Here is a 57671-nt window from a genome sequence, read left to right as displayed (position 1 = left end):
CCGATGCCGGCCAGGAAGCCGTTGTGATTGTCAGTGTAATCATCGGAAAGCTTGCCTGCGCTTCCTGATATCTTTGTCTTGGACCAATGCATGCCAAGCTTGCCGAACAACGAAGCTTGCGTGCCAAGTGGAACCATGCCAAGGACAGCTGTCGTGAAAGAGGTCGTCGCTGCGGAAAGCTCGCCGTGGGAATTCGAGGCCTTGGCTTTACCCAGATCGATATAACCAGCCTCCAGAGCAACATACGGGTTGAACTGGTATCCCCCGAAAATCTTGAAACCGGCATCCGACCGAGAGCAGTCAGTTCCTGCTGGACATTCACCGGCATGATATGAATAACCCACACCGCCGCCCAGATACGCGCCACTATCATTTCCTGCTGCAACCGCTGCTCCAGAAACCGCCGACAAAGCCACTGCCAATGCTGCCAACTGCTTGTTTACTTTCATGATTCATCCCTCGAAGTGATTACCAGTCTTTTTGCTGGCCTCGCATTCTAGGGTTACCGGAAAGCAAAACTGAATGACTATAAATCAATTGTTATCCGGCATGCACGGTTGTTGTGGAAATTGCCCAACATGCGGCATTTCATTGCAACTTCCCATAAAAATATCGCTTCGTGCCACGCTTTGCATCATTGATCCACCAGCATCCCATCCTCAATCGCCGCCACGCCAGCCCGCACCAACTGTGACGCAATCCAGTCCGCCAGCGCATCGTCCTCCATCTGCAGACACCGCCGATTCGATGTCACCAGCAGCGGCACCTCGCGCACCCACTGCCGAAGTTCGGACAACTCCACCCGCCTTCGCTCCAGCAACCGGAATTTCACCAGCACCTTCACGCCGTTCTGTGCATTGCGCACCGGATCGGCTTCGAGGAAGTCCAGCCGCCGCCGCGCCCGCTCCAGCGCGGCGCGCACATCGGTGAAAGCGGCGCCGTGACCTGGGATCACCAGGCGCGCATCCAACCCGGCGATCAGCTCCAGCGTGGCGCGTGCCTCCTTGAACCCCGACTCCCCCTCCAGCTCCGGAAAGATCACGCCAAACCCGTTCTCCCACAGCGCATCTGCCGAAAGCAGGATCCCTTGCGCGTCGCACCAGAGCAGCAGCGCATGCGGATCATGGCCGGGAGCAGCGAGCACCCGCCAGTCGAGATCGCCGAGCCGCAGCACATCGCCATCGCCCAGGATTCCATCGAAACCGAAACGCGGACATTGCTGGCCGGTGGCGCGATACGAAAGCGCCTCCTCGTCCCAGGCGCGCACGCTCGCCGCTTCGGCGGCCGGTATCAGCGTGCGGCAAGCATGGGCCGCCTGCAGCGCCGCATTGCCGCCGCAGTGGTCGGAATGCAGATGGGTGTTGATCAGCAGATCCAGCCGCCGCCCGCCCAGTCCATGCCCGACCAGTGCCAGCGTCTGCGGCGCATGGCTGACATAACCGCTGTCGACCAGTGCCGTTTCCTCCCTGCCGAGAAACAGGATGTTGTTGGCCGACAGCCAGCCGCGCTCGAAAAGGCGCATCGATGCCGGTAGCGTCATCGGCGTGTCGCCCCGGAGCTTTGCGCCGCCTCCCGCCGCCGGATCTCACGCCAGACTTCGCGCTTGACCGCCTCCGACGCGCCGCCCCAGCAGGCGATTTCATCGATGGTGCGCAGGCAGCCGCTGCATAAGCCGGTGCCCTCCTCCATGCGGCAAATGCCGATGCAGGGCGAAGGCACCGGGCCGGGCGAGGTGGGGTCGTAGCGCGTCATGCGCCACGCTTGGCCGCGATGGCATTGCCGGCGCGGCTGGCCGGACGGCCGAGATGGCCGGCGATGAACTGGCCGGCATCGACTACCTTGTCCAGATTGATGCCGGTCTCGATGCCCAGGCCCTGCATCAGGTACAGCACGTCCTCGGTGGCGACATTGCCGGTCGCGCCCTTCGCATACGGGCAGCCGCCCAGGCCCGCGACCGAGGAATGAAAGATCGAGATACCGACTTCCAGCGCCGCATAGATGTTCGCCACCGCCTGGCCATAGGTGTCATGAAAATGGCCGGACAAGCCTTCGACCGGGAACTCGCGCATCGCCGCTTCCATCGCCGCATACACCTTGCGCGGCGTGGCCACGCCGATGGTGTCGGCGATGTCGATTTCGTCGCAGCCGAGCGCGCGCAGCCGCGCCACCACATCGCGCACCGCTGCGACCGGCACCTCGCCCTGGTAAGGGCAGCCAAGCGCGCAGCTCACTGCCGCGCGCAGCTTCAGGCCATGGCGCTTGGTCGCCTCGGCCACGTCGCGAAAGCGCTCGATTGATTCCGCGATCGAGCAATTGATGTTCTTCTGCGAGAAGGCTTCCGAGGCCGCGCCGAAAATCACGACCTCGTCCACGCCCGCAGCCAGCGCCGCATCGAAACCTTTCATGTTCGGCGCCAGCGCCGAATACACCGTACCGGGACGGCGCGTGATGCCGGCCATGACTTCGGCCGAGGTCGCCATCTGCGGCACCCATTTCGGCGACACGAAGGACGCCGCCTCGATATTCGGAAAGCCGGCGTCGGACAGCATGTCGACCAGCCGGATCTTCACCTCGGCCGGAATGGTCTGCTTCTCATTCTGCAGGCCGTCGCGCGGACCGACTTCGACGATCTTCACGCGTTGCGGCAGAGTGGCATGGTTCATCTCAGTATCCTTTCGTGCGGTCGACAACGCCGGCAATGGCTTCGCCGCGCTGCAATTGACGGATCTTGCCGGCGATCTGGCGCACGCTGTCGCCGCGCAGCGTGGCCGCGGCCACATGCGGCGTGATCGTAATGCGCGGCTCGCTCCAGAACGGATGCTCGGCCGGCAGCGGTTCCTGCCGGAACACATCCAGCGTGGCGCCGGCGATATGGCCAGACTGCACCAGCGCCAGCAGATCTTCCTCCACCAGATGGCCGCCGCGCGCGACATTGATCAGATAAGCGCCCTGCGGCAGCTTTTCCAGCGTAGAGCGGTTCAGGATGCCGCGGGTTTCCTCGGTCAGCGGCAGCAGGCAAATCAGCACCTTCGACGCCCGCAGGAAGGCATCCAGCCCGGCCTCGCCGGCATGGCAGACGATGCCTTCCACCTGTTTGGCGCTGCGGCTCCAGCCGTGCAGCGGAAATTCGAATTCCTGCAGCGCATGCGCGACGCGGTTGCCGAGCACGCCCAGACCAAGGATGCCGACGGAGAATTCGCGCCGGTCATGCGGCTTGATGAAGCGCCAGCGGCCTTCCCGCTGCGATTGCGCGAAGGCGTCGAAGCGACGGAAATAATGCAGCACCGCGTGGCTGACGTATTCGGCCATCTGCAGGCCCATGCCGGCATCGTCCAGGCGCACCACCGGCACCTGCGCCGGCAATGCATCGGCCAGCGCCAGGATGCCGTCGACGCCGGCGCCGAGGTTGAAGATGGCTTTCAGATCGGCGCGCTTTTCCAGCATCGCGCGCGGCGGTTGCCAGACCACGGCGTAATCGGCCGGGGCATCGTCGCCCTCGGTCCAGGCGCGCACCCGCGCTTCGGGCAGCAAGGCCTGCAGATCGGCGACCCAGGGCTCGGGCTTGCCGCCGGTGGCGTGAAACAGTATCTCCATGGTGGTTCTTCTCGGTGGTTCAACAAGGATTCGGGAATGTTCGCAGCAGCGATATCGCGATGGCGTGAGCGCATCAGCCTCGCGCTGACGCGGCGCGCCTGACGCCGCATGTGCAGCCGCAGTGTAAGCGGTAATCGATCAACGCTGCAGGGATCGCTCGTCAGGAACATGCGGCATCTCGGACGCATGGACAGGAAAAGCTGCGCAGACGAAGAAGGACAGCGCTTCAGCGCCGACATGCTACTTCAGCGCAGGAAGCGGCCGACTGCCTGGAAACAGACAGGCTTGGAAAAAATAGCGTGCGTTTGCAGAACGTACCAATACGGCGTTGAGTTTGCCTTTCCCCCTATGAAAACTTCAAGGCCATGGATTGCGGCCGCGGGTCGACAGCGAATGCCGTTCCCCTACCGCCCACTAATTCTCCCTAACCGCTTAATTCCTTTACGCAAATCCCGGATGTAACTCTTAAGGACTTCAGCGTGCGTAACTCTCTGCCGCTGACCATATGACGATCGGGTGTGCGTTCAGCGTTTGCACCATTTGTCATGCGTCCCCGCCTGGCGACCCCAGGCCCCCGCTTCCCCCCGGCGATGCCGGCTTGTTGTTTTCCCCCAGTCGTGTCTTCTTCGCACACAGGAGCGAACATGGTCGCACTCGTCGCCGGCAACAGCCTTGGCCTGAACCTCACTTCCCTTGCCACGCTCGGCGCGCGCAGCAATGCCGGCAATGCCAGCGTCGGCCGCGGCACCGACCGCGCCTATGTCAATGTCAGCAATGGCAACCTCGTCCTCCAGAACCGTGATGACGCCCTCGCCGGCCCGGGCCTGTGGATCGACAGCCTGCGCACCTACAACAGCCAGGAACATCTCGCCGGTGATTTCCGCCTGCCCGGTCTGCAGCCACCCAGGCTCACGTCCACCGGCGGCATCGGCAAGGCCAACAGCAGCGTGGTCAGAAAGGATGCCGACGGCGGTGAAGACCTCTACAGCTTCGACGCCAACCGCGCCGCCTACATCAGCACCGACGGCGCCGGCGCTTACGACACCATCCGGTACATCAACAACCAGCTGGTCTGGACCGATGGCGATACCGGGCTGACCGAGTACTACGCCCGCTATCAGAACGAATGGCAGCTCGTGCTGCGTCAGGACAGCGATGGTAATGCGATCCGCTTCCTGTACAACAAGGATGGTCAGGTGCAGTCGGCCATCAACCGTTCCGGCGAAGGCGTCTACTACGACTACAGCAACCGGCTACTGGCGCAGGTGCGCACCGTCACCATCGATGCCAACGGCAATGCGCAGACCGTGCGCGTGCGCTATGGTTATGACAGCTTCCGGAGATTGGCATCGGTGACAGTCGACCTGTCGCCGGAGGATGGAAGAACGAGCGACGGCCGCATGTATGTCACCCGCTACGAATACGACGGCCCCAGCGACCGCATCACCGCAGTGCGCGAGAGCGATGGCAGCAGCCTGGCCATCACCTACATCGGCGCCGGCAACGACATCCGCGTGGCCAGCGTCACCAATGCGCTGGGCGAGACGCTGCGCTTTGCCTATGACACGGCAAACCGCCGCACCACCGTCACCGACGCGCTCGGTCTCATCACCCGCTACGACTACGATGCGCTGGGCCAGTTGACGCGCATCACCGGCCCGGCGATCAATGGCGGCTCGCAAGAGCAGAGCTTCGTCTACAACGTCCGCGGCGACGTGGTGCAGATTACCGATGCCAAGGGTGGTGTCACCGCGATGGAGTACGACGCCAATGGCAACCAGGTGCTGCAGCGGGATGCGGCCGGCAACGTGGTCGCGCGCAGCTACGACGGCCAGAACCAGTTGCAGACCGAGACGGTGTATCTGGTGCCCGATCCGGATGGCGCGGGCGCTGGCCGGGCAAGCACGCCGCAGACCACGCACACCATCCACGACGCCGGCCAGCGCAACCAGCTGCGCTTCGTGGTCAGCCCCGAAGGCCGGGTTACCGAGTACCGCTACAACAGCACGGGCCAGCGCATCGTCGAGCTGCATTACGCGGCGGCGTATCGCGATACCGCCGGCTGGCCGATCGCGTATCCGCAGCAGTTGCCGCCCACACCGCTGGGCATGGGCGCGGCCGTGTCCGGCGGCGGCTATACCGGCGCGGCGCCGACCGAAGCGCTGCTGGCCGCATGGGCGGCTGCGCAGGACCCGGGCCAGGTGGTGCGCGTCGACAACCGCTATGACTTCCGCGGCCAGCTGCAGCAGCAGTTGCGCTATCCGGTGTTGCCGAGCGATGGCAGTGCCAACGTCGCCACCAGCGCCGGCAGCAATCCGAACCTGATCAGCAGCACGATCGGCAACGGCAATAGCGTCGGGAACGGGAATGGCAACGGCAATGCGAACGGCAAGGGTAATGGCGTTGGCAATGGCAACGGGGTCGGCAATGGCAATGGCGGCGTCGGTAACGGAGGGGGTAATGGCGTAGGTAATGGCGTAGGTAATGGCGTAGGCAATGGCGTGGGCAACGGCAAGCCCGCCACCCCAGCCGACATCACCCAGTACGTCTACGACCCCTTCGGCCGGCTACTGCAAGTCATCACACCCAATGGCGGCACCACGAGCTACGCCTACGATGGTCTGAACCGCGTGCTCACCGCCAAGGACGCCTACGGCACGCTCACGCTCACCAGCTACGACGACGCCGGCGACCGCACCACCGTGCAGTCCGCCAACGGCTTGCGCAGCGTCAGCAGCTTTGACCGCGCCGGCCGGCTGGTGAGCCTGATGCAAACCGACGCCGCCGGCCAGGCGCTATCGACGACCACCTACGACTACGACGCCGACGGCCGCCTGCGTCACCGCACCGACCCGACCGGCGTCGAACACTGGATGCTGTACGACGATGCCAGCCGCCTTGTCGCCGAGATCGATGGCAACCGCAGCCTCGTCGAGTACGTCTACGACCGCAACAACCAGGCGGTGCAGACGATCCGCTATGCCACGCCGGTCTCGGGCACGCTATCGGCCATCCTGCCGTCCACGGCGCTGGCAAGCCTGCGCCCGTCAGCGCGGGCAGACGATGTGCGGACCTGGCGCCTCTTTGATGCCGCGAACCGCCTCGTTGCCGAGGTCGATGGCGAAGGCGGCGTGGTGCGCACCGAATACGATGGCGCGGGCCGTATCACTCGCACGACCGCCTATGCGACACCGGTCGATGTCTCGAAACTGCCCGCCGAGCCGACGCTGGCGAGCGTGCTGCCGGCCTCTTCCACGGACGATCACATCACCCGCCGCTTCTACGACAACGACGGCCTGCTGCGCGGCATGCTCGACGGCGAAGGCTATCTGCAGGAATGGCGCTATGACGCCGCCGGCCAGCAGGTCGCAGGCATCCGTTATGCCACCGCGACGAACGCCGCCTCGCGCGCCACCGGCACGCTGGCGCAACTGCGCCCTGCCAGCAGCAACGTCGACATCCTCACCAACTGGATCTACAACGCGCGCGGCCAAGTGACGGCCGAGATCGATGGCGAGAACTACCTGACCAGCTATCGCTACGACGGCGATGGCAATCGCATCAGCACCATCCGCCACGCCCGTGCATTGACAGACGCCCAGCGCGCCGCGCTGATCGCCGGCGGCATCGCCTCCAGCTGGAGACCGGCGCCAAGCAGCGCCGACGGCGTGCAGACGCAAAGCTACGACCTGCTCGACCGTCTCGTCGCCAGTACCGACATCAGCGGCACCGTCACCCGCTACGACTATGACCCGATGAGCCGTCTGGTAAAGACCACGATGGCGGCCGGATCAGTGGAAGAGCGTATCCAGACCCGCCGCTACGACCTGCAGGGCCGGCTGCTGGCGGAGTTGTCCGGTGAAGGCAATGCGGCGCTGGCGAAGCTGACGAACCCGAACGCTGCGCAAGTGGAAGCGATCTGGCAGCAGCACGCGATGCGCTACCAGTACGACGCGGCCGGCCGGCTCCTGTCACGCACGGACGCAAACGGCAACCGCAACGTGTTCTATTACGACGCCGATGGCCAGCTGCTGTATTCGGTCAATGCTGCGGGTGAAGTGCAGGCGCATCAGTACGACGCGCTCGGCCGCGAGCTGCTTGTAACGCGCTATGCGATGCGCCTGACAAGCATGCAGCTCGCCACGCTGCGGGGTGGGCTAATCAACGGCAATCGCAACGCTGACATACCGCCGCTCATGGCCTCGCTGGCCAACGTCAGCGGCGACAGCAGCACCCGCTACCGCTACAACCGTACCGGCCGCCTGGTCGAAGTCACCGATGCCCTCGGTCAACGCATCACGCAGCGCTATGACGCCTTCGGCGGCATGGTCGGCAAGACGCTGGTCGCTGCCGAGAATGGCGACATCGTCGAAGCGATGCGCTATGACCGACGCGGCCTTCTGTTGTCCGATGCGCGCGATGCCGCTGGCCTGCGTGCTGGCTCGCAATACCAGTATGACGCCTTCGGCCGCGCCGTCCGCACGATCGACCCGAACGGCAACATCCGCGAGCAACGCTACGACCGTCTGGGCCGCACCGTGCAAACCGTTGATGGCACCGGCGCGCTGTTCGCCACTGGCTACGACGCGCTGTCGCGCATCATCAGCCGCACCGATGCGCTCGGCAACACCACCACCATCGCTTACGACAACGTCGCGCGTTCCAGCACGCTCACTACGCCCGAAGGCATCAGCGTCACTACTGTGCTGAACCGCCATGGCCAGACGCAAAGCGTTACCGACGGCAATGGCAATACGACGACCTATGCGTATGACCGCAACGGTAACCTCATCCACTCCACCGCACCGCTGGCCAAGACAACCAAGCGCTATGACGCCGGGAACCGCCTGATTGAGACCGTCGATGGCAATGGCGTGCCCACTGTGCTTAGCTACGACGCCGCCAACCGCGTGTTGTCGCGCATCGTCGACCCGGGCGGCCTGGCGTTGAAGACCAGCGCAGCCTACGACGCCCTCGGCCGCATGATCCGCAGCACCGATGCGAATGGCGTCGACACGGCATACCGCTATGACAGCCTCGGCCAGCTGCTCGAACAAGTCATCGATCCCACCGGTCTGGCGCTCGCCACCCGCTTCAGCTGGAGCAGCCGTGGCCAGCAATTGAGCGTGATCGATCCGAACGGCACGACGACCCGCTATAGCTACGACAACCTCGGCCGCCGCACCAGCGAAACGGTCGACCCGGATGGCTTGGCGCTCACCAGCCGCTATGCCTATGACGCCAACGGCAACGTCATCGCCAGGACCGATGCCAACAACCACACCAGCCGCTATGCCTACGACGCCGAAAACCGCCTGATCGCCAGCGTCGACCCGACTGGCGGCGTCACCGTCACCAGCCATGACGCCAATGGCCGCGTCATCAAGACCACCGCCCATGCGACACCGATCTCGCTCGCCGGCCTGCCGCTCGCCGCATCTGCCAGCGACATCGCCTCCCGCCTGCGCCCGGGCACCAGCGACGCCACTACGATGCGCGTCTACGATCGCGACGGCCGCCTGTCGTTCACCGTCGATGGCATCGGCGCCGTGATCGCCTACCGTTTTGATGGCAATGGCAACGTGACTGAGCGCCGCGCGTATGCGAAGCCGATCGATCTGGCAAGCTGGCAACCCGGCACCGCGCCCACGGTGCAAGCTGACGATGCGCGCGATGCCCGCCTACGCACCTGGTATGACGCGGCCAACCGGGCAATCGCCACTGTCGACGGCGTCGGCGCATTGACCGTGCAGCGCTTCGATGCGAATGGCAACCTGCTTGCACGCACGGCTTACGCAGCGCCGGTCGACACCAATCTCGCCGCTACGCCTCGGGCGCTGGCCGAGGCGATGACCGGCCTTACATCGTCCGTTGCAGACCGCAGCGACAGCTACCGCTTCGATGCCGCGAACCGCGTCACACTGCATGTCGACGGTATCGGCGCCGTCACCCGCTATCAGTACGATGCCAACGGCAACCTGCTGCGCAGCATCGCCCATGCCACCGCGCTGCAGCCGGGCCAGAATCCGAACGATGTAACTGACAGCGCTGCAGACCGCATCACGGATCAAGCCTATGACGCCGCAAACCGGCTGACCTGGCAGACCGATGCGCTCGGCGGCGCAACGTACTGGCAGCGCGACGCGGACGGCAATGTGCTGCGCACCACCCGCTATGCGCAGCCGCTCGCGGCGCCAACGCCGCAATCTGCGCCGCTGTCGGCGGGTGCCTTGCAGGCGCTGGTGCAAGCGAATGTCTTATCCGACCGCACCAGCCTCTATGCGTACGACGCGGCCAACCGTCAGACCTGGGCGATCGACGCGGAAGGCGCGGTCACTGCGATGCGCTACGACGGCATCGGTCAACGCATCGCGACAACCCGGTACGCCCAAGCACTGGGCATGGCCGAGCTGACCGCAATCGATGACAACCGCGACGCCAGCAACACCAGCCGTGCCACCACCATCGCCAGGCTGACGCAAGCCGATCCCGCGCAAGACCGCAGCACCCGCACCGTCTTCGATGCGGCCAACCGCGTGGTCGCCAACATCGATGCGCAGGGCTACGTCACGCTGAACGGCTACGATGCGCTCGGCCGCCTGCTGCGCCGCGACTCACTGGCCCGGCCAATCGAGGTCAGCGCCCTGTCCGTCACCGCCGACGCACTCGCCGCCGCGCTGCGCCGCGCTCCGGATGCCGACCATGTCGACACCTACACCGTCGACGCCGCCGGCCGCACCGTCTCGCATACCGATGCGCTGGGCAACACCGAGTCCTGGAACTACGATGCGCTCGGCAACAAGACGGCTTACCGCAATGCGCTGGGCGCGCTCTGGACCTACGACGTCGACGCGGCCGGCCGGACGATCCGCGAAACATCGCCGCAGGTCATGCTCGCTGGCCTGCGCACGAATCCGGACGGCAGCCTGGCTGTCGATGTCGCGCAATCCGGCTACGCCGCCATCGTCACTGCGCTGCGCTACGACGCGCTCGGCAACCTGGTCGCGCGCACGGAGGCGCAGGGCCGGCCTGAGCAACGCACTACCCGCTACAGCTACGACGCCCTCGGCCGCCAGATCCGCACCGACTTCCCCGAAGTTGGCGTCTACGACGTCGCAAGCGACAACCTTGACGTCAACGGCCGCACCGGCCTGGCCGCACGCACCGAGCGGAATCAAGCGCTGTACAGCGAAACGCGCTACGACGCGCTTGGCAACGCAGTGTCCGGCCGCGACGTCGGCGGCGCGGTCAGCTACAAAACCTATGACCGTCTCGGCCGGCTGGAATACGAGGTCGACGCGCTTGGCCAGGTCACCGGCTATGCGCGCAACGCCTTCGGCGACGTGACCGGCCTGATGCGCTACGCCATTGCCATCGACGTGCCGACCACCGTCAATAGCGACAACGTTCGTGCCGCCCTTCGACAAACCGCGGATGACCGCGGCTTGCAACAGGACTACGACCGCGCCGGCCGCCTGGTGCGTACCGAGCAATCGGCGATCGATGCTTTCGACAGCAGTGCACCCAAGGGCCAGCAAAGCTTCCATGCCGGCGCCGTCACCACCCAGCGCTACAACGCCTTCGGCGAAGCAATTGAGACTGCGCAACTGAAGAACCCGCTGAGCAACGCCTGGCTCGTCAGCCATGCCTGGTACGACGGCAACGGCCGCCAGATCGCCATGCGGGATGCGGCCGGGTATCTGACAACGCAAGCCTGGGATGCGTGGGGCAATCTGGTCGCGCGCACCGAGTACGCCGAAGCGCAGGTAGATGCGGTGGTCGCGCCACCTACTCCGCGCACCAGTGCGGACGATCGCACCACCGTCTACGCCTACGACCGCGCCAATCGCAAGACTAGCGAAACGCGCGTCAACATCGAAGTCACCGACGCCGGCACCGGCATCACGCAGCGCCGCGATGTCAGCATCACCTATGGCTTTGACGCCGTCGGCAACCAAACCCGCGTCACCGATGCGCTCGGCGCCTCAACCTTTACCTACTACGACGCCCTCGGCTACATCCGCGCCGTTGCCGCCCCGGCGCGTGACAGCCGCGGCGCTGCACTGATCCCGCTGACCGAGTTCCGTCGCGATGCCTATGGCAACGTGCTGGCGCAGCAGGACTACGCGAACGGCGCAGGCGCGGCCAACGAGCGCAGCTACGTCGCTGCCGCGCCATCCGGCGACGACCGCGTAACGCTGAATAGCTACGACAGCCACGGCCACCAGGTGCAGACTCAGGATGCGATGGGCTTTGGGCATTACCAGTCCTTCGACGCGCGCGGCAACCTCGTCAAGCGCTGGCAGCGCGTCACGTCATCGGACGGCATCACTACCCGCACGCTGTGGCAGGCCTACCGCTTCGACGCGCTCGGCCGGCAAACCAATGCGCTCACACCACTGGACGACGGCGGCGTCATCGACAGCGGCACGCGCTACAACGCCTTCGGCGAAGTCACGGGCCAGGGCACCGACGGCCGGTGGGAAACCTACTTCGACCGCGACGGCGCCGGCCGCGTCTGGCGCACCAACGACCGCGACGGCGTCGAGCGCATCGCGCTGTACGACCTCCAGGTCAACGTCACCGCCGAGATCAGCAGCGACGGCAGAGCGTCGCTCGTTATCGGCAAGCCGCTCGACGCCATCACCGCAGCTAACACCCGCCGCATCGACAACCGCTACGACGCCCTCGGCCACCTCATCAACCGCCTCGACACCGCCCGCGATGCCAGCCCGCTGCAGGACGATGGCGCAGGCGGCCTGATGTGGGCTACGGCTGCTGGCCCGGAGCGGCTGCGCTATCGCACTATCGACAGCAGCGAGTGGATCGATGCCCTCATCAGCAATAGCGGTGATGGACCCGATCGGCAATCCCACGTCGACCTGCAGCAGCTCACCCCCGGCGACTATGCCTACGAGCTGATGCAGCAAGACGCCAACGGCACAATGGCTCGCCTCACCGGCCAGCTGCACATCAGCGCCGGCCAAGCGGCGAAATCCATCGACGCCAACGGGGTGCCGCGCATTCCGAATGTCAGCGCGCAGGTCGGCAGCATAGGCGGGCGCATGAGCAATGACGATGCCGCCGCCTGGCTGGTGTTTCCCGATCCCGGCAAGAACTACACCGCACAATTCCAGTACCGCGCCGTTGCCACAGCCGGCAACGCCCCCGGCGCCTGGATCCCGCTGCCGCTGGTAGCGCGCGGCGAAGGCAGGCTCAGTATTGATCGCAGAAGCATCGGCGAGGGGCGCTACGACTACCAGCTGCTGCTGACCCGCTCGGGCGAAGCCGCGCCATCGCGCACCATCGCCGGCACGGTCACGCTCGGTGGCTATGTGGCGACCGAACGCAAGGTAATGGCCGTCAATGCCGACGGCAGCATCCCGGGCGCGGTGCCGGCCAAGCTGTTGCGCATGCCGCTGCCACCGGCCGGAGTGAAGGCGGCGCTGTATGTACGCACCGTCAACGCCGATGATGGCAACGTCGGTGAATGGACTGAACTGCCGACGAACGAAGAAGTGCTGGGAGTGGATGCGCAGAGTCAGCTCCTCGGCTACCAGAAAGCCAACCTCGAGAGCCTGGCATTCGGCAGTTATCAAACCGATCTGGTATGGCAACGCAATGGCGTCACCATTGCCGAGACGCTGGGCGACTTGGCGATCGGCGGCGACAACAACGATGCATCCGGCCCCGGCAGCGGCACGGTGCGCTATACCGACCGCAACAGCGACTATGCGCCGGCCTACACCATCGCCGCCACGCCGCCGCGCATCGACATCAGCAGCAATCAATGGATGCGCCCAGAGATTCGCCAGACCGTCGACCGCTGGGGCAATGTACTGGCCATCAACGATGCCCGTTCGCTGGCCTGGATCACCACCGCGCGCTACAACGCCGACAACGCCATCATCGAACGCACCGCGCCGGCAGTACGCCTGGCTAACGGCGAGACCGTCGCCCCAAGCACGCGCTACCAGTACGACGCGCTGGGCCGACAAGTCGGCACGACCGATGCCAATGGCAACCGCAACCGCTGGCTGTTCGATGCCGCCGGCCAGATGCGCATCGAGCTGCATGCCGACGGCGGCATCGTGGCGCATGACTACGATGCCTTCGGCAACGAGATCAGCCAGCGCGATGCCCTTGGCTACGTCACCAGCCATGTCTACGACCGGCTGAACCGCCGCCTCGACACCCGCGTCAATGGCGCGCCAGTACAAGCCATAAGCTATGACGAAGCCGGCCGCGTCACCGCTGCCAGCAATGGCGCCGGCGACACCACTGCGTATCGCTACGACCTGCGCGGCAACGTGGTCGAAGTCATCCAGCCGACGGGCCAGCGCACCCGCTACGCTTATGACGCGCACAACCGCCAGACCGCCATCACTGATGCGCTCAACCGCACTGCCACCTGGACATACGACGACTTCGGCCAGTTGCTCGGGCATACCGACATCGGTGGTGCGACCTATGCGTATCGCTACGACGCTGCACGCCAGCTCATCGAGCAGCGCAACAGTCGCGGACAGTATCGGCTCTATGGCTATGACGCCGCCGGTCTACAGATCCGTATCGAAGACGTGGCCACCGGCAAGCTCACCGAATACCGCGTCGATGCGCTGGGCAATCACCTCAGTGAACGCACCACACAGAACGGCGAAGTCCTGCAGAACAACCAGCTGCGCTACGACAGCAATGGCCGGCTGACGGAGGTCACCGATACCGCAGCCGGGCTGGTACGCATTGCCATCGGCTATGACGCCAATGGCAACCGTCGTCGCATCGCCACCGACATCGAAGCCGCCGGTGCGAACCAGCGCAGCGTCGGCTGGTATGCCTATGACGCGATGAACCGGCAAACCATTGTCAACGCCATCGACGCGCAGGGCACGCTCGACAGGCAGGGCCATCGCATCGTCTACGACCTCAACGGCAACCGCGTCAGCGACACCTGGTACGGCAAGACGCTGCTCGATGCGCCGAGTGCCCCCGCCGATAGTCATGGCAACAGCTTTGACTTCGGCATGCTGCGCAGCCTGTTCGAGCTAGGCGACGGCGAGACCACCGCTACCTACGCCTATGATGCGCAGAACCGCCTGATCACCGCCTGGCGCGACGGCAAGCGCGTTGAATCCCGTCAGTACGATGCCGCCGGCCGCCTCGTATATCAGTCAGGCGGCGACATCGATGAAGACACCGTCAAGCAGCTCAACGCCGCCACGCCCGAGGTCGACCGCATCGCCGAGCGCGCCAACCGCTACACCTGGGATGGCAACGGCCGGCTGGTGTACCAACAGGTGCTGCATCTGGATGGCGGTCGCGACTACGACCTTGACTACGACGAGCACCACGGCAACGGCTATGACGCTGTCGGCAACGTGCTGCGCTACCAGGTACATGGCTACAGCGAGGATGGCTATACCAATACCTACCGCAACAACTATCGCCAGTTCGAAGGCGATGTCATTACAGACACCTATGGCAGGAGCACCGTCAACGACCCGGGCGCGAGCCATCGGCAATACGATGTCAATGGCGACCTGATCGGCATCACCGACGACGCCGAGGGTGCAAACAACCGCAGCTACCTCAACGACGCACAGGGCCGCGCGCTGCTGGTGCGCCAGAACGGCCGCACACTGCGCCAGCTCATCGTCAACGGTGAAGTGCTGGGACGCTACGGCAGCGGCGTGAACCCATATGACGCCAAGGACGACGACAACCATCCGCAGTTCGCCACAATCCAGGATCTGAACTTCACCTACCAGGTCGTCAACGCCACGCACCCGGGCAGCGCGCCGGGCGGCTATGTGGTGGCCGCAGGCGACACGCTGCAGTCGATCGCCAAGCAGCAGTATGGCGATGCGGCGTACTGGTATCGCATCGCGATGGCCAATGGGCTGGATGCCGGCAGCACGCTCGCGGTCGGACGCAAACTCGACATCCCTTCGCTTACCGGCACGACCTACAACAAGGCCGACAGCTTCCGCCCCTACGACCCGAGCACCGTAATCGGCGACACCGCGCCAACCTTGCCGCCGCCGGATGATGGCTGCGGGATATTGCAGATCCTCGTCATCGTGGTGGCGGTGGTGGTGACGATCTACACCGCGGGCGCGGTGGCTTCCGCATTGAACGTTGTTGGCACTACGGCAGGCGGCACTAGCCTGGCGTCGATTGGCACGGCGGCATTGTCAGGTGGAGGACTGGCTGGCGCGGGCGGCGTCGTTGTCAGCGGTGCGGTGGGCTTTGCCTCGGCTGTCGTTGGCGGCGTGGTTGGCTCCATCGTCAGCCAAGGCTTGGCCGTGGCCCTGGGCATTCAGAAGGACATCAACTGGAGCGGCGTGGCCTTGAGCGGCTTAAGCGCCGGCATCACCTCGGGCATCGGCGCCAGCGGGCTGATTCCCGGGCAAACACTGGTGCCGACAGTGGCGCGCGCGATGGTGGCCAATGCGGTCACGCAAGGCATCGGCGTAGCAACCGGTCTGCAGGATCACTTCAGCTGGACCAATGTCGCAGCGGCGGGAATCGGCGCCGGCGTGAGCTATGGCGTCGGCGCAGCGCTGGGCATGCATGCGCCCGACTATGCGAATGCGAGCTTCGGAGAACAGTTGGTGAAGGGCACGATCCGCGGCTTCGCAGCCGGCGCGGCGGCGTCGCTGGCCCGGGGTGGGCGGGTGACGGTGCAGCAGGTGGCGATGGATGCGTTTGGGAATGCGCTGGGAGAAAGCTTCGCACGCATGGAGCGGAGTGATTCACGCCAGATGGCCGGCGATCAAGCGTCTCCTGCTCAGAGCGCTGCGCCAACGAGCGGCGGTAGTAGAGCCGCGTTGACCGATGCGCAGCGTCAGGCGATGGCATTGGGCTACGGACCATTGACGCCGGAGGCGGCGACCTACGTGGTGGGTGCAAATGCCAATGGCCCTCGACCCATCGCAGGCAACACGACAAGTGCCGATTTGTCCGAGCAGCAGGCGAAGACGACATCGCCATCCGATCCCACACCGGCCAGCTACACGGCACGACGTGGCGAAGGACCGCTGGCAATCGCCGCCCAGCTCAGCCCGGGCAATGCCTACGCCGCGATGGCGTATCTCGCGGCCACCGGGCAAATCGAGTTCAACAGCGCGGCCAATCGCTGGATGACCTATGCGGGACAAACCTACACCGCCGACATGGCAAATCTGAGCGACGATCAGTTGGCAAGCCTGGATGCGATGGGACGCAAGGCGGTCAGCACGGAAGGCGCAATCGACATGCAACGTGCGAAGGCGGCATTGGCAAGCGAGCAGTATCGCGAACAAAGCCGGTTTTCCAGCCAGAGCATGGGTGCGCCGAACCAGTCGGTACAGAGTGTTACTTCGGCGGTGCAGATGGTTGAAAGGCCAACATACGATGCGCTTGGCAATGTCACCGGCACCGAATACGTGCCGGTGGATAACACGCCGACGATGGGTTATGGCGAACAGATGCGCAATGCCCTGGTTGCTACTGGACAGATTGCGGTCGGTGGACTGAAGGGAATAGTCAACGGTGTGCCGGAGATGATCGTCACTGCCGGGAAGGGTTGGGCGTATCTGGGCGCTCTGGCCGGAGAAGCGAGTGGCATTCTTTCCAGCGGTGCGACGGACCGCAGCATCGCGGCTTTGGAATCGAGAACAGGCCGTGTTTTCGAGTATGGCAACGGCTTGCAGGCGATGGGCGGGATTGCGGGGGACATTCTCAGTCCGGGAGCCTATGCTAAAGGCGCGGAGCTTGGAGTAGCGGGACTGCGTGCGCTTGGGCCGACTGCGGATGCGATGCTGTATGCGTATATGCAGCGGACAGGTTTGCTAGCCAATGTTGTTCCCGATGCACGCACTGCTGCTAATGTAAGGCCGAGCTATTTGACACCTGAAGATTTCGCAGAGCTTCCAAGAACTGGGATGATCGATCCACGAACTATCCGATACAGTCAAGACAGTGCTGCAGCAAACTTTAAGCCCCCATATGGGACGGTAGACGATTTTATTCAGAGTTTGAGACGTGGGGAAATTGACCTCGCTTCTATTGATCCTATTCGAATAGTGGAGCGCAATGGCAAGATATTTACTCTAGATAATCGGCGACTATACAGCTTTGAGCAGGCAGGCATTGAAATTCCTTATAAAAAGCTAGACGCATTTCCGAAACGAGAGTTATTCAAATTCACCACAGCAAATGATGGAACATCGATAGTTATTCGCAAAGGAAAATAAAATGACCAGCGACGATTTATTCGACTATGCCAAAACAGTATCATCGAGAGAGGGCTTCGTGAAATTTATTGAGTACCTCAACCAAGATTATCAACAAAAAAGCGCCGACTGGGAAAATAAAACACTAGATCAATTTTTAAGTGGACTATCCAGTTTCACAAGGGATATGGCTGGCTACTATAAAAACATGGAGGAGGTGGTAGACGTCGAGCATATTACATGGCGTTTAGCAGCCGAGATGCTTCTAGCCGCTACTGTCTATGGCGGGTAAAAAACACGACCTAATCTTAGAGATTGGGAAAAAAATTGGACGGACATTCTGCGCCGTGACGTTACGCCAGGCGCATTTCTCCCGGGGGAACTGCGAAGCCAACCTTCCATCCTTATAAAATCTATTGGGGAATAAATTGAATGGAATACGTAAATCTGTTAGGCACTTCCTATACTGACAATGGAATCGAGCCTTTCGCATTAACCCTTTTCAATGCAATAGGAATCACTAACAGCGAAGAACGAGAAAGTGATCACTACATCGATGGACGCTACTTTAGAGCGTCGAGGGACGGTTTGATTTTTACGGTGACGTTCTCTGATGAAGAGACAAATCAAGATCTTCCATATTGGGTTCAGATAACTCGCGAGGTTCCAACTGGTGAACCTCTTGAGCTGACTATCGATCACCTTCTTAAAAACTCCGTCCTACCAGCAGGGTTCCGATTTGCCCGTATCGCAAACTTCGGAAAGATTAATGAACAACGTTTCGATTACTAAGCGGATAGCAATGAGAAACGCCTCGCTTCGTCCGAAATAGGTATGAAGGGTGTTGAGGTTTAGTCATAGCGCAGTATCCGCAGCCCGTAGGACACGCAATGTAATCAATTACTTTCTAAGTTGCGTTATGCAGGTAAATAGCTCATGCGGCTCGACGCAATCAGCGCGGGTTCAAGAGAACAACAATACCCAGCGCACCGCCGGAATATCGGCAGTCCAACATCATGGAAGGCGACTTTGATATGAAGGCCGGGTTGTCCTATACGGCTTTTCCGAACGTCCTGCGTAGCGATGTGACGCTTGCTACGCCTAAGTTCTAGCGGATAAGGAGCTCGTCTATGCCTACCCATGACTTCACCGTATCCGACTTGGCAGATCTCATGGAAAACTTCGGCCTCCATGCCGAACATGAAGGCTATCTCGATCAACTCGAATTGCTGGACTTGTCCACTGAGAAGGACGCTCGCTACGCCATACGAGAGTGGTTGGTCCCACCTTACCAGGAATACTGGGCACGGACTGATTCAGGCCAAAGCCGTATGCGTAAATCGGTCAGGGTTGCTCTCTCTCGCTGGGGTTTCCTACCCCACGGTCCATCGCTGCCTGGCATCGACAGCAACTCTGGGGCAAGTCGAGATCTACAACAGGTCTACGCGCTGTGGCGCCGCTTCTATTGCCTGCTTTGGGATGAGTTGTTCCATGAACCGTTCGAGCACCTTGCTGATACGGAACTACTGCAAGAGCGCAATGACATCGCCTTCCTCAGGGCACCTTGCCAACCTGAAAGATGGGGGCCGCCGCAATATCGCCCGCTGACTTACTGGGATGATCTCTTGCGCACAGATGCGTGGCGCGAGAACTGGCCACCCAAAGATGGGTGACAGTTTGGACCCGAACTTTGGCAGTTCAACGCCGCTGGCTCGCTATGCCACGAACTTCAATACATCGAGCCTGGCCAAATCAAAACTTACGACTGGGAACCGCGATCCTGAGCACACGCTAATGCTGTGATCATCCTGTAATAAACCCCCAAGGCACCTGCAGGACCAACCAAACCCCATTTTCAGCCAGATAAAACACAAAGCCCTCCCGATGCATGCGCAGGGCATCAATCTTCAGCACCACCGGCTTGCCATGCCGCTGCCCAACCGCGACAGCAGTCTGCACATCCTGCGACAGATGCACATACTGGCGCGATCCAGGTCGCAGGCCCTCCTTACGGATCGCATCCAGAAAGCGTGTCGCGGTACCGTGATAAAGAAACTCGGGCGGCACTTTCTTCACGTAGCGGATATCCACGCGATCGGTCGAATGCCCCTGCACCGCGCGTATGCGCAGCCCATCTTCGGAAATGGCGAAGCGCTTCTTGTCGTTGTTCGCGACTACGGTTTCGATCAGTCTGCGGTCGAGTTGCTTGCCTGCCTTGCTGGCGGCAGCAATCAGCGATGCGATATCGGTCCATCCTTCGCGATCGAGCGCGATGCCGATGGCGTCCGGTCGGTGGCGCAAGACATAGCTTAAAAATTTGCTGGCTCGTGTGTGCTGGCTGTTCATGGCTTGGACGGAAAAAGGAAGATGCTATCCAAACCCGAATGCAACGTGCCGAAGTATTAGCGCGCCTTCGCAAGCCGCAGCAGCAATGACAGCGGCGACGGCAACATGATGAATGCGCAATACCATCCTGCCTCGTAGAACCATCGGAACATCTGCGACGTTCCCAACAAGCATTCGTTGAAATCCGCAGCGATGCAAAGCCGGCCGCTTCCTCAAGCCACACGCCTACGGCCCGGCCGCCCCACCCTCACCCCACCACAAACCCCAGCAACTGCGCCCCTTCCGCCACCTGATCCCCCACCCGATACAGCAAGGCTTCGACCGTTCCGTCCGCCGGCGCCGATATCGTGTGTTCCATCTTCATCGCTTCCATCACCAGCAGCGGCGCGCCGCGCTCGACCTTCGCGCCCGGCTCGACCAGCAGCGCGATGATTTTGCCCGGCATCGGCGCGGTCAGCCGGCCGCCCTCGCCTTCGGCTTCGCCGGCATGCGCCATCGGGTCATGCCATGGCAGCGTCCAGTGGCTTCCCTGCCACCACACGTGGAAGACTTCGCCATCGCGCACCACCGTGCCATGCACCGCGGCATGGCCGAGGCGAATCGCGACTTCCTGGCCGCGCATGTCGACGATGCGCATCGCTTCCGTGCGTTCGTCATCAGAGATGCGCCAGCCGTCCGCCTCGTACACGATAGCCACCTGCCGCCGCGTGTCGCCATCGCCGAAGTCGAGCACGCGCGTCAATGCGCCATTGAGGCGGAAGCCGCCGGTCGATGCCCACGGGTCGCCGCCGGCCTGCCGTTCCGAGGCCAGCAGCGATGCCGCGACCAGCGCCGATGCGGGCAAGGGGGCGGGACGATGCGGCGGGAACAGCGCGTCGTGATGGCGCGCGATCAGGCCGGTATCGAGGTCCGCTTCGGCGAAGGGCTGGCTCTGCACCAGCCGCTTGAGGAAAGCCACGTTGCTCGCGAGTCCGACCACCTGGTATTGCGATAGCGCCTGCGCCATCAGCGCCAGGGCGGCCTCGCGGTCCGGCCCCCAGGTGATGAGCTTGGCAATCATCGGGTCGTAATACGGCGAAATCGCATCGCCTTCGCGCACGCCGCTGTCGATGCGCGTGACGCCCTCATTGCTGCCTGCCGCCTGCGCATGAAAATGCAGCGCGTCGGGCGTGCGCAGGTGGCGCAATGTGCCTATCGATGGCAGGAAGCCCTTCTCCGGGTTCTCCGCATAGATGCGCGCTTCCAGCGCATGGCCGTTGATCTGCAATTCGTCCTGGCGCTTGGGCAGCGGCTGGCCGGCGGCCACGCGCAATTGCCATTCGACCAGATCGGTGCCGGTGATCATCTCGGTGACCGGATGCTCGACCTGCAGCCGCGTGTTCATCTCCATGAAGTAGAACGAGCCATCCTGGTTGGCGATGAATTCGACGGTACCCGCGCCGACATAGCCAACCGCGCGCGCAGCCGCCACCGCGGCTTCGCCCATCGCGGCGCGGCGCTCGGGTGTCATGCCGGGCGCTGGCGCTTCTTCCAGCACCTTCTGGTGCCGGCGCTGCACCGAGCAGTCGCGCTCGAACAGGTACACGCAATTGCCCTGGGTATCGGCAAAGACCTGGATCTCGATATGGCGCGGGCGCGTCAGGTACTTCTCGATCAGCACGCGGTCGTCGCCGAAGCTGCCCAGCGCTTCGCGCTTGCAGGAAGCCAGCGCGGCGTCGAAGTCTTCGCTCTTCTCGACCACGCGCATGCCCTTACCGCCGCCGCCGGCCGATGCCTTGAGCAGCACCGGATAGCCGATCGCATCGGCTTGCCCATGCAGGAACTCGGTTTCCTGCCGCTCGCCGTGATAGCCGGGCACCAGCGGCACATTCGCTTCTTCCATCAGCCGCTTGGCCGCGGACTTTGAGCCCATGGCGCGTATCGCTTCCGGCGGCGGGCCGATGAAGACCAGGCCGGCATCGGCGCAGGCGCGGGCGAAGCCTTCGTTTTCAGAGAGGAAGCCGTAGCCCGGATGTATCGCCTGCGCGCCGGTGGCAAGCGCGGCTTCGATGATGCGCTCGAAGCGCAGATAGCTGTCCTTCGCCGGCGCGGGGCCGATCGGCACCGCTTCGTCGCAGGCCGCGACATGGGCCGCCAGCGCATCGGCCTCGGAATACACGGCCACCGTGCGCATGCCCAGCCGGCGCGCCGTGGCGGCGACACGGCAGGCGATTTCGCCGCGATTGGCGATCAGGATCTTGTGGAACATGGGTGTCTCCTCCCTCGTTCATTGCAGGATGTTGCGTGCAGGCCTGCTTATGCCTGCTTGTGCCTGCGTCATGCGCCGAGCGCCCGGTGTGGGCACGGCGCGCATCGACACGGCGACGGCAAGCCTTACTGCGCCGCGGTTTCCTGCGTGACTTCGCAGCGCGCATCCACATGCGCCTGGCGCGCCTTCAGGCCCAGGCTCTTCAGCAACGCCATGTCTTCCTCGACTTCCGGGTTGCCGGTGACGAGCAGCTTGTCGCCATAGAAGATCGAGTTCGCGCCGGCCATGAAGCACATCGCCTGCACCGCGTCGCCGAGCTGACGCCGGCCGGCGGACAGCCGCACCCGCGCCTTCGGCATCGTGATGCGCGCCACCGCGATGGTGCGCACGAATTCCAGCGGGTCCAGCCGCTCGGTGCCGTACAGCGGCGTGCCGGGCACCTGCACCAGGTGATTGATCGGCACCGATTCCGGGTACGGCTCCATGTTGGCCAGCTGCGCGATCAGGCCGGCGCGCTGCAGCCGGGTCTCGCCCATGCCGACGATGCCGCCGCTGCAGACCTTGATGCCGGCGCCGCGCACATGGCCCAGCGTGTCCAGGCGGTCCTGGTAGTCGCGGGTGGAGATGATGTTCTCGTAGAACTCGGGCGCGGTGTCCAGGTTGTGGTTGTAGTAGTCCAGCCCCGCGCCCTTGAGGCGTTCGGCCTGGTGCTGCTCGAGCATGCCGAGCGTCACGCAGGCTTCCATGCCGAGGTCCTTCACGCCGCGCACCATGGCTTCGATCTGGTCGAGGTCGCGGTCCTTCGGGCTGCGCCAAGCGGCGCCCATGCAGAAGCGGGTGGCGCCGCTGTCCTTCGCAGCGCGGGCGGCTTCGAGCACGGTATCGAGCGGCAGGATCTTCTGCGCTTCGACGCCGGTGTCATAGCGCGCGGCTTGCGGGCAGTAGCCGCAATCTTCCGGGCAGCCGCCGGTCTTCACCGACAACAGCGTGGCGAGTTCGACTTCGGTCGGATCGAAATGCTCGCGGTGCGCCTGCTGCGCTTGCAGCATCAGCTCGCCCATCGGCAGTTCGAACAGGGCCAGCACCGCGTCCACCGGCCAGCGGTCGGCGGTGATCTTGGCGGGACAGGCGTGGAAGGTAATCGGTTGAGCGGACATGGAACTTTCCTTGTGAGACATCATTTGACGCCCGCGCCGGGCCAGCCGGGCAGACGGGAGAAATCGAGATGGGATGCAGCCTCGGCCGCGTTCGGCTGCACCAGGCGCGGGACCGTGCCCAGCAATGGTGCGGACAGGCGCGCTTGCAGTGCATCGATATTGGCTTGCAGGTGCGGCATGTTCGGGTCGAGCACATTCGCAACCCATCCTGCCAGCGGCAAACCGCGCGCGAGGATGGCTTCGGCCGTCAGCAGCGCATGGCTGATGCAGCCCAGGCGCAGGCCGACGGTCAACACCACCGGCAGGCCGAGGTCCCTGGCGAAGTCGGCGGTGTCATAGTCGTCGGACAGCGGCACGCGAAAGCCGCCGACGCCTTCGACCACCACCGCCTGCGCGGCAGCGGCCACGCGCTGCCAGCAATCGAGCAGGCGTTGCCGCTCGATGGTCGCGCCTTCCATCGCGGCGGCCACATGCGGTGCGGCCGGTTCGCGGAACAGGTAAGGCGTGGTCCAATCGCGTGGCAGCTGCGCGCTGTCGGCCGCGGCCAGCTGGGCCACGTCGTCGTTATGCAGTTGCCCGCCGCGGTCCTCGGCGCCAGCGGCGATCGGCTTCATCGCGGCGGTACGCAATCCGGTCTGGCCGAGCGCATGGGTCAATGCGCTGGCGATCAGGGTCTTGCCGATTTCGGTATCGGTGCCAGTGACGAAATAGGCGACGTCAGCCATGCAGGGTTCCTTCGATATGGTTCAGCGCGTCGGCGAGCTGGCGCGCATCGTCGATCTCGTGCGAGCCGGAGAAGGTCACGCGCAGCCGCGCCGTTCCCTTCGGCACCGTGGGCGGGCGGATCGCCGGCACCCAGAGGCGCTCGCGTTCCAGCGCAGCCGAGGCTTCCAGCGCCGGGCCGGATTCGCCGATCAGGATGGGCTGTATCGGGGTCTCGGAGGCCATGCGTTTCCAGCGCTTTAGCTGCAGCGCATCGCGGAAGCGGGCATTGAGTTCGGCCAGCCGCGCGCGCCGCGCCGCGCCTTCGGGACCTGCGATCAGGTCTACGCTGGTCAAGAGCGCATGCGCCAGCGCCGGCGGCGCGGCGGTGGTGTAGATGTAGGTGCGGCCGCGCTGCAACAGCCATTCGATCACGGTCGCATGCGCGGCGACGAAAGCGCCGCCCACGCCGGCTGCCTTGCCCAGCGTGCCGATGTAGACCAGCTTCGGCGAACGCAAGCCGAAGTGCTCGAGCGCGCCGCGGCCATGTTCGCCGAGCACGCCGAAACCATGCGCATCGTCGACCACCAGCCAGGCGCCATACCGCTCGCACAGCGCCAGCAATTGCGGCAGCGGCGCGATCACGCCATCCATGCTGAATACGCTGTCGGTTACTACCAGCTTGGTCGCGGCGCGGCTGTCCTTCAGCATCGTCTCCAGCGCCGACAGGTCGCGGTGCGGATAGACGTGGACGTTGCCGCGTGCGAGACGAGCGCCATCGATCAGTGATGCGTGGTTCAGCTCCTCGCAAAAGATGTCGGCCCCAGCCGGCGCCAGCGCGGTCAATACCGCGAGATTGGCCATGTAGCCGGTGCAGAAATACAGCGCGCGCGCTTCCTCGATATACGGCGCTTCGAACTCGGCCAGCCTTTCCTCGAGCTGCGCATGGGCACGGCCATGGCCACTGATCAGGTGCGACGCGCCGCTGCCCACGCCATAGCGCGATGCGCCTTCCTGCAGCGCTTCCACCAGCGCCGGATGCGAGGCCAGGCCCAGGTAATCGTTGCTGCAGAAAGCCAGCATCGGCCGGCCATCGACCTGCGCGCGCGGCCCGCAGGGCGTGTCGACAGTGCGGCGACGGCGGCGCAGCTTTACCGCGTCGAGTTCCCGCAAGCCGGCTTCCAGCGTCTGCAACAGCGGGTTCATGCACTCACCACGCTTTCCAGGGTTTCCAGCGTGCGTTTGCCCAGCAAATCCATTTCTTCCTCGTTCAAGACATACGGCGGCATCAGGTAGACGGTGCGGCCTATCGGACGCAACAGCAATTCCCGTTCCAGCGCCGCGGTGAAGAAGCGGCGCGCGAAGCCGGCCGGCGGCACTTTCGCATCGAAGGCCCAGATCATGCCGCGCTGGCGGAAGTTCGCCACCAGCTCGTGCGCGGCCAGCGGCGCGAGCGCTGCGTTCATGCGCGCGGCCTTTTCACGGTTGCGGTTGATGACATCGTCTTCATCAAAAATGTCGAGCGTGGCCAGCGCGGCGCGGCAGGCCAACGGATTGCCGGTGTAGGAATGCGAATGCAGAAAGCCGCGCGCGATGTCGTCGTCGTAGAAGGCGTCATAGATGGTCTTGCGGGTCATCACCAGCGACAGCGGCAGGTAGCCGCCGGAAATGCCCTTGGACAGGCACAGGAAATCCGGCCAGATGCCGGCCTGCTCGCAGGCGAAGAAGCTGCCGGTGCGGCCGCAGCCGACGGCAATTTCATCGGCAATCAGGTGCACTTCATAGGCATCGCATAGTCGCCGCAGCTCGGCCAGATACACCGGATCGTGCATGGCCATGCCGGCGGCGCATTGTACCAGCGGCTCGACGATGATCGCCGCGATGCGGTCGCCGCGCTGACGCAGCAAGAGCTCGAAGGCGGCGGCGGCGCGGCGCGCGGCCTGCGCCGGGGTTTCGCCGGGCATGGCATTGCGCGCGTCCGGCGTAGGCACCACGTGCGCCGGGCGCAGCATGGAGCCATAGGCGTCGCGGAACAGTTGCACATCGGTCACCGACAGCGCGCCGATGGTCTCGCCGTGGTAGCTGCCCTGCAGGCAGACGAATTCCTGCTTGTCCTCGCGGCCGGCATTGCGCCAGGCGTGAAAGCTCATCTTCAGCGCGATCTCGACCGCGGATGCGCCGTCGGACGCATAGAAGCAGTGGCCGAGCACGCCGCCGGTGCGCGCTGACAGCCGCTCGGACAGCATCACCACCGGCTCATGGGTGAAACCGGCCAGCATCGCATGCTCGAGCTTTTCCAGTTGGTCGCGCAGCGCCGCATTGATGCGCGGATTGGCATGGCCGAACAGATTGACCCACCACGAGCTGATCGCATCGAGATAGGGCTTGCCGTTCTCGCCGTACAGCCACGGGCCGCGTCCATGCGAGAGCGCGATCAGCGGCATGGTTTCGTGGTGCTGCATCTGCGTGCACGGATGCCATACGCTTTTCAGGCTGCGCGCCATCCAGTCTTCTTGCTTCATCAAACTTCCCTGTCTATCCAGTTGGGGCGTCGCTTCTCCAGGAAGGATTGCACGCCTTCGCGGCCTTCCTGCGACGCCCGGATGTCGGCGATGCGCGTGACGGTGTCATCGATCAGCGCATCGTCCAGCTTCGCGCCGGCGACATCGCGCACCAGGCGCTTGGCCTCGGACACCGCGTTCGGTGAAGCCGCCAGCAGCGACTTCAGGATGCCGCCGACCGTGGCATCGAGCCGGTCCGCCGGCACGACTTCATGCGCGAGACCTATGCGATACGCTTCCTGCGCCGGAATCCGTTCGGCCGTCAGAAAGTAGCGCCGCGCCGCGGATTCGCCGATGGCGCGAATTACATAGGGCGAGATCGTCGCCGGGATCAGGCCGAGCCTGACCTCGGACAGGCAGAAGTTCACGCCCTCGGCTGCCACCACGATGTCGCACGCCGCGGCCAAACCCATGCCGCCGGCATAGCAATCGCCCTGCACCCGCGCCACTACCGGCCTGCGACAGCGGTGAATGGTCTTCAGCATGCGCGCCAGCTGCGCCGCATCGGCCAGGTTTTCCTCGCGGCTGTAGCCGGCCATCTTGCGCATCCAGTTCAGGTCGGCGCCGGCGCAGAAGGATACGCCATGCGCGGCCAGCACGACCGCGCGCACGTCCTGAGTTGCGTCAAGCTTTTCGAAGACTTCGGTGATTTCCGCGATCGCGGCCTCGTTGAAGGCGTTGCGCACCTCGGGCCGGTTCAGCCACACGGTGGTGACCGCGCCATCCTGTGTCAGTTGCAGCGTCTGGTATGCCATTCTTGTTCTCCTACATGCGGAATACGCCAAACCGCGTCTCGGGAATTGGCGCATTCAATGCGGCCGACAGGCCCAGTCCGAGCACCATGCGGGTGTCGGCCGGGTCGATCACGCCATCGTCCCACAGCCGGGCCGAAGCATAGTACGGATGACCCTGCGCCTCGTACTGCTCGCGGATCGGCGACTTGAACGCCTCTTCCTCCTGCGCGCTCCAGCTGCCGCCGCGGCCTTCGATGCCGTCGCGCCTGACGGTAGCCAGCACGCTGGCCGCCTGCTCGCCGCCCATCACCGAGATGCGCGCATTCGGCCACATCCACAGAAAGCGCGGCGAATAGGCGCGGCCGCACATGCCGTAGTTGCCGGCGCCGAAGCTGCCGCCGATGATCACGGTGAACTTCGGCACCGCGGCCGTGGCCACGGCGGTGACCATCTTCGCGCCATTCCTGGCGATGCCTTCGTTCTCGTACTTCCTGCCCACCATGAAGCCGGTGATGTTCTGCAGGAACACCAGCGGAATCTTGCGCTGGCAGCACAGCTCGATGAAGTGCGTGCCCTTCAATGCCGACTCCGAGAACAGGATGCCGTTGTTGGCGATGATGCCCACCGGCATGCCGTACAGGTGCGCGAAGCCGCACACCAGCGTCGTGCCGTAGCGCGCCTTGAACTCGTCGAACTCGCTGCCGTCGACGATGCGGGCAATGACTTCGCGCACATCGAAGGGCTTGCGGGTGTCGACCGGAATCACGCCATACAGTTCACGCGCATCGTATTTCGGCGCGACGATGTCGCGCGGCGCGGACTGCTCGGGCTTGCGCCGGTTCAGATTGGCGACGATCTTCCGGGCCAGCGCCAGCGCATGCAAATCGTTCTGTGCCAGGTGGTCGACCACGCCCGACAGGCGGGTATGCACATCGCCGCCGCCCAGGTCCTCGGCGCTGACGACTTCGCCGGTGGCCGCCTTCACCAGCGGCGGGCCGCCGAGGAAGATCGTGCCCTGTTCCTTGACGATGATGGATTCATCGCTCATCGCCGGCACATAGGCGCCGCCGGCGGTGCACGACCCCATGACCACTGCGATCTGCGGTATGCCCGCGGCCGACATGTTGGCCTGGTTGTAGAAGATGCGGCCGAAGTGGTCGCGGTCCGGGAAGACGTCATCCTGGTTCGGCAGATTCGCGCCGCCGGAATCGACCAGGTAGAGGCACGGCAGATTGTTCTGCTGCGCGATTTCCTGCGCGCGCAGGTGCTTCTTCACCGTGACCGGGTAATAGGTGCCGCCCTTGACCGTGGCGTCATTGCACACGATCACGCATTCCTGGCCTGAAACGCGGCCGATGCCGGTGATGATGCCGGCGCAGGGCGCGTCGTTGTCATACATGTCGTAGGCCGCGAGCTGCGAGAACTCGAGGAAGGGCGTGCCGGGATCGAGCAGTTGCTGCACCCGGTCGCGCGGCAGCAGCTTGCCGCGCGCGGTGTGCCGGTTGCGCGCCGCTTCGCCGCCGCCCAGCGCGATCTGCGCGACGCGCTCGCGCAGGTCGGCGACGAGCGCTTCCATGGCTTCGGCATTGGCGCGGAAATCTTCGGAGCGGGGATCGAGTCGGGATTCAAGGAGGGTCATGGTCATTCTTCCGGAAAGCTGCCGTCGAGGTAAGTCCATTTGCCGTCTTCGCGCAGGAAGCGGCTGATTTCATGCAGGCGCTGCGCGCGGCCGGCGATGCGGCAGCGGGCGACGAATTCCACTGTGGCCGCGTCGCCGTCTTCGCGATGCGCCTTGACTTCAAGGCCGATCCAGCGCGCGCCATCATCACGCAGGTTCGCGCGCGGCGGGCGCGTGCTCGAATGCCAGGTGGCTTCGATGTAGTCGAACAGGCCGAGCGCATAGGCGCTGTAGCGCGAGCGCATCAGCGCTTCTGCCGTGGGCGCCGTCTGGCCCGCATGGAAGCGGCCGCAGCAGGCGGCGTAGTCGGCGCCGCCGCACGGGCAAGGCGTGGCTGCCTTGCGCTTCATACGGATTTCGGCTTGGCGTCGGACCGAGATTCGGGCTTGGCCGCCACCGGTGCGCCGGCCGCCTTCAGCGCTGCGAAGCCGCCGTTGACATGCGCGACCGGTTCCAGGCCCATGCGCTGCACGGTGTCGGTAGCCAGCGCGCTGCGCCAGCCGGCGGCGCAGAAGAAGATGTATTCCTTCGGCTGCGCGAACACGGTCTTGTGGTACGGCGATTCGGGATCGACCCAGAATTCGAGCATGCCGCGCGGCGCATGGAAGGCGCCGGTCAGCACGCCTTCGCGCTCGAGTTCACGCACGTCGCGAATATCGACGAACTGCACATTCGGATCGTTCAGCCTGGCAAGCGCCTCCTCGGCGCTGTAGGCGCGGATGCGGCTTTCGGCTTCGGCCAGCATCGCCTTGTAGCCATGTTTGATCGCCATGTCGTTTTCCCCCTGTGGTGGCAAAGCGGATTGGATTGCGGGCATCAAGGCGCCCCCCAGATGCGCCTCGAGCTGGTCGAAGCGGTCGAAGCCCCAAAAGGCTTCGCCATCGACGATCATGAACGGCGCGCCGAACACGCCGCGCGCAAGCGCCTCGGCAGTGCCGGCGCGCAGCTGCTCGCGCATGGCATCGCTGTCCATGCCGGCGGCAAGCGCCTCGCGCTCGATGCCCAGGCTTGCGGCAATGCGCAGCACTTCATTCGCATCATCGAGCGCAACGCCATCGACGAACAAGGCGCGAAACAGCGCATGCATCAATGACGTGGCTTGCGGTGCGTCGAGATGCGCCATCGCCCACCGCATCGCGCGCGCGGCGCACTGCGTGGCCAATGGAAAGCGCGGCGGCCGATTGTACGGTATGCGTTCGAAGCGCGCAGTGCGCTCGAAGTCATGAAAGGCATAGTCGCCCTTGACCGGGTATGTGGTCAGCGCCTGCGTGCCGACGCTTCGGAACACCACGCCGAGCAGGATCGGATGCCAGCGCACCGCCCTGCCATGCCGCGCGGCCAATGCCTCGATGCGTGTGGACGCGAAATAGGCGTAGGGCGAGGAAAAATCGAAATAAAAATCGATGGGGTCGTTTTTCACGGCTTCATTCATGCTTGTTTCATTCATGCAGGGTTCATGCGAGCGCGCGGGCGATCAAAATCTTCTGGATATCGCTCGTCCCTTCATAGATCTGGCATACGCGCACATCGCGGTAGATGCGCTCGACCGGGAAGTCGCTGACATAACCATAGCCGCCGTGAATCTGGATCGCCTCGGAGCAGACGCGCTCGGCCATTTCGCTGGCATACAGTTTGGCCATGGCCGCTTCCTTCAGGCAGGGTTCGCCGGCATCCTTGAGCGCGGCCGCATGCAGCACCAGCGCGCGCGCGGCTTCGATGCGGGTGGCCATGTCGGCCAGGCGGAATTGCACCGCCTGATGCTCGAACAGGCGCTGGCCGAAGCTGCTGCGTTCCTTCGCATAGGCCAGCGCCGCTTCGAAGGCCGCGCGCGCCATGCCGATGGACTGCGATGCAATGCCGATGCGTCCGCCTTCCAGGCCCGACAGCGCGATGCGGTAGCCCATGCCTTCCTCGCCGATGCGGTTTTCGATGGGCACGCGGCAGTCTTCGAAAAGCAGTTGCGCGGTATCCGAGGAATGCTGGCCGAGCTTGTCTTCCAGGCGTGCGACGGTGTAGCCGGGCGTATTGGTAGGCACGAAGAAGGCGCTGATGCCGCGCTTGCCGGCGGCCTTGTCGGTGACGGCCATGACGATGCACACATCGGCATTCTTGCCGCTGGTGATGAATTGCTTGACGCCGTTGAGCACGTAATGGTCGCCGTCGCGCCTGGCGGTGGTGACGAGGGCCGATGCATCGCTGCCGGCCTGCGGCTCGGTCAGGGCGAAGGCGCCGAGCATGTCGCCGCGGGCCAGGGGCTGCAGCCAGCGCTCCTGCTGCGCCGGGTTGGCGTAGCTCATGGCGATGCTGCAAACCGGGCAATTGTTGACCGAGATGATGGTCGAGGTGCCGCCGTCGCCCGCGGCGATTTCTTCGAGCACCAGCGCCAGCGCGACGACATCGAGTCCAGCTCCGCCCTGCTCCTCGGGCACGGCGACACCGAATGCGCCGAGCGCGGCGAGTTCGCGCAGCGCTTCGCGCGGGAATGCATGCTCGCGATCCCAGCGCGCCGCGTTCGGCGCCAGGCGCTCGGCAGCGAAGCTGCGCAGGGTGTCGCGGATCATGCGGTGTTGCTCGGAGAGGATCATTTGCGTTCCTTGTTGTTGAGTGCGCCTGGGGGCTGCTGACTTGCCGCAGGCGAATATCCATGTGGTGCTGCGATGTTGCCTTTGCCTTTGCCTTTGCCTTTGCCTTTGCCTTTGCAGTTGTTTCTGCAGTTGCCTTTGCTTTTATCCCGTTGATCGCGCCGTGGCGCCGGGCCCTGAAGCGGATAAGGTGCGGCGTCTGTCTGAGCGAAGCGCAGCGTAGCGAGTTTAGCCGCGCCCCGCTTCAGGGTCCGGCGACACGGGGACCCCGCGCAGCGGGGCGCGATCTCCGGGTCGCCTTTTCTTGGTTACTTCTTTTGGCGAAGCAAAAGAAGTGACCCGGCTGCCGGGCCGGGACCCGGCTTGGTCGCCAAGCAAGATGGCGGCTTTGTATCACCGGGCCTCAGCCTTCGAGCAAGCGAGCCTTTCAATCCAAGCCCGATCAAGCGACGACCAAGGCAAAAGACTGCCCCTTCAACGACATCACTCCGGTGATGCAAAACGTCCATTCACCCCTCGACCTAGCCGGGTCCCGGCCCGGCAGCCGGCCTACTTCTTTTGGGCGCCAAAAGAAGTAGGCAAGAAAAGGCGCCCCGGAGATTGCGCCCCGCTGCGCGGGGTTCCCGTGCCGGCGATGCCCGGAGCGGGGCGCGGCTAAACTCGCTTCGCTCAAACAGACGCCGCACCTTTTCCCGCTCCGGGCATCGCCGTCACGGCGCAATCAACGGGGGTTAAAAGCAACGGCAACGGCAACGGCAAAGACAGAGACAAAGGCAACTGCAACTGCAACTGCAACTGCAACTGCAACTGCAACTGCAACTGCAACTGCAACTGCAACTGCAACTGCGAGACCGATTTCTCGCTTGCTGTTCCTGTAACCGCGTGGGCTTCGCCCACCCTACATGGCTATATAGCGGCAGCTACACCAGTCCTACCAAGGCACGGTGCGACCGCTGTAATCATGAAAGCTGCCACTGTCCTCCAACCCCGCTGCCTCGATCACCTTCAGCATCCCCGCCACACTCTCCTCCACTGCCAGCGGCGCGCCCTCCCCTCCCATATCGGTGCGCACCCACCCCGGACACATCGCCAGCAGCGTCGCCTTCGGATACGACGAAGCCGCCGACTTCACCGCCATGTTCAGGGCCGCCTTCGATACCCGATACAGCCAGCCATACCCCGAATCGGTTTCAGCAATGCTGCCCATGCCGCTGCTGATGAACACCAAACGCCCGCCAGCCGCTTCCACCATCGGCGCGACCAGCGGCAAGGCGCTCATCGCGCCGAGCACGTTGGCATGCATCACCGTGTCGAAGTCAGCCTGTGAAGGCGGCGACATCGGGCCCTGATGCTGCGGACCATACACGCCGGCGACATACACCGCGAGATCGAGCGCCACGCCATCGAGCTCCCAGCCGATACCGGCCAGGCTCTCGGCCCGGGTGACGTCGACCTTCAGCGCCTTCGCGCCGATGGCGCGCAGGGCTGACAGGGCCGCATCATCGCGCACGGTCGCATGCACATCCCAGCCGCGCGCCAGCAGTTGGCGCACATACTCGCGGCCGATGCCGCGCGAAGCGCCGATGATCAGGGCAACAGGCATGGCATCACCATCACATCATCTCGATGGCCATCGCCAGCGCTTCGCCGCCACCGATGCACAGCGAAGCCACGCCGCGCCGGCCGCCACGCTCCTTCAGCGCGCCCATCAACGTGACCAGGATGCGCGCGCCGGAAGCGCCGATCGGATGGCCCAGCGCGCAGGCGCCGCCGTGCACGTTGATGCGCTCATGCGCGATGCCATGGTCGCGCATCGCGGCCATGGCCACTGCGGCGAAGGCTTCGTTGACTTCGAACAGGTCGACCTCGGCCGTGTTCCAACCGGTCTTCTGGTACAGCTTCGCAATCGCGCCGCCGGGCGCGGTGGTGAACAGGTTCGGCGCCTGCGAATGCCGGGCATGGCCGACGATGCGCGCAATCGGCGCGGCGCCCAGTTCGCGTGCCATGGACTGCCGCATCAGTACCAGCGCGGCCGCGCCATCGTTGATCGAGGACGAGGACGCGGCGGTGATGGTGCCGTCCTTTTTGAAGGCGGGCTTGAGGCCTGCAATCTTCTCGGGCTTGGCCTTCAGCGGACCTTCGTCCTTGTCGATGACCACGTCGCCACCGCGACCCGGCACGGTAACAGGCGCGATTTCCCAGGCGAAGCCGCCGTTGCTGCCGGCTACCTGCGCGCGCCGCACCGATTCGATTGCATACGCATCCTGCTCCTCGCGGCTGAACTGGTATTGCGCGACGCATTCCTCGGCGAAGGTGCCCATGGCGCGGCCCTTTTCATACGCGTCCTCGAGGCCGTCGAGCATCATGTGGTCGTACAGCATGCCGTGGCCGATGCGGTAGCCGCCGCGCGCCTTCGGGATCAGGTAGGGCGCATTCGTCATCGATTCCATGCCGCCGGCCACGACGATGTCGTTGGTGCCGGCGATGATGGAGTCGTGGCCGAAGATCACGGCCTGCATCGCCGAGCCGCACATCTTCGACAGCGTGACCGCGCCGGCCGAAACGGGGATGCCGGCCTTGATCGCGGCCTGGCGCGCGGGCGCCTGGCCCTGGCCCGCCATCAGGCAGTTGCCGAACAGGACATCCTGCACCTTTTCCGGCGCAATGCCGGCACGTTCGACCGCGGCGCGGATCGCAACCGCGCCCAGGTCGCTGGCCGACAGCGAGGCGAAGTCGCCCTGGAAGCCTCCCATAGGGGTGCGCGCGGCGCCGACGATGACAATGGGGTCGTTCATGATGTCTCTCCTCTTGGTGATCTCTGTGCAGACGTTCTAGGCGGCCCGGGCTGCCGGTGCGGCGCTGGCCGGTTTGCGGTACTGGTGAAAGCGCACCGACTGCGGATACGGAAACACGTCTTCGACATAGCCGGCGAGGATGCGCTCTTTCTTCGCCTGCCAGTACTGCGGCGTGAGCAGGTCGGCGTGATGCTGCATGAAAGCGCGGCGCACACGCGGATTGCCGAGCAAGAAGCGCGCGAACTGCTCGGGAAACACATCGTTCCTGCCGACGTGATACCAGGGTTCGCTCGCCATTTCTTCCTCCTCGTTGCGCGGCTCGGGGATCGCGCGGAAGTTGCAGTCGGTGATGTATTCAATTTCGTCGTAGTCGTAGAACACGACACGGCCGTGGCCGGTAACGCCGAAGTTCTTGTACAGCATGTCGCCGGGGAAGATGTTGGCCGCTACCAGTTCCTTGATCGCGTTGCCGTATTCGATCACGCCGTGTTCCAGCGCGGCTTCGTCGTTTGTGCGGTCGGCGTTGGTCAGCCACAGGTTCAGCGGCATCATGCGCCGCTCGATGTAGAGGTGGCGGATGATGATCTGGTCGCGGTCTTCCTCGACGATGGACGGCGCGACCGCCTTGAGCTCGGCCAGCAGCGTCTCGGAAAAGCGCGCGCGCGGAAAGGCGACGTTCGAGTATTCCAAAGTGTCGGCCATGCGGCCGACGCGGTCATGGTTCTTCACCAGCAGGTACTTTTCCTTCACCAGCGCGCGCGTGGTGTCCTTCGGCGCCGGGATCACATCCTTGATGGCCTTGAACACATACGGGAACGACGGCAGCGTGAACACCGTCATTACCAGCCCGCGTATGCCGGGCGCGATGTCGATGCGGTCGGAGGAATAGCGCAGGTGGTGCAGGAAGTCGCGGTAGAAGCAGGCCTTGCCCTGCTTCTGCAGGCCGAGGATGGTGTAAAGCTCGCTGCGCGGCTTGTTCGGCATCAGCGTGCGCAAAAAGCGCACATAGGCCGAGGGCACTTCCATGTCGACCAGGAAGTACGCGCGGGTGAAGGAAAACATCACGGTGATCTGCGCGCGGTCGCACAGCACGGTGTCGAGATACAGCGCGCCGTTGTCGTCATGCAGGATGGGCACGACGAACGGATAGTCGCGGTTGCCATTGATGCGCTTGCCGACCAGGTAGGCGCCCTTGTTGCGGTAGAACAGGCTGGCCAGCACCTGGATCTGGTGATTCGGCTCCAGGGGCGCATCGCCGTGCTGGTCGAGCATGCGCTGCTCCACCAGCGCCACGTCGCGGTCGAGATCGGCGAACGGGCAGGCAAGCTGCAGGTTGGTGAGGATGCGCTTCAGGGTGGCGCGCAGGCCGTCGCCGCCCGGGTAATACACGCGATATACCGGTGTCGGCTCGTCCGGCTCCAGGTATTCGGTGGACACCGCCGGGCGCACGAAGATGAAGTCGTTGTTGAAGTAGGTGCGGTGCAGGATGTTGCAGCACACCGAGTTGAAAAAGGTTTCGGCCAGTTCCGGCTGCTTGTGATCGGTCAGCAGGCCGATGTAATGCAGCTTCACTTCGCGCCAGACATGGTCGGACAGGTCCTCGGGCGCATAGTCGTCTTCGAGCAGCTGCACGCATTCATGCACGCGGTGGTCATAGAAGCCGATGCGTTCGCGCGCGGTCTGCTGCAGCAGGATCCAGTCGCTGGCCTCGAAATGGCGCTTGCCCAGGCTGCTGGTGTCGCGGAACAGCCGGTAATGCTTGTCGAAGCCATCGAGGATGGTGCGCGCGATGTCGTAGGCGATCTGCGACGACAACAGCTTGGGAAAGGCTGGCGTGGTCATTGCGCGATGGGCATGGATGACGGCGATCGGTCGGCGCAGTGAAGCGGCTCGCGATCAGCAGGTTTCGCCGAACAATTCGCGGCCGATCAGCATGCGGCGGATTTCGCTGGTGCCGGCGCCGATCTCGTACAGCTTTGCGTCGCGCCACAGCCGGCCCACCGGGTATTCATTGATGTAGCCGTTGCCGCCGAGCGCCTGTATCGCCTCGCCTGCCATCCAGGTCGCCTTTTCCGCCGAATACAGGATGGCGCCGGCAGCGTCCTTCCTGAGTGCGCGGATCGCGTCCGGCGTCTTTGCCCGGTCGCAGGCCTGGCCGACCGCGTAGACGTAGGCGCGGCAGGCCATCATCGTCGAATACATGTCGGCCAGCTTGCCCTGCATCAGCTGGAATTCGCCGATGGCCTGGCCGAACTGCTTGCGGTCATGCACGTAGGGCACGACCACGTCCATGCAGGCGCTCATGATGCCGAGCGGTCCGCCGGAAAGAACGGTGCGTTCGAAGTCCAGGCCGGACATCAGCACATTCACCCCGCGACCTACGCCGCCAAGGATATTCGCTTCCGGCACTTCGCAATCCTGGAATACCAGTTCGCCGGTATGCGAGCCGCGCATGCCGAGTTTGTCGAGTTTTTGCGCGACCGAGAAGCCGGGGAAGTTCTTTTCGATCAGGAAGGCGGTCATGCCGCGCGCGCCGGCGTCGGGGTCGGTCTTGGCATAGACCACCAGCACGTCGGCGTCGGGGCCATTGGTGATCCACATCTTGCTGCCGTTGAGCACATAGCGGTCGCCGCGCCTGTCGGCGCGCAGCCGCATGCTGACCACGTCGGAGCCGGCATTCGGCTCGGACATCGCCAGCGCGCCGATGTGCTCGCCCGAGATCAGCTTCGGCAGGTATTTGCGCTTCTGCTCTTCGCTGCCGTTGCGGCGGATCTGGTTCACGCACAGGTTGGAATGCGCGCCGTAGGACAGGCCGACCGAGGCCGAGGCGCGCGAGATTTCTTCCATGGCGACGATGTGGGCGAGGTAGCCCATGGCGGTGCCGCCGTATTCCTCGTCCACCGTCACGCCGAGCAGGCCGAGTTCGCCCATCTTCTTCCACAGGTCCATCGGGAATTGGTCGCTGATATCGATCTCGGCGGCGCGCGGCGCGATCTGTTCCCGCGCGAATTGCTGCACCGTGGCGCGCAGCGCGGCGATGTCTTCGCCATGGTCAAAGGTCAGGCCGGGCAAGTCGATCATGGATGTCTCCGAGGATGGTCTGTTGGATGACGCCGCGGCGCGGACCGTGGCCGGGTCGGGTGCGGCGGATAGTACGATGCTTTGACGTTAACGTAAACGTAAGTGAACAAGTTGATATTTATCGTAGGGCCTGCTGCGCCCACGCGTTGATCGAACAACCGCGTGGGCGAAGCAGGCCCTACGCATCCTCCGTCTGTGGCTTGCCTTCCTCATCCGCCGCACATCCACCGCCGTCCAGCATCTGCCGGCAGCGTTCCTCATGCGATGCGATCTCCGCCAGCGTCACGTCGATGTCCTCGCGCTGCTGTTCCAGCGCTTCGCGGTGCCGCGCCAGCACTTCGAGGAAGCGGTTCAGCTGCGCGCTGGAATCCTTCGGTGACTCGTACATGTCGACCAGGCTCTTGATCTCGGAGAGCGTCAGCCCGAGCCGTTTGCCGCGCAGCGTCAGTTTCAGCCGGGTGCGCTCGCGCGCCGAATACACCCGGGTACGTCCGCCCGCGCCTTCCCGGCTCGGACTGAGCAAGCCCTGGTCTTCATAAAAGCGGATCGCGCGCGGTGTGATGTCGAATTCCCGGGCAAGTTCGGTAATCGTATAAGTGGGCATAAGGGTTAGCAAAAAACAACAGGCTCGCCTAGAATGTGCGGTTTACGTAAACGTCAATCGCATTGTAGGCAGCGATGCCGCAAATGTGAATCCGTCATGAATCCGCTTGAAGCACAACTCGACTACCCCTGGGGCGACGCCCTGCCTGAAACCGGCTCGGTCATGGAAGTCGCTCCCGGCCTGCTGTGGCTGCGCATGGGACTGCCGTTCGCGCTGAACCATATCAATCTCTGGCTGCTGGAAGACGAGCTGCATACCGACGATGGTCCGCGCCGTGGCTGGACGATTATCGACACCGGCATTTCCAGCGACGCCACGCGTGCGGCCTGGGAGCAGATCTTCGCCACGCACCTGCGCGACCTGCCGGTTCTGCGGGTGCTGGTAACGCACTGCCACCCCGACCACGTCGGCCTGGCGGACTGGCTGTGCGAACGCTGGGACGTGCCGCTGTGGATGACGGCCGGCGAATACAGCTTCGCCCGGATGATGACGGCGGCGCTGCCCGGCGTGGAAGGCACGGCGATGGTGCCGCACTTCCGCCGCCACGGGCTGACCGACGAGGACATGCTCGAGCAGCTCGGCGCGCGCCGCCGCTATTACGCGACACTGGTGCCGAAAGTGCCGGAATCGTATCGCCGCCTGCAGCACGGGCAGACGGTGGCGATCGGCGGCAGCGATTGGCAGGTGATTACTGGCTTCGGTCACTCGCCGGAACATGCGGCGCTGTACAACGCCACGCGCAATCTGCTGATCGCCGGCGACATGGTTTTGCCGCGCATCTCGACGAACGTCTCGGTGTTCGCGATCGAGCCGGAAGCCAACCCGGTGCAGGAATACCTTGATTCCCTGGAACGATTCTCGCCGCTGCCGGACGATGTGCTCGTGCTGCCTTCGCACGGAAAACCGTTCCGTGGTCTGCATACGCGCATCAGGCAGTTGAACGAGCATCACGCGGCCCGACTGGAAGAAGTCATGGACGCCTGCCAGGTGCCGCGTTCCGCCGCTGACATCCTGCCGGTGATGTTTCCGCGTGCGCTGGATTCGCATCAGATCAGCTTTGCGATGGGCGAAGCGCTCGCGCACCTGCACAAGCTCTGGTTCGATGGCCGCCTGTCGCGACAGATCGATGCGGATGGCGTACTGCGCTTCCGGCAAAACTGAGAAATGCGGCAGCGCCGAGGCTGGATGTGGACAGTCGAAATGGAAAAAGAAGGTTTACTCGTTCGATGTTCGACTTTGCGCAAATAACCGGAAGTCAAACATTGCCTTCTACCGCACAAGCTCCCTATAGTTAAAAACAGGAATCTTTTCAGCCCCTTGCCCTAGGGCGGTCGGTTTTTTTGCGCTGGTCACGCGTGTATGAGAACGTAAAGTTTACGTTGCAAAAAGACTGACTGTCATGCTCCAACATGGAATAGTTTGCCCCAATGAAAGCCTCTATCGAACGCGAAGACTTCAGCAGCCGTCTGCAACAGGCGCTGCGGAATGCCGATTACTCTCCTGATAGCCCAACGCAGTTGGCCCGAGAGTTCAATGTCCGTTTTACCGGACGTCCCATTACTGTTCACGCCGCGCGCAAATGGCTGGTCGGTGAAGCGATTCCGACCCAGGAAAAGCTGCGCACGCTGGCGCAGTGGCTGGGCGTGCCAGCCGAATGGCTGCGCTTTGGCGGCGATGAAAGCCAGAAGGCGGGGGGCGATCCGGCTTCGCGCTTCGATTCGGCCGACGTCAAGCTCATCGCCGATCTGCAGCGCCTGGACGAGCAATACCAGACCATCGCGCGTGAAATGATCCGCATGCTGGTGCGGCTCAATCGCCAGAAGACCTGAAGCGCCTACCCGCCTTCAGGCATCCTCCATCCGCAGCGCGCGCAGATAGCGCAATCCCGCTACCGCGCGGCTGCCATACCAAGACAGCATCTCGCCATCCACCAGCCGCACCGGCTTGCCGATCTGTCGCTCCAGCGCATCGGCATGCGTTTCGGTGAAGCGGTACGGCTCGGTCGATAACAGCACTTCGTCGATTTCCGCACACAGGTTATCGGACCAGGTGAATACCGGATAACGCGCGCTTGGCGAAGCTGCCTGCCACTGCCGCCAGCCGATCAGTTCGAGCATGCGCGCGATATAGGTGTCGCGCGATACCGTCATCCACGGGTCCTGCCAGATGCAGTACAACACCCGGCGTTCGGGTGCTGGCTGCAACGCCCCGAACGCCGCATATTCCGCCTCGAATTCGGCGCACAGCGTCTCGGCCCGTTCATGCGCACGAAAGATGCCGCCCAAGAGCCGGTACAGCGCCAGGTTGTCGCGCGGCGCCAGCGGATGGGTGACGATCACATGCGGAATGAACGCGGCCAGCGCGTCGACGACCGGCTTATCGTTTTCGTCGATGTTCACCACCAGGTGTGTCGGCGCCAGCTGGCGAATTTTTTCCACGTTCACATCCTTGGTGCCACCGACCTTCGGCACCGCAGCGAGCGTTTCGCGCGGATGCACGCAAAACCCGGTGCGGCCGACAAGCAGCGGCGCAAGTCCGAGCGCGCACAGCAATTCAGTAATCGAAGGCACCAGCGACACGATGCGCACTGCCTCGCCCGGCGCGATCGGTGGATGCGCGGCGCCGATGGCATCGATGGTCATCACGCGCCCTCCGCGCCGTGGCGTGCCTTACGCGGCGCATGGGTGAACAGCAGGTCGTACAGCGGATTCGGCAGCAGACGCAGCAGCTTGGCCACGATGCCCATCTGCCAGGGAATGACCCGGTAGCTGACCCCGGCTTCGATTGCCGCCACCGCCCGCGCGGCAAAGCGTGAAGCGCTCATCAGAAAGGGCATCGGATAGCGGTTGGAGCGGGTCATCGGCGTATCGATATAGCCCGGCGCGATGGTCACCACGCGCACGCCGAATGGGCGCATTTCCAGACGCAGCGATTCGCAATAGCTGATGACCGCAGCCTTCGATGCGCTGTAGCCGGCGCCGCCCGGCAAACCGCGAATGCCGGCCACGCTGGCAATGCCGACCAGGCGGCAGCCGCGTTCGCCGGCCGCGGCCTGGCGCCGCATCGGCTCGATGAAGGGCGCGAAGGTGGCCATCATTGCGGTGACATTGATGGCCAGGATGCGCTCGAAGGCGCGCAGGTCCTCCGCTATGCCGGTCAGCGTGCCGGCGGAAATGCCGGCGTTGGCGATCACCACGTCGATGCCGCCCGCGCTGGCGAGAAAGTCGGCGGCCGCCGCGGCCAGCGCTGCATGGTCGGTGACATCCAGCGCATAGACGCGGTGACCGCTACCGGGCAGGCGGCTCACCAGTTCCGCGAGCGTGTCGCCGCGGCGCGCGACCAATCCGAGCAGCGCGCCGCGCGCCGCGTATTCGGCAGCCAGCGCTTCGCCCAGGCCGCTGGATGCGCCGGTGATGAATACCCGTTTCATGTTTGCTTCCTCTGAATGCTCGACCGGAATCCGCCCCAACAAGCGCAAGGCCCGCGCTCGAATGAGCAGCGGGCCTTGCGGTAATGCGTCAAGGGGAACTGTGACAGCGGCTTACTTCTTGCCGCCTTCTTTTGCAGTCTTGTCGACCAGGAAGGTCGCCACCTGCAGCGCGGCCTCATGCAGCTTCGGCTCTGGCTGATTGCCGCCCATGCCTTCGCCGACGATGGACGGCGAGGTCATGTACTTGCCACCGATGGCCAGCGTCGGCACGCCGTCGATCTTGTAATCCTGCTGCAATTGCGCCGCGCGCCGCGCCTTGGCCTGCACGCCGAAGGAATTGAAGACTTCGGTGAACTTGGCACGGTCCACGCCCTGGGCGGCGATAAAGTCGATGATTTCCTTATCGGTATTGATCGGCTTGCGCTCGGCGTGGATCGCGTTGAATACCTTTTCATGCAGGTCCAGGCGGTTCATCGCTTCCAGCGCGTAGTAGAGCTTTTGCTGCGGCACGAAGTTGGGACGGAACATCACCGGCACGCGGCGGAAGGCGATCGCATTGCCTTCCTTCTTCACCCACTCGGTGAGCTTTGGATCGAGCGCGAAACAGTGCGGGCAGTTGTACCAGAAGAACTCTATCACCTCGACCTTGCCGGCCGGCGCTTCGGTCGGCTCGGCCGTTGCCAGCGTACGGTAATCAGTGCCATTGACCGGTGCCTGCGGTGTAGCGTGCGCCATCATCGCTGCCATGCCGAAGCTGACTGCCGCCAGCGCGTGTTTCATGAAACGCATTGCCATTCCTTTTCCGTTCGGTTATTTGGGGACGCGCACCACGGCAACATCGACGCCATTGTCGCTGAGCCGGCTGCGCACCCGATTGACAGTCTCCACCTTGCCGTAAGGACCGACGCGTACCCGATACAAGACACCATTGTCGGTCTTTCGTTCGGATACCGTAGCCGACAAGCCCATCAGGGCCAGCTTGGCTTTCGCATTCTCGGCATCGGATTGATCGAGGAATGCGCCGGCCTGCAGATAATAGGTGAATTTCTCATCCGGCGCGTCGCCCTTGTCGGTCAGCGACTTGTCGATCACTGGCGGCTTGGCGGCAGCGGCTGCTTTTGCCTTGGCCGCATCGCGCGCGGCGGCTTCGCGCTGCGCTTCCTGGATCTTGGCTTCGAGCTCGTCGTCGGCGGCCTTCTGCTCCTCGCTCTTGCGCGGCACGTCCTTGGCCGCCTGGCGGGCGGCGTCGCGGTTGCCGTACAGCGCCCGGTTCGGATCAGGCAGCGCGCCCGGCGCCTGCGCGGCGGGCGCGGATGGCGCCGGCGGCACGGCTGGCGGCGCGGTGGCGGTCTTGTCGGCGCGATCTCCCTTGCCGATCTTGTTGGTGAATGGCAGCGGCGTGTTCTTGATGGTCAGCGCCACGCCGACGGCGATGCCCAGGCCGATGATCAGGCCAATGATCAGGCCGACAACGGTGCCGCCGGCCTGGCTGTTTCTGTAGTGATTCATACTCCCTCGATTGCGACGGACTCACATGCGCGCCGGCGCAGACACGCCGAGCAGCGACAGTCCATTCTTCAACACCTGGCGGGTGGCGAGAAGCAGTGCCAGGCGTGCCATGCGCGTGGGGACATCGTCCACCAGCACGCGCTCGGCATTGTAGTAGCTGTGCAGTTCGCCGGCGAGGTCGCGCAGATAGAAGGCGACCTGATGCGGACCGAGTTCCTCCAGCGCCTTCTGCAACGCTTCCGGGTATTCGGCCAGCTTGGTGAGAAGCAGCGTTTCGCGCGGCGCGGTCAGCGGCGCGGTGTCGACTCCCGCCAGTTGCGCTTCATCGCCGCCCCATTGCGCCAGCACCGAGCAGATGCGCGCATGCGCGTATTGCACGTAGTACACCGGGTTTTCGTCGGACTGCGCCAGCGCCAGGTCCACGTCGAACACGAACTCGGTGTCGGCCTTGCGCGAGATCAGGAAGAAGCGCACCGCGTCGCGGCCGCGGGTCAGGTCGCGCGGCGCGCTTTCCGGCGTGTCGCCGGCGGACCATTCGATCAGATCGCGCAGCGTGACATAGGAGCCGGCGCGCTTGGAAATCTTCACTTCCTCGCCGTTGCGCATCACGGTGACCATCTTGTGCAGCACATAGTCCGGGAAGCCTTGAGGAATACCGATGCCGACCGCCTGCAGGCCGGCGCGCACGCGGGCGATGGTGCCGTGGTGGTCGCTGCCCTGGACGTTGATCGCCTTTTTGTAACCGCGCTCCCACTTGGTGATGTGGTAAGCCACGTCCGGCACGAAGTAGGTGTAGTTGCCGTCGGACTTGCGCATCACGCGGTCCTTGTCGTCGCCGTAGTCGGTGCTCCTGAGCCACAGCGCGCCATCCTGCTCGTAGGTCTTGCCGGCGTCGACCAGCGCCTTCACCGCGCGCTCGACGCGGCCGTCGGTGTACAGCGAGGATTCGAGATAGTAGTTGTCGAAACGCACGCCGAAGGCGGTCAAATCCAGGTCCTGCTCGCGGCGCAGATAGGCAACGGCGTAGGCGCGGATCGATTCCAGGTCTTCGGCGTCGCCGCTGGCGGATACGCCACCGATGCTGTCCTTGGCCAGAAAGTCGCGCGCGATGTCGGCAATGTAGTCGCCGTTGTAGGCGCTCTCGGGCCAGGCGGCGTCGCCCGGCTTGTGGCCGCGGGCCCGGGCCTGCACCGACAGTGCGAGGTTGGCGATCTGCACGCCGGCGTCGTTGTAATAGAACTCGCGGGTGACGTCATAGCCCTGCGATTGCAGCAGCGCCGACATCGCATCGCCGAGCGCGCCCTGGCGACCGTGGCCGACATGCAGCGGACCGGTCGGATTGGCCGACACGAATTCCACTAGCACCCGTTCACCGCGGCCCATGTCGCTGCTGCCGTAGGCATCGCCGGATTTCAGGATCTCGGCGACCACTGCCTGGCGCGCCGCCGGCGACAAGCGCATGTTGATGAAGCCGGGGCCAGCGATTTCCAGCGTCTCGATCAGCCCGGCGCGCGCCGGGTCGGCCAATACCGCGTTGACCAGAAAGGTCGCGAGTTCGCGCGGATTCTTCTTCAGCGGCTTGGCCAGCTGCATGGCGATGTTGCAGGCCACGTCGCCGTGCGCCGCATCGCGCGGACGCTCCAGCACCACATTCGGTTGCAGGTCGGTGCCGGCGACTAAAGGCGCGAGCGCGTTGCGGAACAGGCTGATGATCTGGTTCTTTTGTCTGGCTAGCATGGTGTTCGGAAAGGCGGGAGGAGCCCGCGAATGCGCAAAAGGCCCGATTATACAAGGGCCTCGTTGCGCTTCATCACTCCAGGAGGCTCGCTGGCGGATAAGCGCCGAGGAACGCGGGAATCGAAAAGCGCTCGGGTAGCCAGGGCCGGTGCGCCAGCCGCGTCGCATCCAGCCATACATAGGTCTGCGCCGTTGCGGCGCCCGATGCGGTCGACACCGGCACCGCAGCGCGCCGGTATTCCGCGCCTTCGAAGGCATCGAGCCGGGCGAGGTCGGCGGCATCCACGTCAAGGTAAAGCACGCCTTCGACCTCCGCGCCGGACTCGGCCACGATGGCCGGGTAGCTGACGTCGGTCAGCGCATGGCGCCGATAGCCTTCCAGCCGCGCCGGGCAGGACTGGTAGCGGCCGCGCACGACGCGGTTCCAGACTTCGGGGAACATCAGGGATCCATAGGTAAAAACATGTTGTGCAGGCATTGCTCGACTTTCTCTGATTAAAGGTGCCAGGCGGATGCGGGATGCGCATCTTTCCCGCCGCACTATTCATGTGCGATCCCCCGTTCGAAGCACGGAGTGTGCCGGATTTTCTCCGATTCCTTTGGTGGCTTTCGCAGGGGCGACGCCATTTTCTTAGGCGTGGCGCCTCTTCGCCCTGCCGCACAGTGATACCGCGTCGGCTCTTGTGATGTCGCCAAACCGGAATGTTCGGCAATCGTTACAATAATCGTCGCACTTTCCCCGACGGAGACACATGAATCCCAGCCAGAACGCGCCGCGACAGACGGCCGCCGGCGCCGCATCCATGGATGCGGCGCGCCTTCAACTTCTCAACCAGGTCATTCAATCCGATATCGACGCCGGCCGCATTCCCGGCGCGGTGATGCTGGTCGCCCGCCACGGCGAAGTCGTGCACGAGGCCGCGCTTGGCATGCAGGATGCCGCGGCCGGCAAGCCGATGGCGATGGATACCATCTTCCGCATCTATTCGATGACCAAGCCGATCGTGTCGGTCGGCGTGATGATGCTGGCCGAACAGGGTCGGCTGCTGATCAGCGAGCCGGTGTCGACCTATCTGCCGGAAATCGGCCGGCCGCAGGTCGGCGTCGAGATCCGCGACGCCAACGGCAAGCCGGCGCTGCAACTCGTCGATGCGCAGCGCGAAATGACGGTGCAGGACCTGCTGCGCCATACCTCGGGCCTGACCTACGGCGTGTTCGGCGAGTCGATGGTGAAAACCTGCTACCGCGATGCCGGCATCGAAAGCCGCAACATCACGAATGCCGAGCTGGTGAAAAAGCTGGCGACCGTGCCGCTGGCCTATCAGCCGGGCACGGTGTGGGAATACAGCCGCTCCACTGATGTACTGGGTGCGCTGATCGAGCGCGTCGGCGGCATGGCTCTGGATGAATGGCTGGACCGGCACATCCTGCAGCCGCTGGGCATGAAGGACAGCGGTTTCTGGGTGCCGCAGGAGCAGCAGCATCGCATCGCCGAAGCCTTTCCGGTTGACCCGGTGACCGGCGCCAAGGTGCGGCTGCTCGATGCGTGCAACAAACCGTCCTTCCTGTCCGGCGGCGGCGGCATGGTCTCGACCGTGCATGACTATCTGCGCTTCGCCCGGATGCTGGCCAATGGCGGCGAGCTCGACGGCGTGCGCCTCTTGTCGCGCAAGACGGTGCGCTACATGGCGAGCGACCATCTGAGCGATTTGCCGCAAGCGCGCTCCGGCACGGAATATCTGCCGGGACAGGGCTATGGCTTCGGCCTCGGCTTCGCGGTGCGCACTGCGCCGGGCGCGTCCATCGTGCCGGGCTCGGTTGGCGATTTCAACTGGAGCGGCCTGGCCGGCACCTATTTCTGGATCGATCCTGAAGAAGACCTGATCGCCATCTTCCTGATGCAGGCACCTGAACAGCGCTCGCATTACCGCCAGAAATTCCGCAACCTCGTCTACGCCGCGCTGTAAGGAGTACCGCATGAACCTCCAATCCCTCGATACGCTCCTCGAAGCGCCCTTCGGCACCATTGCCGACCTGATCCATTTCCATGCCGAAGCGCGCCCCTCGCACCCGGCGCTGGTGCAGGACGAGCGCGTCGTCAGCTATGCCGAACTCGATGCGCTGATGGACCGCGTGGCTGCCTCGCTGCAGCGCGATGGCGTGGCCGCGCGCGATGCCATCGCGATCTGCGCCGGCAGCTCGATCGAATACGCGGCGCTGTTTCTCGGCGCACTGCGCGCCGGCGTTGCCGTCGCGCCGCTTGCACCCTCGTCCACCGCGGCCAGCCTGGCTTTGATGATCGGTGACTGCGAAGCAAAGCTGCTGTTCCTGGACGCCGCGAGCGCCGAAACGCTGGCGCCGGCGATGAACGAGGTGCGCGCGACCATCGTTCGCCTGGACGGCAGCGCCAGCCCGGGCTGGAACGATTGGCTGGCCGCGCCCGGCGCCAGGCCGCAGGCAGTCGACATTCAACTGGACTGGATTTTCAACATCATCTATTCCTCGGGCACCACCGGCACGCCGAAGGGCATCACCCAGCCGCATTCGATGCGCTGGATGCATGTGCGGCGCGGCACGATGAATGGCTATGGCCCGGACGCGGTGACGGTGGTTTCCACCCCGCTCTATTCGAACACGACGCTGGTGAGCTTTTTCCCGACCGTGGCGCTGGGCGGCACCGCGGTGCTGATGGCGAAGTTCGATGCCGGCGCCTGGCTGGCGCTGGCCGAAAAGCACCGTGCTACACACGCGATGCTGGTGCCGGTGCAGTACCAGCGGCTGATGGCGTATCCGGACTTCGACCGCCACGACTTGTCGTCCTTCCGCATGAAGTTCTGCACCAGCGCGCCGTTTTCCGCCGTGTTGAAGGCGGACATCCTCAAGCGCTGGCCCGGCGGGCTGATCGAGTACTACGGCATGACCGAAGGCGGCGGCACCTGCATCCTGGAAGCGCACAATCATCCGGACAAGCTGCATACCGTCGGCAAGCCAGCGCCGGAACATGACATCCGCCTCATCGACGAGGCGGGCCGAGAAGCGGCGCCGGGCGAAATCGGCGAAGTGGTCGGCCATTCCGGCGCGATGATGAGCGGCTATTACCGCCAGCCGGAGAAAACCGCCGAAGCCGAATGGCATTCCCCCGAGGGCAAGCGCTTCATCCGCACCGGCGACATGGGCCGCTTCGATGCCGAGGGTTTCCTGACACTGCTGGACCGCAAGAAGGACATGATCATCTCCGGCGGCTTCAATATTTATCCGAGCGACCTGGAAGTGGTGCTGCGCCAGCATCCGGATGTGGCCGATGCCTCGGTGGTCGGCGTGCCGTCCGAAGCCTGGGGCGAAACGCCGGTGGCCTGGGTGGTCAAACGCGGCGGCTCGGGCCTGTCCGAAGCGGCGCTCCTGGACTGGTTCAATGCGCAGGTCGGCAAAACCCAGCGCTTGTCCGCGCTGCGCTTCATCGACAGTCTGCCGCGCAGCGCGATCGGCAAGGTGCTGAAACGGGAATTGCGCGACCGCTACGGGGATGAAGTCAGGCCGGCGAGGTAAGCGGCCTGGGTCGGGCGCGGCGATGCGCTCGCGCTGCCATGCAGGCGCGGCAGCGCCGCCAGCGCGGCATCGCGGTCGATTTGCACGATGGCGGCATCCGGGAAAGATGGCCGCATCGCCAAACCGGTGGGAAAGCGGAATTCATAGAAAGCGCGGCTGCCGGCCTCGGCAGCCACATCGATGGTAACCGGCTCGGCAATGCCGCCGGGCGCGACTTCGAGGCGATGCTGCCCCGGCGACATCGACAGCTGCAGATACGAAGCGTCGTGCAGCATGCCGACACGCTGACCATCGACGCGCACGGTGAAGGCATCGCCGATGGCAGCGAGTGCATGACCGCGATACAGATAGACGTCGGCGCGGTCGGCGGTGGTCGGCGCCAGGTCAACAAAGACCGATCCGGCCGGACGCTTGCTGCTGGCGGTGATGAGCACGATCGCCAGCAGGCATGCCAGGGTGAATTGGAGAAGTGGGGATTTCATGGTGGGAAAGAAAAGGGACTCCGAAAAAGGAGTCCCGTATGTGGCATTCCCCGCCTCGAGGTTGCCTGCCTGATCGAAGTGGCCGCTTATCCGGCGCGCTGGCGCGGCGCGGTCAGGCGCAGGCTGAGCAGTACCGAGACCAGCAGGATCGCGCCCACCACCGCCAGCGAGATGCCGACCGACAGATGCACCCAGTAGCCGGCAATCATTTTCGCGCCGATGAATACCAGCACCAGCGCCAACCCGTACTTCATGTAGTGAAAGCGGTCGGCCATGTCCGCCAGCAGGAAATACAGCGCGCGCAAGCCCATGATCGCGAACATGTTCGACGTGAACACGATGAACGGATCGCTGGTGATCGCAAAGATGACCGGAATGCTGTCCACCGCGAATACCAGGTCGGTGAATTCGATCAGCACCAATACCAGGAACAGCGGCGTGGCGAAGCGCAGCCCGTTCTTCAGGACAAAGAATCGCTCACCGTGATAACCATCCGCTATCCGGATATGACTGCGCATCCAGCGCAATAGCGGATTGGCATCGAGATCCGGTTTCTGGTTGGCGAACACCAGCATTTTCACGCCGGTTACGAGCAGGAAGGCGCCGAACAGATACAGGATCCAGCTGAACTGGCTGATCAGCCAGGCGCCGAGCAAGACCATGATTGCCCGCATCACGATCGCGCCGATCACGCCGTACAGCAGCACCCGGCGCTGGAATTCCGGCGGCACTGCGAAATAGCTGAACAGCATCAGGAACACGAAGATGTTGTCCACCGACAGCGATTTCTCGATCAGATAGCCGGAAAAGAATTCCAGCCCTATCCGGTTTGCCACCTCCCTCCCGGCGGTGCCATCGAGATGCCACCACAAGAGCAGGTTGAACAGCAGCGCCAGCGCGAACCAGGCGATCGACCAGCCCAGCGCTTCCCTGGTCGAGACGCGGTGCGCATGGCGTCCGCCGAGCACGGCCATGTCGATGACCAGCATGACAATGACGAAGAGAATGAAGCCGATCCACATCGGGATCGTGGCGATGGTTTCCAGGCCTGACATGGCATTCTCCGCTTCGCGCCAGGGCTTTAGAACCGCGGCGGCGCTGTGCGCTGCCGTTTCTGGCGGATGCGGCGCGTGACACCGCGGCCAAGGCGCTCGGCAGCCCGGGCGATTGCCGCGTACAGATCACGGTCCTTTTCCGCGACGACCACGTCGCCGACCCCGTCGATGGCGACATGAATGCCGCATTGCTTGTCGATACCGCCGCGCGGGCCGTTCAGATCGCGCAGCCGTACCGTGACTCGGCGTACGCGGTGCCGCGCGTGCGACAGCGCCAGGCGCAAACGCTCGAGGGTGTGCTCCTGCAGCGCGGCAGTGAGGTTGAAACTGGGGGAGTGGATGGCGATTCTCATATTTCCTCCTTGGTGGTTGGCAGCCTGCGTGGGCTGCGGAGTCACTATAGGAGTTTGGATTCGCCGTTAAAACGAGAGTTAGTTTGGCGTTAACTTCGTAAAAACAGAAGTATCAAGCACCGGAGCCCTCGCTTGCCGGGCGCGCGCCCTGTTGCGCCAGCTCACGCGCCCGGGCCATCTGTTCCGGGCTCATGCGCGACTCCGCTTCGCGTCTGGCACGCGCGGCCGTTTCGACGTCGCGGTGGGCGGCGCGGTCCAGCCAGACCCAGGCCTGCACCAGATCCATCTCGGCGCCTTCGCCCTGCGCATGCATCACGCCGGCATTGAACTGCGCGCGCGCATGGCCGCCCTCGGCCGCGCGCCGGTACCAGGACAGCGCCTGCGCCGCATCCCGGCGCACATCCTGGCCATTGTCATAGCGCAGTCCGAGCCGGAACTGCGCTTCCACATGGCCGCCTTCGGCAGCGCGGCAATACCAGGTGATCGCCTGCGCCGCATCGCGCGCCACGCCTTCGCCGCCGTCGTAGATCTGGGCCATGCGGAACTGGGCGCGCGTGGAACCGCCTTCGGCGGCGCGGCGATACCAGGCCAGCGCCTGGTCCATGTCGGCCGGCACGCCTTGGCCGTTCTCATACAGCGCGGCAAGATTGGTCTGCGCCAGCGCATAGCCGGCATCGGCAGCCTTGCGATACCACTGCGCGGCTTGCGCATGATCCTGCGTCGTGCCCTTGCCGGCGCCATGCATCATGCCGAGGTTGTTCTGCGCGGCGGCATCGTTCTGCGCCGCCGCCAGGCTGAACCAGTGCAACGCCGCGGCCGGGTCCGGCGCCACGCCCAGCCCGTTCACATAGATGAGACCGAGATTGTTCTGCGCACCGGCGTGACCGGCCTCGGCCGCGCTGGTGTACCAGGCGCGCGCCTGCGCATGATCCTGCGGCACGCCCTGGCCATTGCCGTACATCAGGCCGAGATTGAACTGCGCCTTCGGATGCCCCTGCGCCGCCGCCTTGCGATACCAGAGCAGCGCATGCGCATAGTCCTGCGTGCGCCTGCCGTTGCCGTAGATGACGCCGAGGTTGAACTGCGCGTTCGCATGGCCCTTTTCCGCGGCGCGGCGAAACCAGTACTTGGCCTGCGCCCAGTCCTGCGGCACGCCTTCGCCGCTGCTGTACATCATGCCGAGGCGGTTTTCCTCGTCGGCGTCGTAGCTGTCATGGTCGGGCGCGTTGCCGGCGTCTTGCGGGGGGATGGGCTGCATCTGGACTCTCTCTGCGCGCTTCCTGCGCTAGGCGCGTCGCGCGGCGCTCCGGTAAAGCAGCTGCAGGAATTGCGAGCCGGACAGCGGCTTGTGATAGAGGTAGCCCTGCATCAGCGTGCAGCCGGAATGTTCGAGATAAGCCGCCTGGGCTGGCGTCTCGACGCCTTCGGCCACCACGTTCAGGCCCAGGCCCTTGGCGATCGAGATGATCGCCAGCACCACCGGGTAATGCGCATCGGCCTGGTGGATCTCGCGGATGAAGGATTGATCGATCTTGATGGTGTTGACCGGGAAGCGATGCAGATACGACAGCGAGGAATAGCCGGTGCCGAAATCATCGATCGCCACCGATACGCCGATCTCGCCAAGCTTGTGCAACTGCTCGGCCGCATGCTGCGGATTACGGATGCAAATGTTCTCGGTGACCTCGATCTCGATCTGGCTCGGCGGGATGTCGTAATGCGCCAGCGCCGCCTGCAGCTTCGGCACGAAATTGCCCCGGTCGAGGTATTGCGGCGAGACGTTCAGGGACAGCCGCACCGGGTCGATATGAATGCGGTTCCATTGCGCGACATCGCGGCACAGCGCTTCGAGCATCCAGTCGCTGATCTGGATCATCAGGCCGTTTTCCTCGGCGAAGGGCAGGAACTCGCCGGCGGTCAGCAGGCCGCGCTCGGGATGGTGCCAGCGCATCAGCCCTTCGGCGCCGACGATGCGGCCGGTGCGCGCATCGATCTGCGGCTGGTAGAACATCTCGAGCTCGCCGCCGTCCAGCGCCTTGCGCAGGCTCTGCTCCAGCGTGATCTTCTGGTATGAAGCTTCCTGCATCGCCGGATCGTAGAAGCTGTAGCCGTTCTTGCCCTCAGCCTTGATCTGGTACATCGCCATGTCGGCATGGCACAGCAATTCATCGATGGTTTCGCCGTCGTGCGGATAGACGGCGATGCCGATGCTGGCCGAGATATGCACCTGCTGCCCGGCGAGCTCAAAGGGCGCGCGCAGGGTTTCGAGGAACTTGTCCGCAACCACGGTGGCGTCGTGCCGGTTCTGCAGCTCGGGCAGGAAGATGGTGAATTCGTCGCCGCCGAGGCGCGCCAGCGTATCGCCCTGGCGCATGCTGTTCTTCAGCCGCGATGCGACCTGCTGCAGCAATTCGTCACCGCGCAGATGGCCGAGGGTGTCGTTGACGAGCTTGAAGCGGTCCAGGTCGATGAACATTACCGCCAGCTCGTGCTCCTTGCGCTTGGCCTGCAGGATGGCCATCGACAGCCGGTCGCGGAACAGCGTGCGGTTCGGCAGATCGGTCAGCACATCGTGATACGCCTGATAGGAGATCATCTCCTCGGCGCGCTTGCGCTCGGTGACGTCGCGCGCCACGCCGTAGGTGCCGAAGAATCCGGGCTCGGGCGCGTCCTTGCCATTGACGTACATGCCCATCGAATTGAAGGACAGCGTGACCACAGAGTTCTCGAAGACCGCATTGGATTCGCGGCCATTGGCTGCCTTGAGCCGCAGCTCCACGTTGCGGGTGGCGCGTTCGCCGACGCGGCGTTCATTGAAGACGTAGTAGGCGCGATCCAGGTCTTCGTCATGGATCAGCACCGAATAGTGGTTGCCGATGAGCTGTTCGCGCTCCAGCCCCAGCACCTGCTGCGCCCGGTCGTTGACGAAGGAAAAGCGCCCTTCCTCGTTCAGGGTGTAGATGATGTCCGGAGAACTGTCGACGAGGTAGCGATACAGCTTTTCGGAACGATCGAGCTGACGCGCGATGCGACGGTTTTCCGCCTCCAGGCGGCGCTGGCGCAGCGCATTGGCGACGGTGTTGAGCAATTCCTCGCGGCTGTACGGCTTGCGCAGATAATCATAGGCGCCGCGCTTCAAGGCGCCGATCGCGCCTTCAATGCCAGTCTCGCCGGACAGGATGATGATGCTGGTATCCAGTCCCTTGCGGTTGATGACGTCCATGATCTGGTGGCCGCTGATGTCCGGCAGGCGCAGATCCAGAAGGGCCAAATCGAAATGGTGCGCATCCAGCAGCGCCACCGCATCGCGACCGCAGCTCGCGGTATGCAGCTCATGTCCTTCGTCTTCGAGGAGCGCATGCAGGCTCGCCAGCAGCCGCGGCTCATCGTCCACCAGCAGCAGGCGCGCTGGCTGGTCGGCCGCTACGCTGTCCGCGGACACGGCATCCAGGCCGGGCAGCGAAGGGAAATTGTCGGCGCTCACATTCTTGCTCACGTCACAGGGTATCGGGGGCGGCCGCTGCGGCGGATGGCGCATCGGTCCGGGTACGCAATGGCAGCAGTATTTCGAAAGTCGTTCCGCCGCCATTGCTGCGGCACAAAATCATGCCATTGAGCTTGGAGACGAGGCCGTGCACGATGGACAGGCCCAAGCCGCGGTTGGCGCCCGGCTTGGTGCTCTTCACCGGCGAGAACAGCCCAGCCAGCACATGCTGCGGCATGCCGGGGCCGTTGTCGCGCAGGCTCAGTTCCACATACAGCTTGCCGTCACGGTTGACGGTTCCATGGTCGGCAATTTCGATATCGCCGCCATGGGGCAGCGCCTCGACCGCGTTCTTGAGCAGATTCATCAGAATCTGCTTGATGGTGTCGGCGCTGGCTTCGACTTCGCTCGGCGCGCTCTGCAGCATCAGGTGAATGTTGACCTTGGGCGGCAGGAATTCGGTCTCCTGGAACAGCTTGACCACGTCCCGCACAACGCGCCCGATCTCCACGCCGGCATCGCTTGGCGCTGGCTGCAGATTCGCCAGTTCGCGCACGATCTGACCGACACGGTCGATCTCTTCATGCAGGATCGAGACTTCGTTGACGACCATGTCCTGGCGGCGCAGCTTGCCGTCGAGGATGCCGAGGTAATTCTTGATGATGGATAGCGGATTGTTCACTTCATGCGCCACCCGGCGCGTCGCCGCCTGGTATTCCTGCGCGACTTCCTTGACCCGGCTATCGAGCTCCGCGGCGATGTTCTGCATCTGCTGCAGCGCTTTCGCGCCTTGGGCGCCGAAGGTCAGCAACAGCCGTTCACGCGCCTGCAGCTCGGCGGCGCGCGCTTCGCCAGTGCTGCCGATCAGCATGCCGACGCATTCGCCATTCTCGATCAGCGGCAGGCAGACCAGGCATTCGGAGGACAGCATGCCCAGCAATTGTTCCTCGGCCAAATCCAGCAGGTTGCCGTTGCGGTGAATCACTGCGATGCGACGGTTCAAGGCCGCGTCGCCCAGGCGTCCGCCGGGCTGCAGCGATACCGAGAATTCCGCCAGACGGCGTGGCTGACCTTCGCCGGGTATGCCGCGCATGCGTCGCTCCTGGCGCTCGGTCAGCAGCACGACGGCCTGGTCGAAGCCGAACAGGATCGATGCGGAACGCACCAGGGTTTCCAGCAATCCGTTCTGATCGGTCTGGCGCCCGAGCGTACGACCGATGCTGGTTGCCAGCACCATGTTGCGCATCTCTTCGCCAAACTGATCCTGCATCACGTCCTGGCCAGCCGCCGACTGCGGCGGCACATAGGCGGCCTGCGCCGGGATATCGTCTGCGCCAGCAAGGTCGATGCCGAGCATGCTCGCGGCCTTTTCTACCTGCGATGCCGCCCTGTCGCGCAAGCCTGCAAGTTCTTCTACTGTCAATTCACACAGCCGGCCGGCATCGGCCAGCGCTTCTTCGTTGGCTTCGGGCGTGGAAAGCAGGTGGGCGAGCGTGACGATACGGATCAGCGGATGTGCATTCAGCAGGCGCTCGGTGGGCTCGTGATGATATTGAATACTGTCGGCAAGGAAGGAATCGAGCTTCCACCTGCCGACCAGCCAGGCGCCCGCCTCGGCATGGTTCATTTGCAAGGTGCGCTGCTCTACCCAGCACAGCTTGGCATCGTCATACGCATGAAAGTTCACGGCGTACTCCTGCGGCGCCGCGGCCAGCAATGCCAGACGGCCGACATCGTGCAACAGTCCGGCCAGGTAAGCTTCTTCCGCGTGCGGATGCTGGATACGTTGCGCAAGGGCGCGTGCGAGGCACGCGGCGCTCAGCGAGTGCTTCCAGAACCCACGCAGATCGATTGCACCCGGACGGGAAAACTCGTTGAACATCTGGAAGACCGATTCGCTGATCACCAGGGTCTTCACCATGTCGGTACCGAGTGTCATCAAAGCTTGTTCGATACTCGGTTTACGGCCGCCGTTGCGGTGATAGGCGGAGCTGTTCGCGGCAGTCAAAACCGTTCCCGCAAGGCCGGGATCCTGGCTGATCAGCAGCGCGAGTTCGCTCATGCCGGCATTTTCGTCCTGGCACTGCTGCATCAGCTTGAGCAAGACCTGCGGCATCGTCGGCAGACGTATCGCTTCCAGTCTTTTGCGGATGTCCAATTCTGATCGCTGCATTTTTTATTTGCTATTTTCGCCGCCACGCCAGACGTCGCTACCCGTTCTCGCGGCACTGAACCCGCAAAAGAAGGCCGGATATCGGCCATTTGGGGCGCCTCGTATTATTCCTTAACGCACGTCAACACCGTTATTTCTTGTAAATAATATCATCAATAACTTGCATCCAATCAACTAAGTGCTGCTAATCGTACACAGTTTCGAACTGTTTCATTACATAAACTTTTGTGACGAGGACTAAGGGCAGCCGGAATGGCACGAAGGCATGCTGAGTCAAGCAAACGGCATGGGCTGTGCGCGGCGGGCAGCCGGCCTGCTGATTACCGCTTTATCCTTGGGGACATTTCGCCTTCTGCACGACACTTCTGGTATGAAGGAGCGATTCGCGGAAGAGCAGATAGCCGGGGTTTGAGTGAAGAAGAAGTTGGCATGAAGGTTGCTGAAGTCTGCCGGAAGTACGGCATCAGCGGTGAAACGTACTACATATCGCGATGAGTCGAAGCGACCCAGCGATATGGAATTGACTGAGCGACTCACGGCGCTGGCAGGACAGAAGCGGCGTCATGGTTATCGGCGCCTGCATGGGATGCTGCACGGAGAAGGATGTGCATCACTCGCAAGTGCGCGTACCGGGTATATCGTGCAGCCGGATTGATAGTTCGTCGGCGAAAGCGTAACCGCATTGCCGACATTGTCCACTAGGACAAGGTAACCGCCCAGGCGCCAAATCAGAGTTGGTCGATGGAGTTTGTATCGGACGGCTGTGTCGATGGACGGCGGCTGTGGTACCTGAACATCGCGGATGACTTCACGAAGGAATGCCTGGCCATTGAAGTGGATACCTCACTGCCGGGGCGTCGCGTGGTCAGCGTGCTCGAACGGTTGGCGGAACGCCGGGGATTACCGCGCTCAATGCCGGTAGACAACGGACCGGAGTTCGCTGGCAAAGCATTCGACGAGTGGGCCTATCCTCAGCAACTGCTGATGCGCTTCATCGAGCCAGGCAAGCTTCAGCAGTATGCGTATATTGAAAGCATCATTGCCAAGTTCAGAGATGAATTTGCAGCAAGTTTTTCAACCGCAGACTCCATGGCCGTCTCGGACTAATTTGGATAGCAGGTCACCGCGGCGTAACAGTATCGCGCATAGCATTAACGGCCTTCACTAACCACATGAATCGGCTTTCTCTCCTGCGCCTCCCGTTCACCGCGTCTCTTTATGCGCACCTAACAAACGACGAATCGAGCGCGCAAAGGCAAACACCCCCGGTGGCGAGAGCCAGCGGGGGTGTTGCGGGATAACTGCCTGACGATGACCTACTTTCACACTGGTTGCAGCACTATCATCGGCGCAAAGTCGTTTCACGGTCCTGTTCGGGATGGGAAGGGGTGGTACCAACTTGCTATGGTCATCAGGCATGACTTGTCGGTGTCTTCGTTACGGAAGACACCCAATTCGGAAGAAGCAGTGATTTGTCTTGACGGTATTACTACATGGCGGGCGTGATTGCCGACTTGGCATTACGCGCTTTCTCGCTCCTGTAACCGCTCAGGGTTATAGGGACAAGCCGCACGGGCAATTAGTACTGGTTAGCTGCACGCATT

43 protein-coding genes, 1 rRNA gene and 2 pseudogenes (1 of these 46 running past the window's edge) are annotated in these 57671 nt (G+C 63.8%); 10 read left to right on the top strand and 36 right to left on the bottom strand.

Translation table 11 applies throughout. The features are described from left to right. The 5 genes from JJB74_RS27110 to JJB74_RS27090 form a co-directional block, all read right to left on the bottom strand. Positions 1-449 carry the 5' portion of an outer membrane beta-barrel protein gene (locus JJB74_RS27110; protein WP_200597405.1) on the bottom strand. 133 nt of this gene lie to the left of the window's left edge, so 449 of the gene's 582 nt are visible here — the first part of the coding sequence; the start codon lies at positions 447-449; the stop codon falls past the left edge of the window. Positions 450-634: 185 nt separating this feature from the next. After that, positions 635-1540, bottom strand: coding sequence for an MBL fold metallo-hydrolase (locus JJB74_RS27105; protein WP_200597403.1), 906 nt, complete (start codon positions 1538-1540; stop codon positions 635-637). Beyond that, entirely contained in the window at positions 1537-1752 is a 216-nt protein-coding gene (locus tag JJB74_RS27100; RefSeq protein ID WP_200597401.1) for a DUF1289 domain-containing protein, read from the bottom strand. The genes JJB74_RS27105 and JJB74_RS27100 overlap by 4 nt, the downstream gene beginning before the upstream one ends. After that, positions 1749-2663 (bottom strand): hydroxymethylglutaryl-CoA lyase, encoded by a 915-nt coding sequence (locus JJB74_RS27095; RefSeq protein WP_200597399.1) that lies wholly within the window; start codon positions 2661-2663, stop codon positions 1749-1751. Before JJB74_RS27095 ends, JJB74_RS27100 begins: the two co-directional genes overlap by 4 nt. A 1-nt stretch (position 2664) precedes the next feature. Further along, positions 2665-3594, bottom strand: a complete 930-nt coding sequence (locus JJB74_RS27090; RefSeq protein WP_200597397.1) for a 2-hydroxyacid dehydrogenase — start codon at positions 3592-3594, stop codon at positions 2665-2667. Between the two features lie 644 nt (positions 3595-4238). Here JJB74_RS27090 and JJB74_RS27085 point away from each other — a divergent pair. The 4 genes from JJB74_RS27085 (at position 4239) to JJB74_RS27070 (ending at position 19483) form a co-directional block, all read left to right on the top strand. Further along, a complete protein-coding gene (locus JJB74_RS27085) occupies positions 4239-17831 on the top strand; it encodes a LysM peptidoglycan-binding domain-containing protein (protein WP_200597395.1) in 13593 nt (4530 codons plus the stop codon). Between the two features lies 1 nt (position 17832). Beyond that, positions 17833-18102 carry a DUF7660 family protein gene (locus JJB74_RS27080; RefSeq protein ID WP_200597393.1) on the top strand — a complete coding sequence of 90 codons (270 nt, stop codon included), beginning with the start codon at positions 17833-17835 and terminating at the stop codon, positions 18100-18102. Positions 18103-18242: 140 nt separating this feature from the next. After that, positions 18243-18602, top strand: a complete 360-nt coding sequence (locus JJB74_RS27075) for a hypothetical protein (RefSeq protein WP_200597391.1) — start codon at positions 18243-18245, stop codon at positions 18600-18602. Between the two features lie 338 nt (positions 18603-18940). Beyond that, positions 18941-19483 carry a hypothetical protein gene (locus tag JJB74_RS27070; RefSeq protein WP_200597389.1) on the top strand — a complete coding sequence of 181 codons (543 nt, stop codon included), beginning with the start codon at positions 18941-18943 and terminating at the stop codon, positions 19481-19483. A 130-nt stretch (positions 19484-19613) separates the two neighbouring features. On the opposite strand, the gene JJB74_RS27065 is transcribed toward JJB74_RS27070, so the two are convergent. The 12 genes and pseudogenes from JJB74_RS27065 to JJB74_RS27010 form a co-directional block, all read right to left on the bottom strand. Continuing rightward, positions 19614-20156 carry an RNA 2'-phosphotransferase gene (locus JJB74_RS27065; RefSeq protein ID WP_200597387.1) on the bottom strand — a complete coding sequence of 181 codons (543 nt, stop codon included), beginning with the start codon at positions 20154-20156 and terminating at the stop codon, positions 19614-19616. A gap of 247 nt (positions 20157-20403) precedes the next feature. Beyond that, positions 20404-22404, bottom strand: a complete 2001-nt coding sequence (locus tag JJB74_RS27060) for an acetyl/propionyl/methylcrotonyl-CoA carboxylase subunit alpha (RefSeq protein ID WP_200597385.1) — start codon at positions 22402-22404, stop codon at positions 20404-20406. Positions 22405-22529: 125 nt separating this feature from the next. Continuing rightward, positions 22530-23561 carry a biotin synthase BioB gene (bioB, locus tag JJB74_RS27055; protein ID WP_200597383.1) on the bottom strand — a complete coding sequence of 344 codons (1032 nt, stop codon included), beginning with the start codon at positions 23559-23561 and terminating at the stop codon, positions 22530-22532. 20 nt (positions 23562-23581) lie between these two features. Continuing rightward, positions 23582-24286: a dethiobiotin synthase gene (bioD, locus tag JJB74_RS27050; protein WP_200597381.1), complete on the bottom strand. Its 705-nt coding sequence runs from the start codon at positions 24284-24286 to the stop codon at positions 23582-23584. After that, a complete protein-coding gene (gene bioF / locus JJB74_RS27045; protein WP_200597379.1) occupies positions 24279-25469 on the bottom strand; it encodes an 8-amino-7-oxononanoate synthase in 1191 nt (396 codons plus the stop codon). The genes bioD and bioF overlap by 8 nt, the downstream gene beginning before the upstream one ends. Beyond that, positions 25466-26785, bottom strand: a complete 1320-nt coding sequence (gene bioA / locus JJB74_RS27040) for an adenosylmethionine--8-amino-7-oxononanoate transaminase (RefSeq protein WP_200597377.1) — start codon at positions 26783-26785, stop codon at positions 25466-25468. The genes bioF and bioA overlap by 4 nt, the downstream gene beginning before the upstream one ends. Then, positions 26785-27579: an enoyl-CoA hydratase/isomerase family protein gene (locus JJB74_RS27035; RefSeq protein WP_200597375.1), complete on the bottom strand. Its 795-nt coding sequence runs from the start codon at positions 27577-27579 to the stop codon at positions 26785-26787. The genes bioA and JJB74_RS27035 overlap by 1 nt, the downstream gene beginning before the upstream one ends. Before the next feature lie 10 nt (positions 27580-27589). Continuing rightward, positions 27590-29197 carry a carboxyl transferase domain-containing protein gene (locus tag JJB74_RS27030; protein WP_200597373.1) on the bottom strand — a complete coding sequence of 536 codons (1608 nt, stop codon included), beginning with the start codon at positions 29195-29197 and terminating at the stop codon, positions 27590-27592. 2 nt (positions 29198-29199) lie between these two features. Continuing rightward, entirely contained in the window at positions 29200-29586 is a 387-nt protein-coding gene (locus JJB74_RS27025; protein WP_200597371.1) for a YchJ family protein, read from the bottom strand. Next, positions 29583-30008: a rhodanese-like domain-containing protein gene (locus tag JJB74_RS27020; RefSeq protein ID WP_200597480.1), complete on the bottom strand. Its 426-nt coding sequence runs from the start codon at positions 30006-30008 to the stop codon at positions 29583-29585. The genes JJB74_RS27025 and JJB74_RS27020 overlap by 4 nt, the downstream gene beginning before the upstream one ends. 69 nt (positions 30009-30077) lie before the next feature. After that, a pseudogene (locus JJB74_RS27015) lies at positions 30078-30668 on the bottom strand (DsbA family protein); the annotation flags it as partial. 22 nt (positions 30669-30690) lie between these two features. Continuing rightward, entirely contained in the window at positions 30691-31821 is a 1131-nt protein-coding gene (locus JJB74_RS27010; RefSeq protein ID WP_200597369.1) for an acyl-CoA dehydrogenase family protein, read from the bottom strand. Between the two features lie 59 nt (positions 31822-31880). On the opposite strand from JJB74_RS27010, the gene JJB74_RS27005 reads away from it, so the two are divergent. Then, complete coding sequence (locus JJB74_RS27005; protein WP_200597367.1) at positions 31881-32156, top strand: hypothetical protein; 276 nt, start codon at positions 31881-31883, stop codon at positions 32154-32156. A gap of 331 nt (positions 32157-32487) precedes the next feature. Here the strand turns inward: JJB74_RS27005 and JJB74_RS27000 are convergent, their stop codons facing one another. The 6 genes from JJB74_RS27000 to JJB74_RS26975 all read right to left on the bottom strand — a co-directional run bounded on the left by JJB74_RS27000 (position 32488) and on the right by JJB74_RS26975 (position 38298). Next, entirely contained in the window at positions 32488-32715 is a 228-nt protein-coding gene (locus tag JJB74_RS27000; RefSeq protein ID WP_200597365.1) for a hypothetical protein, read from the bottom strand. Between the two features lie 34 nt (positions 32716-32749). Beyond that, positions 32750-33421: an SDR family oxidoreductase gene (locus tag JJB74_RS26995; RefSeq protein ID WP_200597363.1), complete on the bottom strand. Its 672-nt coding sequence runs from the start codon at positions 33419-33421 to the stop codon at positions 32750-32752. A gap of 10 nt (positions 33422-33431) precedes the next feature. Then, on the bottom strand, positions 33432-34613 hold the full coding sequence (locus tag JJB74_RS26990) for an acetyl-CoA C-acyltransferase (RefSeq protein ID WP_200597361.1): 1182 nt from the start codon (positions 34611-34613) through the stop codon (positions 33432-33434). A 36-nt stretch (positions 34614-34649) separates the two neighbouring features. Further along, positions 34650-36455: a bifunctional isocitrate dehydrogenase kinase/phosphatase gene (gene aceK / locus JJB74_RS26985; protein WP_200597359.1), complete on the bottom strand. Its 1806-nt coding sequence runs from the start codon at positions 36453-36455 to the stop codon at positions 34650-34652. Between the two features lie 54 nt (positions 36456-36509). Further along, entirely contained in the window at positions 36510-37694 is a 1185-nt protein-coding gene (locus JJB74_RS26980; RefSeq protein ID WP_200597357.1) for an isovaleryl-CoA dehydrogenase, read from the bottom strand. 178 nt (positions 37695-37872) lie between these two features. After that, a complete protein-coding gene (locus JJB74_RS26975; RefSeq protein ID WP_200597355.1) occupies positions 37873-38298 on the bottom strand; it encodes a MerR family transcriptional regulator in 426 nt (141 codons plus the stop codon). Positions 38299-38394: 96 nt separating this feature from the next. On the opposite strand from JJB74_RS26975, the gene JJB74_RS26970 reads away from it, so the two are divergent. Then, a complete protein-coding gene (locus tag JJB74_RS26970; protein WP_200597353.1) occupies positions 38395-39459 on the top strand; it encodes an MBL fold metallo-hydrolase in 1065 nt (354 codons plus the stop codon). A gap of 266 nt (positions 39460-39725) precedes the next feature. Next, a complete protein-coding gene (locus JJB74_RS26965; protein ID WP_200597351.1) occupies positions 39726-40127 on the top strand; it encodes a hypothetical protein in 402 nt (133 codons plus the stop codon). Positions 40128-40142: 15 nt separating this feature from the next. Here the strand turns inward: JJB74_RS26965 and JJB74_RS26960 are convergent, their stop codons facing one another. The 6 genes from JJB74_RS26960 to JJB74_RS26935 all read right to left on the bottom strand — a co-directional run bounded on the left by JJB74_RS26960 (position 40143) and on the right by JJB74_RS26935 (position 45452). After that, positions 40143-40940: a helical backbone metal receptor gene (locus JJB74_RS26960; RefSeq protein ID WP_200597478.1), complete on the bottom strand. Its 798-nt coding sequence runs from the start codon at positions 40938-40940 to the stop codon at positions 40143-40145. Then, complete coding sequence (locus tag JJB74_RS26955) at positions 40940-41728, bottom strand: SDR family oxidoreductase (RefSeq protein WP_200597349.1); 789 nt, start codon at positions 41726-41728, stop codon at positions 40940-40942. Before JJB74_RS26955 ends, JJB74_RS26960 begins: the two co-directional genes overlap by 1 nt. A 111-nt stretch (positions 41729-41839) precedes the next feature. Further along, a complete protein-coding gene (locus tag JJB74_RS26950; RefSeq protein ID WP_200597347.1) occupies positions 41840-42517 on the bottom strand; it encodes a thiol:disulfide interchange protein DsbA/DsbL in 678 nt (225 codons plus the stop codon). Positions 42518-42538: 21 nt separating this feature from the next. Then, a complete protein-coding gene (locus JJB74_RS26945; RefSeq protein WP_200597345.1) occupies positions 42539-43237 on the bottom strand; it encodes an SPOR domain-containing protein in 699 nt (232 codons plus the stop codon). 21 nt (positions 43238-43258) lie between these two features. Continuing rightward, on the bottom strand, positions 43259-44974 hold the full coding sequence (argS, locus tag JJB74_RS26940; RefSeq protein ID WP_200597343.1) for an arginine--tRNA ligase: 1716 nt from the start codon (positions 44972-44974) through the stop codon (positions 43259-43261). 73 nt (positions 44975-45047) lie between these two features. Then, positions 45048-45452, bottom strand: a complete 405-nt coding sequence (locus JJB74_RS26935; protein WP_200597341.1) for a gamma-glutamylcyclotransferase family protein — start codon at positions 45450-45452, stop codon at positions 45048-45050. A gap of 274 nt (positions 45453-45726) precedes the next feature. On the opposite strand from JJB74_RS26935, the gene JJB74_RS26930 reads away from it, so the two are divergent. Together JJB74_RS26930 and JJB74_RS26925 are read left to right on the top strand one after the other, a co-directional pair. Then, positions 45727-46941 (top strand): serine hydrolase domain-containing protein, encoded by a 1215-nt coding sequence (locus JJB74_RS26930; RefSeq protein WP_234484899.1) that lies wholly within the window; start codon positions 45727-45729, stop codon positions 46939-46941. Between the two features lie 10 nt (positions 46942-46951). Then, positions 46952-48520 (top strand): class I adenylate-forming enzyme family protein, encoded by a 1569-nt coding sequence (locus tag JJB74_RS26925; protein WP_200597339.1) that lies wholly within the window; start codon positions 46952-46954, stop codon positions 48518-48520. Here the strand turns inward: JJB74_RS26925 and JJB74_RS26920 are convergent. The 6 genes from JJB74_RS26920 to JJB74_RS26895 all read right to left on the bottom strand — a co-directional run bounded on the left by JJB74_RS26920 (position 48490) and on the right by JJB74_RS26895 (position 56067). After that, a complete protein-coding gene (locus JJB74_RS26920; protein ID WP_200597337.1) occupies positions 48490-49002 on the bottom strand; it encodes a DUF2846 domain-containing protein in 513 nt (170 codons plus the stop codon). The two genes, JJB74_RS26925 and JJB74_RS26920, sit on opposite strands and share 31 nt — an antisense overlap. A gap of 86 nt (positions 49003-49088) precedes the next feature. Continuing rightward, positions 49089-50057: a TerC family protein gene (locus tag JJB74_RS26915; RefSeq protein ID WP_325170183.1), complete on the bottom strand. Its 969-nt coding sequence runs from the start codon at positions 50055-50057 to the stop codon at positions 49089-49091. A 26-nt stretch (positions 50058-50083) separates the two neighbouring features. Beyond that, entirely contained in the window at positions 50084-50410 is a 327-nt protein-coding gene (locus JJB74_RS26910) for an HPF/RaiA family ribosome-associated protein (protein WP_200597335.1), read from the bottom strand. A 112-nt stretch (positions 50411-50522) separates the two neighbouring features. Then, entirely contained in the window at positions 50523-51668 is a 1146-nt protein-coding gene (locus JJB74_RS26905) for an SEL1-like repeat protein (protein WP_200597333.1), read from the bottom strand. Between the two features lie 27 nt (positions 51669-51695). Next, complete coding sequence (locus JJB74_RS26900) at positions 51696-53852, bottom strand: putative bifunctional diguanylate cyclase/phosphodiesterase (protein WP_325170184.1); 2157 nt, start codon at positions 53850-53852, stop codon at positions 51696-51698. 55 nt (positions 53853-53907) lie between these two features. Further along, positions 53908-56067 carry an HDOD domain-containing protein gene (locus tag JJB74_RS26895; protein WP_234484898.1) on the bottom strand — a complete coding sequence of 720 codons (2160 nt, stop codon included), beginning with the start codon at positions 56065-56067 and terminating at the stop codon, positions 53908-53910. 729 nt (positions 56068-56796) lie between these two features. Between JJB74_RS26895 and JJB74_RS26890 the strand changes: the two are divergent. Continuing rightward, positions 56797-57174, top strand: a pseudogene (locus JJB74_RS26890) (DDE-type integrase/transposase/recombinase); the annotation flags it as partial. A 196-nt stretch (positions 57175-57370) separates the two neighbouring features. Here JJB74_RS26890 and rrf read toward each other — a convergent pair. Continuing rightward, positions 57371-57483, bottom strand: a 5S ribosomal RNA gene (gene rrf, locus JJB74_RS26885). Between the last annotated feature and the right edge of the window lie 188 nt (positions 57484-57671).

The sequence above is a fragment of the Noviherbaspirillum pedocola genome (assembly GCF_016632335.1).
GTDB classification, from domain to species: domain Bacteria; phylum Pseudomonadota; class Gammaproteobacteria; order Burkholderiales; family Burkholderiaceae_D; genus Noviherbaspirillum_A; species Noviherbaspirillum_A pedocola.
This window is presented reverse-complemented; position numbering and strand designations above follow the sequence as displayed.

Bases quoted from the DNA above. Each gene is read 5' to 3' on its own strand.
- JJB74_RS27105 (WP_200597403.1), bottom strand. From the start codon at position 1,540: ATGACGCTACCGGCATCGATGCGCCTTTTCGAGCGCGGCTGGCTGTCG.
- JJB74_RS27100 (WP_200597401.1), bottom strand. From the start codon at position 1,752: ATGACGCGCTACGACCCCACCTCGCCCGGCCCGGTGCCTTCGCCCTGC.
- JJB74_RS27095 (WP_200597399.1), bottom strand. From the start codon at position 2,663: ATGAACCATGCCACTCTGCCGCAACGCGTGAAGATCGTCGAAGTCGGT.
- JJB74_RS27090 (WP_200597397.1), bottom strand. From the start codon at position 3,594: ATGGAGATACTGTTTCACGCCACCGGCGGCAAGCCCGAGCCCTGGGTC.
- JJB74_RS27085 (WP_200597395.1), top strand. From the start codon at position 4,239: ATGGTCGCACTCGTCGCCGGCAACAGCCTTGGCCTGAACCTCACTTCC.
- JJB74_RS27080 (WP_200597393.1), top strand. From the start codon at position 17,833: ATGACCAGCGACGATTTATTCGACTATGCCAAAACAGTATCATCGAGA.
- JJB74_RS27075 (WP_200597391.1), top strand. From the start codon at position 18,243: ATGGAATACGTAAATCTGTTAGGCACTTCCTATACTGACAATGGAATC.
- JJB74_RS27070 (WP_200597389.1), top strand. From the start codon at position 18,941: ATGCCTACCCATGACTTCACCGTATCCGACTTGGCAGATCTCATGGAA.
- JJB74_RS27065 (WP_200597387.1), bottom strand. From the start codon at position 20,156: ATGAACAGCCAGCACACACGAGCCAGCAAATTTTTAAGCTATGTCTTG.
- JJB74_RS27060 (WP_200597385.1), bottom strand. From the start codon at position 22,404: ATGTTCCACAAGATCCTGATCGCCAATCGCGGCGAAATCGCCTGCCGT.
- bioB (WP_200597383.1), bottom strand. From the start codon at position 23,561: ATGTCCGCTCAACCGATTACCTTCCACGCCTGTCCCGCCAAGATCACC.
- bioD (WP_200597381.1), bottom strand. From the start codon at position 24,286: ATGGCTGACGTCGCCTATTTCGTCACTGGCACCGATACCGAAATCGGC.
- bioF (WP_200597379.1), bottom strand. From the start codon at position 25,469: ATGAACCCGCTGTTGCAGACGCTGGAAGCCGGCTTGCGGGAACTCGAC.
- bioA (WP_200597377.1), bottom strand. From the start codon at position 26,785: ATGAAGCAAGAAGACTGGATGGCGCGCAGCCTGAAAAGCGTATGGCAT.
- JJB74_RS27035 (WP_200597375.1), bottom strand. From the start codon at position 27,579: ATGGCATACCAGACGCTGCAACTGACACAGGATGGCGCGGTCACCACC.
- JJB74_RS27030 (WP_200597373.1), bottom strand. From the start codon at position 29,197: ATGACCCTCCTTGAATCCCGACTCGATCCCCGCTCCGAAGATTTCCGC.
- JJB74_RS27025 (WP_200597371.1), bottom strand. From the start codon at position 29,586: ATGAAGCGCAAGGCAGCCACGCCTTGCCCGTGCGGCGGCGCCGACTAC.
- JJB74_RS27020 (WP_200597480.1), bottom strand. From the start codon at position 30,008: ATGGCGATCAAACATGGCTACAAGGCGATGCTGGCCGAAGCCGAAAGC.
- JJB74_RS27010 (WP_200597369.1), bottom strand. From the start codon at position 31,821: ATGATCCTCTCCGAGCAACACCGCATGATCCGCGACACCCTGCGCAGC.
- JJB74_RS27005 (WP_200597367.1), top strand. From the start codon at position 31,881: ATGTGGTGCTGCGATGTTGCCTTTGCCTTTGCCTTTGCCTTTGCCTTT.
- JJB74_RS26995 (WP_200597363.1), bottom strand. From the start codon at position 33,421: ATGCCTGTTGCCCTGATCATCGGCGCTTCGCGCGGCATCGGCCGCGAG.
- JJB74_RS26990 (WP_200597361.1), bottom strand. From the start codon at position 34,613: ATGAACGACCCCATTGTCATCGTCGGCGCCGCGCGCACCCCTATGGGA.
- aceK (WP_200597359.1), bottom strand. From the start codon at position 36,455: ATGACCACGCCAGCCTTTCCCAAGCTGTTGTCGTCGCAGATCGCCTAC.
- JJB74_RS26980 (WP_200597357.1), bottom strand. From the start codon at position 37,694: ATGATCGACTTGCCCGGCCTGACCTTTGACCATGGCGAAGACATCGCC.
- JJB74_RS26975 (WP_200597355.1), bottom strand. From the start codon at position 38,298: ATGCCCACTTATACGATTACCGAACTTGCCCGGGAATTCGACATCACA.
- JJB74_RS26970 (WP_200597353.1), top strand. From the start codon at position 38,395: ATGAATCCGCTTGAAGCACAACTCGACTACCCCTGGGGCGACGCCCTG.
- JJB74_RS26965 (WP_200597351.1), top strand. From the start codon at position 39,726: ATGAAAGCCTCTATCGAACGCGAAGACTTCAGCAGCCGTCTGCAACAG.
- JJB74_RS26960 (WP_200597478.1), bottom strand. From the start codon at position 40,940: ATGACCATCGATGCCATCGGCGCCGCGCATCCACCGATCGCGCCGGGC.
- JJB74_RS26955 (WP_200597349.1), bottom strand. From the start codon at position 41,728: ATGAAACGGGTATTCATCACCGGCGCATCCAGCGGCCTGGGCGAAGCG.
- JJB74_RS26950 (WP_200597347.1), bottom strand. From the start codon at position 42,517: ATGCGTTTCATGAAACACGCGCTGGCGGCAGTCAGCTTCGGCATGGCA.
- JJB74_RS26945 (WP_200597345.1), bottom strand. From the start codon at position 43,237: ATGAATCACTACAGAAACAGCCAGGCCGGCGGCACCGTTGTCGGCCTG.
- argS (WP_200597343.1), bottom strand. From the start codon at position 44,974: ATGCTAGCCAGACAAAAGAACCAGATCATCAGCCTGTTCCGCAACGCG.
- JJB74_RS26935 (WP_200597341.1), bottom strand. From the start codon at position 45,452: ATGCCTGCACAACATGTTTTTACCTATGGATCCCTGATGTTCCCCGAA.
- JJB74_RS26930 (WP_234484899.1), top strand. From the start codon at position 45,727: ATGAATCCCAGCCAGAACGCGCCGCGACAGACGGCCGCCGGCGCCGCA.
- JJB74_RS26925 (WP_200597339.1), top strand. From the start codon at position 46,952: ATGAACCTCCAATCCCTCGATACGCTCCTCGAAGCGCCCTTCGGCACC.
- JJB74_RS26920 (WP_200597337.1), bottom strand. From the start codon at position 49,002: ATGAAATCCCCACTTCTCCAATTCACCCTGGCATGCCTGCTGGCGATC.
- JJB74_RS26915 (WP_325170183.1), bottom strand. From the start codon at position 50,057: ATGTCAGGCCTGGAAACCATCGCCACGATCCCGATGTGGATCGGCTTC.
- JJB74_RS26910 (WP_200597335.1), bottom strand. From the start codon at position 50,410: ATGAGAATCGCCATCCACTCCCCCAGTTTCAACCTCACTGCCGCGCTG.
- JJB74_RS26905 (WP_200597333.1), bottom strand. From the start codon at position 51,668: ATGCAGCCCATCCCCCCGCAAGACGCCGGCAACGCGCCCGACCATGAC.
- JJB74_RS26895 (WP_234484898.1), bottom strand. From the start codon at position 56,067: ATGCAGCGATCAGAATTGGACATCCGCAAAAGACTGGAAGCGATACGT.